Source organism: Neorhizobium sp. SHOUNA12A (genome assembly GCF_023006505.1).
In the GTDB taxonomy this organism is placed as follows: domain Bacteria; phylum Pseudomonadota; class Alphaproteobacteria; order Rhizobiales; family Rhizobiaceae; genus Neorhizobium.
Map to the genome: position 1 here is coordinate 1 of NZ_JALBGV010000049.1, position 44,413 is coordinate 44,413.

Consider the following 44,413-nt stretch of genomic DNA (forward strand, 5'->3'; position numbering starts at 1 on the left):
AGTCGCCTGCACGGCCTCGACCGAGGCCTCGGCATCCACGACCTGAGACTGCGCCGCACCGATCGCCGCATCGGTCGCCGCAAGGTTGGCTTTGGCCGCCGCGACTGTCGCCACGCCCCCCTCGACCCTGGCGCGGTCGTCGTCCAGCAACTGTTCGGACACCGATCCGCTGCGGCTCATCTGCTCGCTGCGGGCCAGCCGCTTGCGAGCCGATTGCAGCTGGACCTCGTTCTGGGAGACTGTTGCGGCCGCAGCTTCCTTTTCCGCCTGGCGCTGGACGACGAGGCTTTTTGCGGTTTCGATGGCGATCTTCGCCCTTGCAAGCTGGGCCTCCGCTTCCCGCTTCTGGGCGACGAGCTGTTCGATATCCATGCGGGCGACGATCGCGCCGGCTTTGACGAAGTTGCCTTCCTTCACCAGAATATCGGAAAGGCGTCCCGCGGTTCTCGCCGCGACATCGATTTCGACCGCCTCGATGCGGCCGTTTCCACTGGCAATTCCCTGCATGGCTCGCTCGGCCCGAAGGTCCTGCTGATACCGCCAGCCGAAATAACCGGCGGCACCTACGACTGCGACAATGATGGCGGCTTTTGCGATACGGTTCAAAGGGAGGCTCCATGAACGCTGATGTCAGGCAGTTCTCGTATCTGTCCATCACGGGCTTTGCGGTGATCTAAGTCAAGCCGTGGAGGGGTTTCGCCGGCGCCCGGCACTTCGACATGCAAAGCCGGATTTGGGCTCCTGCTTTATGGCTGTCGTCGTGCCGCGAAATCGACGAGGATCGGCTGCTGCCCCTTCAATATCTTGCGCTCCGCCTCGTCGAGGCTGAACCAGCCGGCCCGGTCGACTTCCGGAAACTCCTTCATCAGCCCCGATTTCGGCGGCCACTCGATCCGGAACGTGTTGCTGACGATCTTCTCGACGTCGATATCGGCCTCGATCGACCAGGCGAGCACCCGCTTGCCGCCCGGCTGGCGGTATTCGCCGAGCCATTCGAAGTTGCCGTTAATTCTCGCTCCTACCTCCTCGAAAACCTCTCGTTTCGCGGCCACCAGTTCGTCTTCTCCTTCATCGACAAGGCCCTTGGGAATGGACCAGGCTCCTTCGTCCTTGCGTGCCCAGAACGGTCCGCCGGGATGAACCAGAAACACTTGCCGATCTCCGGCGGCGTGGCGGAATATCAAAAGACCTGCGCTGCGTTTCGGCATGGCGAGAGCTTTCATCGTGGAGGCAGAAGCGGGGTTTATGATCCTAGTCGATCCTCAGATAGTGCGCAGCAATCTGAAATTCCGCTTTTCGGTTGACGAAGATCATGGCTCGGGCCGGTGCCGGTTCTAGGCTTTCCTTCCATAGGCCAATCAAGGCGTTATGCAGAGGAGACAGACAATGTCATTCAAGACAGTGCTCGCGATGATCGGCAATACGGATCCAACTGCTGATCTCGCCCGTGCCATGGAGACCGCGATCGAACTCGAAGCGCATCTTTCCGTCGTGGTCATCGGCCTCGCGGTTCCGGCAACCATGGGTGATTTTCCGGCCGGCACGGTGTGGCTCGACCAGCGGGACGAGGACTTGAGATTGCTCGACGGCATCCGGAAACAGGCGGCAGCCGCCTGCACGACGAATGGTCTGTCGTTCGACATCGACGTCATCTACTCTGAAGGCGTTTTCGTAGGCGAGGAAATTCATCGCCGCGCACTTTATGCCGATGTGCTGGTGATCGGAGACGGCGTGCGCGGCGATAGCGTTCTCACCCGGAAAATCGTCGACGGCGGCGTGTTCGAAGCGGGCCGCCCCCTTCTTCTGGCGCCGAAGAACCTCAGGACGACCCTGAAGCCACGGCGGGTTCTGCTCGCCAATTCCCGCACCGAGGCGGCTCGGGCCGCACGCGAGGCCCTGGAGATGATGACCTGGGCCGAGGAGGTGCATGTCGTGCTGGTCGATCCGGACAGTTCCTACTGGGTCAGCGGCGGCGAACCCGGCGCCGACGTCGCTGCCTATCTCGCCCGACACGGGATAAATGTCGTCGTCGAACAACTGGCAAGCGGCGGCCGGCCAGTGGAAGACGTGCTCGAACGGCACGCGCTCGAGATCAACGCCGACCTCATCGTCATGGGCGCCTACGGACATTCCCGCCTGCGGGAGCGGGTATTCGGCGGCGTGACCGCTTCGATCCTGGAGAAAAGCAAGCTGCCGGTGCTGATTGCCCGGTAAAACCCGGACACGATTTGCCCTGCCTCCCACCCATCGGCGGGGGCAGGATTATTTAGGTCTGCATCTTGCGGCAAACGGGAAAGCGGACAGGCCCTGAGCGCGTCGACCGATCCCAATCGCCGCCAGCGCCGGAAAAGCTATGGGAATTTTAAAGGGAGATTGGCTGGATATCCTGGATTCTCACATAATTTCAAATGGTTAGTTGAGGAGCCGCGAAATTCCCTCTGTTTTCCTGTCGCGAGCGACCGTGGATACCACCTTTGCGCCCTGGCTATGGGCATCAGTCAACAGGACGGGAGAGCGGCAATAATTTCCGCTCGGACGGGTGTTGACGTCACCCGGTTTAGGAAAAGTTCTCCAGCACAGCCATGAACGTATGCCGGTCACCCTGGCCCTCAGTGAGCCGCACACGGCCTTCGATGTCAGCAAGATGATGGTCCATCAACTGCTGCGCCTTCATTAGGTCCTTGGCTTTCAGCGCGGTCACGATCAGACGATGGTGATCGGCGCCGCAGTCGTCCTGCTTCTCTTCCTCGTAGAGGGCCATCACGAGCGAGAGGCGGGCAACGATCTTCGACAGCATTTCGGTCATGACCGCGTTGCCGCCGAGTTCGGCAAGTACGATGTGAAACTTGCCGGAAAGGACAGTCTTCGATTTCTCGTCGCCGTGATGATGGATATGTTCTTCCTCGTCCGCCAGCTTTTCGAGAGCGTCCAGCTGCTCCGCTTCGGCGCGGTTCATGACCAGTTCGAGGATGACGTGCTCCAGCTTCCGGCGTGATTCGAAAAGAGCCCTGGCTTCTTCGATCCCAGGTTCTGCGACGAAAGTGCCGCGATTTTTCTTTCGCTCCAGAAGATGGTCGCTCTCCAGCACGCCGAGGGCTCCTCGGACGACCGTCCTGCTGACACCGAAATGTTCGGCGATTGCATCCTCCAGAATCTTGGTTCCCGGCTTCAGCGCGCCTTCACCGATTGCGGTGCCAAGCGTTGTCCGGATGCGCTCTGAAACATCGTCGTTGTTGGTCTCAGTGGTTTCCGCTGCGCTATGCGCTTTCGGTACTGCCTTGGCGCTTTGACGGCGCGTCCTTTTCATTTCCTGCTCCAAATGCCCTTACGGCAGCATTATTATTTCCATGAGAATATTCCTGCGTATATGCCGATCTCGACAAAAAGCCAGACTTTCCCATGATTTTAAAGGGCATCGGCAGCGCATGCCGCCGATGCTGACGGACCGGTCGTTCAGGCCGCCTGCCGCTTTGTCGCCGGCGAAGAAAGGGAGATGCCGTTTTCGGCGCAAATGCTTTCGACATAGCGAGCCGAGTCCTTGATGAAGATCACAGATTCCTTGTAGCCGTAGGACGGCCTCTCATAGGTGGGGTAGCCGTACTGGCTGGCTTCGTACGCTTCCCAATCCGGAATTTCACCAGATGTGACGCGCTTCTCATAGGCGTCCACCATAGCAATATAAGCATCCAGCTCTTCGGCGTTGAGATCCGGGTGGCCGGCGCGCCAGATCGGATCGTCGATCTGGATGCACTGGCGCGGATTGGCTTTTCGGGGCTTGTCTTCGACGGATGCGGCAACTTCCAGCGAAAAATTCAGATCTGGGTTCGCTCTTGCGAGGATGGGAAGGATCGAGCCGAAATCGACGATGCCGCCGCCGACCGGGCGGGTCTGGAAATCGAAGCCACCGGGTGCCCGCCCGACATAGGCGTCCTTGATGTGGGTCTGGCGGACATAAGGCGCGACGCGTTTTGCGGCAAAGACCGGATGTTCTGCGCGCTGCAGACCGTTGGCCGTGTCGAAGACCACGCCCACGCAATCCTCACCGATCTTTTCGATCAGCCGAAGAATTTCGAAGGAGGTGATCTCGTCATGGGTCTCCATGTTGAGGTGAGCGCCGTTGGCGCGGGCGACAGGTGCCAGCTTCAGCAGAACCTTTTCGATGGCGAACAACTGCTCTTCCCAGGTGACGTCGGTCCGGAACCGGTCGTTCGCCAACCTGCCACGATATTCGGATTTGAAATTGCCGGGCGATACCCAGAGTTCACGGCAGCCGATAGCGGCGCCCGCTTCGATCATCCGGGTGAAGCCAAGAATGATGTCGCCGTCGCCGATTGCCCGGAACTCCGGCGCCTCGGCGCTGCAATAGGGATTGATCTTGCCGACGCCGCTTTCGAGATAAAGGCCGAGTTCATCGGCCTTCGCCCTGATGTCGCGCAGTTCGACTTTGTCCAGCGTCGGGCTCATATCGAGAACCGTGGTGAAGAAAAGACCGCCGAGACCGAGTTCCCTGACATGGTCGAGGCTTGCAAGCGGCCCGCGCTTTACAGCTTCGGGAAGTTTCTGTGCATCAATGCCGAGTTTCATGGTTTGCTCCTTGGGATTTCCTGATCGGATACGCTGCGCTGGCGATCCTTGCTTGGTTGGGTTGAACGATGCCGGCGACCTGTCAGGCCCGTTGCCGGGTCTCCTTTTGCGAGCCGCCAGACGGGCCTTTGGGCACGAGTTGCTGTTCCAGGAAATGCTGGCCGATCGAGGCGACCGTGGTGATCGCGAGATACCAGAGCGATGCAACGCACAGCAGTTCGATGACCAGAAAGTTGCGCGCATAGATCGCCTGCGCCTGGGTCAGCAGGTCCTGCATGCCGATGACGGAGACGATGGCACTGGCCTTCAGCATGCCGATGGCCTGGTTGCCGGTCGGTGGAACGACGAGGCGGACCGCCTGCGGCAGAACGACCGTCCGCAAGGTTTGCAATGGCCGCAAGCCGAGGGACGATGCCGCTTCACGCTGTCCACGATCCACCGCCGTCAGGCCGCCGCGAATGATCTCGCTCATATTGGCGGCCTCGTGCAGACCGAGCGCCAGGAACCCGGCGACCGCGGGAGTGACCAGATCGTTGATCGATATCGTATAGGCGCCAAGACCAACCTCGGGGATAAAAAGTGCGATGTTGAACCAGAAGAAGATCTGGACGATCAGCGGCACGCCCCGAAACCACCAGACGAAGCCGACGGCCATGGTTTTCAGCACGATATTCTGGCTGGTGGCCATGATGGCCACGATGCAGCCGACGGCAATCCCGGCCACCATCGCGCCTGCCGTCAGTTGGAGCGTCAGGACGACGCCGCCCAGGATCATCGGATCGATCATGAAGCGAGGGATTTCGCTCCATTGAACGCTCTGGCTACGGCCGACGATCATCATAAGGAGAGCCAGCGCGAGGATCGCGCTGGTGCCGGTCGTGATTTGCCCCCACCGTATCGGCTTGCCGACGGGAGGTGCCATGACGATGCTGACGGGTTGAGCAAAAAGGGACATGGGCTCAATCCACCGGCATGCTGGCGGCGTCGTTGACCTTGACCGTCTTCACGGCGAGCGGACCAAGGCTCCATTTTTTCATGATGGTTTCATAGGCGCCGCTATCGACCATGTGCTGAAGGCTCGCCACGACCGTGTCGCGAAGCTGTGGGTTGTCCTTCGATACCAGCATGCCGAGATATCCGACTGCGAGGCGGACATCCGGAAGAGCCTGCAGGCCGACGCCTCTGCCGGTCTGGTTTGTCGTGGTGTAGACGCTCGTGGCATAACCGTTGACGGTCGCATCGGCGCGGCCGGTGCGCACTGCCTGCAATACGTCGGGCATTTTCGGGATGGACATGATCTCGATCGGCGTGGCGCACTTGGCAGACGCGGCCTCCACCATGCGCCCCTGGAAAGTGCCGACCGGCACGGCGACCTTCTTGCCGCAGAGATCCGCCATGCTCTTGATGCCGAGCGGGTTGTCCTTGATGGTCATGATCGTGGTCGCATCATACATGTAGTCGATCACGTCCACCTGCTTTTCCAGTTCCGGATCATCGTTGATGCCGGAGACGGTCATGTCGAAACGCTTCGACAGGATTGCAGGGACGATCGCTGCCCCAGCGCCGACGTCAGTCATCTGCACGTCGATGCCGAGAACAACGCCGAGGGCCGCGGCGATATCGGCATCGATGCCGATCAGCTTTCCATCCTCTGCGCGGAAGCTGATCGGCGGGGTGAGGTCGGTTGCGACCTTGAGGACCTTCGATGCCTTGATGGCAGGCGGCAGGCCGTCTGCCAGTTTTTGGTTGAAGGCCACGCCCGGCAACTTCACCACGTCCGCCTCCGGCACCATCTTGACTGCCGGACCTTCGGCTGCCTGTGCCGACAGGGAGAGCAAGGTTGCGAATGTGCCGGCAAGTCCGCTTCGCAGAATTCCGTTGATGCTGTTCATGGGATCCCCTTTCGTTGTTTTGCTGTGTTTGAATTCTCGGGGATTTTGAAGCAATCGCCGTGCCAAGTTGACGGAATGACTCCTAAGCTATTGGGAATGAAGCCAGATATTCATCACATAGATATTCGCATGTTATTTCGAAACTAGGTTCGATAATTAACACGAATGTAGATGCATAAAATCTCATCGGGCTCAACGTTGCTGTCATGGGAAAACGCCGCCTCAAATCCAATTTAGCTCCAATTGTAGGGATATTTTCCTAATCTTGAAGACAAAATCTCTGCAATGGGCGCGTTTCCGATAAAAAGTGGCGTGAATTCTCCCCGCCGGCTACCAGGTCTCTGCTCAAGAACTAAACTATCGAGGCCAAATTATATGCAGCAGTACTGATTTATTCAGATACAAAAATCTGTGATAATAAACTTGCGAATTTAATCTCGTAAAAAATAACATATTTAAAACATCACCTTGCTTCGATTCTTCAGGTGACAGTTTGGAACTGGCACGGTGCTTGCAATTCGATGGGCATGAACCAGACCCTGACCAGATTTTTTAGCCAACGACATATCCGCTTAGCTCCCGGTCGCTACTCGCGTCCCATCGTTGCGGCAGATCATGGGGGAATTTGCATGCCTCATATTGCGAACTCAATTGAAGGAAAGCAGCTCAGTGTCAAAGACCTCACGCACAGTTATGGCGGACAGAATGCCGTCAGCGATGTGTCCTTTGAGGTCAACGCTGGAGAAATCGTCGCACTCCTCGGGCCAAGCGGCTGCGGCAAATCTACGGTGCTCCGGGCTATCGCAGGCTTGATCCACCCAAAGTCTGGCCGAATGGTGCTCGGTGGGGCCGACCTCGCCAACATATCTGCCCGAGCTCGCGGCATCGGCATGGTCTTCCAGAATTATGCGCTGTTCCCGCATCTGACCGTGGCCGAGAACATCGCCTATCCACTCGCCTGCCAGCAGGTTCCGCGCACTGAGCGAAAGGCGCGCGTCGAGGAAATGTTGTCCCTCGTTCGTCTCAACGGTTACGGCAATCGGCTTCCACGCGAACTGTCGGGCGGCCAGCAGCAGCGTGTCGCGGTTGCCCGCGCCATAGCAGGACGCCCTTCGCTGCTTCTGCTCGACGAGCCGTTCGGCGCACTGGACCGGGCGCTTCGCTTCGACCTGCAGGTCGAACTTCTGCATCTTCAGAAAACGCTCGGGATCACAACGCTGATCGTCACCCACGACCAGGAAGAAGCCCAGAGCCTGGCAAACCGTCTTGTCCTGATGAGCAAGGGTAATGTCGAGCAGATCGATACGCCGATGGCCGTCTATGACCGGCCCAACACGCTGTTCGTCAACACCTTCATCGGGCAGGCCAATATTCTCCACGGAATTGTCGCGCGTCTGGATACTGAAGCCACGCTGATCTGCTTGCCGAGTGGCAAAACCCTCCAGTTGCCGCGCCGCCTGAATTTCACCGCCGGATCGAAGGTCACCGTCACCTTCCGGCCGGAGGAGGTTCGGCTGACAAGCCAGCCAGGCGAAAATTCGCTTGCGGCACGCGTGACCGTATCCGTGCCGCTCGGCCCGACGCTGGTCCACGACCTCGTTCTCGACGACGGCACTAATCTGCGTGCGTCCGAGGTGCGCGGCCCTTCGACCTTCGTTCCCGAAACCGGGACGCAGATTTTTGCCGAGATCGACACCGCACGAGCCCATGTCTTTCCGGGCGAACCGGAAGTCTCCCAGTGAATGAAGCCAGTGAATGAAAGCCGTCAATCAACAACCAACAGAGGTGATCGCATGACCAACTTCAATATGACTCGTCGTAATTTTGGCCTGCTCGCTGCCGGTGCGGCCGCAGCCGCAACCATGCCGTTTTCCGCCCGCGCCGCCGGCGGCAGTGTCGTCGCCGCAACCTTCCCCGGCAACTGGGAAGATGGCTACCGCACGGTCCTGACGCCGCTCGTCAGGCAAGCCGGTTTCGATCTGACGGTCGCCCCGGCACTGGCGCAGGACCAACTCGCCAAGGTGATGGCGAGCCCCGGCAACCCGCCTTACGACACGCTGCTGATGTCGCCCGGCCAGATGGCGACCGCCATCGACAACGACCTGATCCAGAAGATCGATCCGAGCAAGCTCAAGAACTGGAGCATGCTCGACCCGGCCTTCCAGGGCGAGTATGGCCCGACCGTGACAATCGAAGTCAACGGCATCGCCTACAATCCTGATCTCGTGCCTGCCCCCAAGGGCTATCGCGACCTGTTCGAAAACCCAGCCTACAAGGGTAAGGTATCCTGGACCGGCTTCGGCTCGAATACCGGCGTCATGGCCTATAGCCAGATCGCCAAGATCTTCGGGACCAGTACCACGGACATGGATGCCGTCTTCAAGCTGTTCAAGGACAATCCGGAGCAGATCAAGGGCGTCGTCGCCAGCACCAACCACCAGATGACGCTCTTCCAGCAGGGCGAGATCGCGGTCTTCATGTGCTCCACCGGCAATGTCGCCCGCCTGAAGAGCCTTGGCCTCAAGGCCGAGTTCGTCCAGCCGGAAACCGGCTCTCCCGCAGCCCCGGTCAACATCCACCTGACCAAGGGTTCGAAAAACGTCGAGGCCGCCTATGCCTACATGGATGCAGCCATCTCCAAGGCGGCACAGGACAAGCTGAAGATGCCGCCGCAGGAGATGTTCCCGACCAACAAGAACGTCTCCCTCACGCCGGGCATTGAGGCCTTCGTCAAGCGCGACCAGCTTGCCAACATGGTCTATCCGGACTGGGCTTCGATCAACAAGAACCGTGCGGAATGGATACGCAAGTTCGACGCCCTCGTTGCTGGTTGAGGTGACATGATGAAGGCGAGCGGCTTCCCATACGTTATCCCGATGCTCCTGTTGTCGGTGGCGTTCTTTGCGACGCCGCTCGCCGTTCTCATTGGGTTCAGTTTCACCGGCCCGGACGGACTGACACTCAGCAATTACGGACGGTTCCTAGGCGATGCGTTCAATTATCGCGTGCTGATGAATACTGCAAAACTCGGTCTGCAAACCGTGGCGAGCACGACTCTTCTCGGCATTCCGATCGCGCTCCTTTACTGGCACAGCGGCAAGACTGCGCGTCAAGTCATCATCTTTCTGACGCTTATTCCCATGCTGACCAGCAACGTGGTGCGAACCTTTGCTTGGATCGTCATCCTCGGGCGGCAGGGGCCGATCAGCGAGACCTTCGTGGCCCTCGGTCTTGCAGGACAACCGTTCTCTCTGATGTCCACCGAACTCGGGCTGGTGCTGGCCATGTGCCAGATCGATCTGCCCCTTATCATCCTGCCGCTGATCGCGATCCTGTCGCGGACCCCCGTCCAATTCACGGAGGCAGCGCAGGTCTCCGGGGCCGGACCCTGGCGGATCTTCGTGACGGTGCTGCTACCGATGATGCTGCCGGGCCTGCTGGCGGGGTGGATCCTGGTCTTTGCGAGTACCAGCAGTTCCTTCGTGACGCAGGCAGTCATCGGCGGCGCCCGCAATGTATATGTCCCACAATTGATCTATCGCGAGGTCGGCACGCTGTTCGACTGGTCCATGGCATCGGCGATTGCTGTCGTCTTGCTGCTCTCGACCGGAATTCTGCTGGTCGCAATGACCATGATTTCCCGTCACAGGAGGCTCGTTGGCCATGCATAACAAGCGTGAAAACCCTATCCCCGCTTTCCTCTATAAGGCATTTGTCTTCGGCTTCGGTGGCCTCAGCCTGATCTATCTGGTCGCCCCGATCATCATCGCGATCACCATGTCGTTTACGTCAGGACAGAGCCTGAAATACCCGCCGCAGGGCTTCTCGATCCGCTGGTACGAGGCCTTGTTCGACCCGATCCGTTCAGGAACCGAGCACATTGCGGCCGGAAACTCGTTGAAGATTGCCGCTCTCGCGGTTCTAGGGTCCCTGCTGTTTGCGGTTCCCGCCACCATCGGCATGGCGCGGATGAAACGCAGCACCGTGAGTTCCATCGAACCTCTTCTGCTCGCGCCGCTCGTCCTGCCGAGCCTGGTCTACGGTCTCGCGGCACTGATCGTCGCCAACTTCGTCGGCTTCCAGCCTTCGCTCTGGCTGACAGTGACCGGCCATGTGGTCGTCTTCGGACCGCTGATGTACAGAGCCGCATCCGTTGTAGCCCAGGGGATCAATCCATCGCTGGCGGAGGCTTCGACGGTGATGGGGGCGAGGTGGTTCACGACGCTGAGGCGCGTAACCTTGCCGCTGTTGCTGCCGGGCATTCTTGCCGGTGCGTTTCTCGTCTTCATCCAGTCGCTCGACAACGTGTCCGTCTCGCTCTTTCTCGCCGATGCCCGCACGACTGTGCTGCCGCTCAGAATGTTCGCTCTCATCGAAGAGTCGCTCGACGTCCGCGTTGCCGCGATGTCGGGAGTTCTGATCGCTCTCACGCTCGTGGTGCTGCTTGTCGCAAGACGGGTGCTGGCACCGCAGAAGCAGGCCTGACCTATTTTTAGAATTCTGGAAGGAATACCCAATGAACATGCGTGCAACCAAGGCGGGCTCTTATCGTGTCGGATCGCTGCTCGCCGATTTCCAGCCGGACTTCGATTTTGCAGCGCCGCTGCCTCTGCCGGTCGAGGAATTCGAGGATCGCCTGCGCCGCATTCGCCGTCAGGCGGTCGAAGCGGGGCATGACGCGCTGATCGTGCACACCGGCGGTGTCGGCTGGTTCCACACGTCGAACCACTATCTCCGCTATATCTGCGACTGGATGCGCGAAGGCGTGCTGATCATCCCGACAGACACCGACAAGCCGCTGACGCTTCTGTCCTTCTTCACCCAGTCCGTGCTGCTGCCGCCGGGCGGTGAACCGGTGCTGGTCGAGGATATCTGGCAGATTGGCCCGATCGGCCGCGAATATGCCGATCGTCCGGGCGACAGCGTGATCAAGACTGCCGAGAAATGCGCCGAACTGCTGGCCAGCCTCGGGCTCGCAAAGGCCCAGATCGGCCGGATCGGCGACCGTACCTCGCTGACATTCTGGGCGGCGCTCGACGAATTCATGCCAAAGAGCAAGTTCATCGCCGACAACGCCATTCTCGACCGGATGCAGAAGGTGCGTTCACCGCGCGAGATCGAGATGTTCCGGGCTGCCGCCCAACTGGTCAGCATCGCGACCCAGGCAGCCTATCACGTCGCCAGACCTGGCGTCACCGACCACGAGATCTATGCCGCCTTCACGCAGGCCCAGCTATCCTTCGGCGGTGAGACCGGCGACGGCTACCAGATCGGTGTCAACGAATTCGGCACCCATTGCGGCAAACCCTATGGCCATGTCGTGCGTCCGGGCGACCTGATCAATCTCTATGTCTCCAACATCACCTACCGCGGCTACACGGCCCAGACCGCCCGCATGATCGCAATCGGTGAGATTACCAAGCGGCAGGAGGAGGTGCTCGCCGTCTGCACGGAAGGCGTCAAGCGCGCCGAAAAACTGATCCGGCCGGGCGCTCTGATGCGCGATGCCAACAATGCCGCCTTCGAGCCGATGATTGAGCGTGGCATGTTGACCTCCCCGGAAGCCCGCACCATGCCCTATAACTGGGCGCCGATGGATGACGGCAGCGCGCGCCTTATCCCGCGTCAGTACGTCAAGAACATCGACTGGGAGGCCCAGGGCCGCAAGCTCATGCATGTCTATCCGGCGACGGAAGGCCCGCATAACCCCAATCTCGGCCATTCCGTCGGCATGGCTGGCAGCCAAAACAGTTTCAACATCTCCTCCCACAACTACGACCGGATGGAAGAAGGCATGGTGTTCGTGATGCACGCCCAGTGGCTGGAACCGCTCTCCGCCGGCTGCAATGTCGGCGACATGTATGTCGTCACCAAAGACGGGTTCGAGAAGCTCTCCCGCCACACCCCGCTTGAAACCCATCGTATCGCTGCCGAGGCCTGACACATGACCGACCATACTCATTTCGACTTCGCCGAGCTCAATGAGCGGGAACGCTACAAGCTTCTGATCGGCACCGTGATCCCGCGCCCCATCGCTCTGGTGACGACGGTCAGCAGGCAAGGGCAGCCCAACGCCGGGCCGTTCAGCTTCTTCAATGTGCTGACCCACGATCCGGCCATCGTCGCCATCGGCGTCGAGAACTATTCGGACATGCGCTTCAAGGACACAGCGCGCAACATCCGCGAGACCGGAGAGTTCACGGTCCACATCTGCGACAACGCGCTGGTCGACCAGATGGAGGTCTGCGCCATCAAGTTCGGCCCCGAGGTCGACGAGATGGAGGAGGCGGGCCTTGCGACCGTCCCCGGCCAGATGGTGCGCAGCCCGCGCATTCTCGCGGCACCGGCAGCGCTCGAATGCCGTCGCCACACGACCCTGCAGGTCGGGCCGGCGCGGGAAATCATTTTAGGGGAGGTTCTCGGCGTCTATGTCCGAAGCGATGCCGTCAACCCGTCGAACCTGCATATCGACCAGCAGCTCATGGACGCGGTGGGTCGCATGGGCGGGCACACCTATGCCCGGACCCGCGACCAATTCGACATCAAGACACTGACCCCGCAGGAATGGGAAAGCAAGAAAGATGGCGCGAAGGCGGCGGCGGAGTAAGCGCGTTTATCCGCTTCCTCCGCGTGATCTGTGCCTTCTTATGGTCCGAACAATAAGGGCTGAGTAGAAGCCGGCGGCCGGGAGCGACGCCGCCGCGCGATTTCGCGCGTGGACATCACCTGTGGGCACCAGTTCTGGGCATCAGGTCGCCAATGATGCCAAAACGATATCCGGAAAGGGAATTTTAGAAAGAATTGGCTGGGGAACCTGGATTCGAACCAAGATTAACGGAGTCAGAGTCCGTCGTTCTACCGTTGAACTATTCCCCAGCAGGGCGCGCCGGTGAATGCCCGGGCCGGTGTGCGGCGCTTATAAACAAAAGCGGGCAGATTGCAAATACCGATTTCGAAAAAAATCGATGCCGTCGAAGCTTTCTCACCGCCGCTGCGGAAAAGCTGGAAAGCTGCCCGCTGACACGTCCCTGACGTGGGCGGCAAAAAGCCGTTGGCGAAATCGCCCCCGCCTGTTATCTTCGCACCAACGAAACAATCAGACGCCAGCGGCATACCTTCAAGAGGCTTTGCGCGGCGAGATGGACATAAAAGTGATGGACCCCGATAGCGGCGCAAAGCCGCCGGAAGGCGGGGCGTCGGCGGTACCGCGCGGAGAGGGTAAATCCTCAAGGCGTCGGAAGGCGAAGCGGAACGGCAAACGTCGTGACGCGGCGCCTGCAAGCCATTCGGATGCGGTCGATACGACTGCACCTGCCGGACGTCCCCATAACCAGGAACCCAACCCACAGGCGCGCAAGCGCAAGCGGCGGCGCGCGAAATCCGGCGGCGCTCAGCAGCCGGCACAGGGCGCGGGTGCGGCGCCCGTGGCAGAGCAGGGTCAGGTCCGTGCCGAGGGCGGGCAACAGCCGCATTCGGCAAAATCGCCGCCGCGCAATCGGCGCAAGAAGAACAGAGGCGGCCGTGGTCTTCAGGGCCGGCCGCTGACGCCCGCCAAGGCGGTGCCGGGTGTGGCCAAGACCTCCGTGCCCGCCAGTTCGGGTCAGGGGTCCTCCAAGGATGTCCGCGGCAGGGCCGGAAATGAAAGCCAAGGCACGGATTCCCGCGGCGAAAAATTTTCCTATGTCAACGATCTCTATGCGGCGCTCGACCTCGGCACCAACAATTGCCGCCTGCTGATCGCCCAGCCGACAAGGCCGGGCCAGTTCCGCGTCGTCGATGCGTTTTCGCGGATCGTTCGCCTGGGCGAGGGGCTCGGCACCAGCCGCCGGCTGTCGCAGGATGCCATGGACCGCGCCGTCGAAGCGTTGCGCATCTGCGCCACGAAGCTCGCCAACCGGCCGATCCGCCGCATGCGGCTGATCGCCACCGAAGCCTGCCGTGCCGCCGAAAACGGCGAGGAGTTTCTGGCGCGGGTGACCTCGGAAACCGGGCTGGAACTCGAAATCATCGATCGGGAGACCGAGGCGCGGCTTGCGGTCTCGGGCTGCTCGTCCCTGGTCGGCCGCGAAGCGCGCTCCGTCGTTCTCTTCGATATTGGCGGCGGTTCGTCGGAAATCGCCGTCATCCGCATCGATGACAGCCGTTCGAGCCGGCTTGCCAATCATATCACCCACTGGACCTCGCTTCCTGTCGGCGTCGTGACGCTGTCGGAACGGCATGGCGGGCGCGACGTGACGCCCGAGGTTTTTGACGCCATGGTGACGGAAGTCGAAGGCATGCTGGCCGGGTTCGATTGCCCGCCGCTTGCCGCCTTCCGCCGCCAGGGCGCCGAGGATTTCCATCTGATCGGTACGTCGGGCACGGTCACCACGCTTGCCGGCGTGCATCTCGACCTGCCGCGCTACGACCGCCGCAAGGTCGACGGCCTGTGGCTGTCGGATGCGGAAGTCTCCGCCATGCAGGCAAAGCTGCTCTCCTGGGATTTTGCCGGCCGTGCCGCCAATCCCTGCATCGGTCCTGACCGGGCCGATCTGGTGCTGGCCGGCTGCGCCATTCTGGAAGCGATCCGCCGCCGCTGGCCGAGCCAGCGCATGCGGGTGGCCGACCGAGGCCTGCGCGAGGGCCTGTTGACGGACATGATGGCCGATGACGGCGTGTGGCGCCGAGTGCGGCCGCGCCGCCCAGGGGGTAACCAGGCGGGCAATCCGGGTGCCGGCGGACAGGATGAGGCTGGAGCAAGGCGATGACAAAACCACCCTCAAAATCCCCCGGTAGCGGCAATCGCACTGGCCGCAAGCTCGGCCAGAAGGTCAAGAAGGGCAAGCTCAAGGCGTCGTCGCGGCGCTGGCTCGAGCGCCATATCAACGATCCTTATGTCCAGCGCGCCAAGCTCGAAGGATATCGCGCCCGCGCGGCCTTCAAGCTTCTGGAGATCGACGAGAAGCACCAGATCCTCAAAGGCGCCCGCCGGATTATCGATCTGGGTGCTGCACCGGGAAGCTGGTCGCAGATCGCCGCCAATGTCACCGGTTCGACCGATGATGATATCCGCGTCGCAGCGATCGATTTTCTGGAAATGGCGCCGCTCGCCGGCGTCACGATCCTGCAGCTCGACTTTCTCGATCCGGAAGCGCCGCGCCTGTTGATGGAAGCGATCGGCGGCACACCGGACCTGGTCATCTCGGACATGGCGGCGCCGACCACCGGCCACCAGAAGACCGATCACCTGCGCACCATGCATCTGTGCGAAGTGGCTGCGCATTTTGCCGTCGAAGTGCTGGGCGAGGGCGGCCATTTCCTCGCCAAGACCTTCCAGGGCGGCACCGAACGCGACCTGCTCAACATGCTGAAGCAGAATTTCAAGCAGGTCATCCACGTGAAGCCGGGTGCGTCGCGCCAGGAATCGGTCGAGATGTTCCTGCTCGCCAAGCATTTCAAGGGCCGCAGGGCCGGCGAGACTGCCCCGGGAACCGAGGTGGAGGAGACCGGGATGGAGGATGCGGACGTGGAATACGCCGAAGCGGAAGACTCCGACCTGGACGATCGGGCCTGATTATTCGCCGGCTTCCGGCTGGATCCTGCCGGCCCGGTGGCCGGAGACGGCGGAGCCCGTCGCCGGGTCCAGCCTCAGCAGGGGCAGGACGGCGAGCAGCGAAAGAGCCGCCACCAGGAAGAATGCCAGGTGGAAATCCGAGAGCTGCAGATGCGTGCCGGTGACTGCCGCCGACGTTTCGAGGATGAAGGCCGCAAAGGCGACGCCGAGCGCCATGCTGATCTGCTGCAGGACGGAGGCGATCGAGGTCGCCTGGCTCGCCTGCTCGTCTCTGATCTCGGAATAGCTGAGCGCGTTCGAGCCGGTGAAGAAGAAGGAACGGCAGACGCCCGACATCAGCAGGAAGGCGATGATCAGCGCGTGCGACGTTTCCGGCGTGAAAAAGCCGTTTGCCGCCGTGGTCGCCGCCCCGAGTAGGCCCGAAACGATCAGCGTCATCTTGAAACCGGTCATTGCAAAGACGCGGCGGGCTGCGAACTTCACGATCAGCGCGCCGAGCGCGCCCGCAAACGTGATGAGGCCTGACTGGAACGGGTTGAGGCCGAAACCGAGCTGCAGCATCAGCGGCATCAGGAATGGAATGGCGCCTGTCGAGATGCGGAACAGCGTACCGCTGCTGCTCGCGGCCCGGAATGCGTCGTCCTTGAAGAGCCTGAGGTTGAGAATCGGGGCGGGGTGGCTGCGCGCATGGACGACATAGGCGACGCCGGCCGCAAGCCCGAGCGCCGTCGCGGTGATGCCGATGGCCGGCGGCAATGCCGGAAGGCCGATGACCGAAAGCCCGAAGACCGTGCCGGCGGCGGTAACCGAGGTGAGGAAAAATCCTCGCCAGTCGATCGAAGGCGGATTGGTGGCCTCTATGTCCGGCAGGAAGATCGTCGAGAGATAGATGCCGAGCACACCGACCGGCACGTTGATCAGGAAGATCCAGTGCCAGGTGAAATAGGTGGTGATGAAACCGCCGATCGGCGGCCCGGTGAGGGGCCCGACCAGCGCCGGAATGGTGAGCAGCGCCATGGCCGAGACGAGCTCGCTGCGCTTCGTGGTGCGCAGGAGAACCAGGCGCGCAACCGGCGTCATCATCGCCCCGCCCATGCCCTGCAGGAAGCGCGACAGCACGAACTGGAAGAGATCGGACGAGAACGCGCAGCAGATCGAGCCGACGACAAAAACCATGATCGCGACACGGAATATCCGCTTGGCGCCGAAGCGGTCCGCCATCCAGCCGCTGATCGGGATGAACATGGCGAGCGCCACCATATAGGAAGTCAGAGCAAGTTTGAGCGTGATCGGGCCGACATTCAGGTCCGCGGCAATCGCCGGAAGTGCCGTTGCAATGACGGTGGAGTCCATCTGCTCCATGAAAAGGGCGACGGCGAGAATGAGGGGAACGATGCGGTTCATGAGGGGGCCTGCGACGGGCGGGGATTAAGGGCAGTCCATAGACCTGTTGATCCGGTCTGCCAATTGGAGAATCTCACCATTTCACGTTTTGGGTCACGTCTGCGTGAGATCGGATTTTCTCATCCCGAGCCGCGGTTATGTTCCCTGCGTATCGGACCCAGGGGTCTGGCGGCAATTCCAGGAGGCAGTTAAATCATGGCGAATTCAGGTATCGGACGGCGCACCCTCATCGGCACGGCCGGTCTGGGCATCCTCGCCGCTCCGGCAATCATCAATGCTGAGGTTTTTGCCCAGGAGAAGCAGCAGTTGGCAATCGATCGCGTCATCCCGCCGGACATTCATAAATTCAAGCTCGGCGGATTTCAGGTTCTGGTGGTGAAGGACGGCGCTCGTCCTTCCGGCGCTCCCGGTGAAACCTTCGGCCTCAATCAGCCAGCCGAAGCGCTTGCAACGCTGCTGAGCCAGAATTTCCTGCCCACGGACCAGTTCGTCAACAGCTTCTCCCCGACGCTCATTGATACCGGCAGCGACGTCATCCTGTTCGATACGGGTCTCGGCAAGGCGGCTCATGCCCAGGGGGCTGGACGCCTGGTCGAGGGGCTTGCCGCCGCCGGCTACATGCCGGAGGATATCTCGATCATCGTCATCACCCACATGCATGGCGACCACATCGGCGGCATCATGGAAGACGGCAGGCCTGCCTTCCCGAAGGCGCGTTATGTCGCAGGCCAGGTGGAATACGACTTCTGGACCGATAGCGCCCGCGCCGGCACGCCGGCAGAGGGCAATCAGAAGAGCGTGCTCGCCAACGTAAAGCCACTTGCCGAAAGGATGGCCTTCCTGAAAGACGGCGGAGAGGTGACGTCCGGCATTACCGCGATGCTCGCGCCGGGCCATACGCCGGGTATGCTGATCTTCAATATCGAGTCGCAGGGCAAGCGTCTGGTTTTGACCGCCGATACGGCCAACCACTACGTCCTGTCGCTGCAGCGGCCCGAATGGCAAGTGCGTTTCGACATGGACAAGGCGCAGGGGGCGGCCACCCGCAAGAAGGTCCTCGACATGATCGCCACGGACAAGGTCGCCTTCCTCGGCTATCATATGCCCTTCCCGGCGGTCGGTTTCGTCGAAAAGCAGGATACCGGCTACCGGTTCGTGCCGAAGAGCTATCAGTTCGACATCTGATTATTGTTGAAAAGCAATCGAAACCCGGGAGAAGCCTCTCTCGGGTTTTTGCTATTCCCTTCTTGTCATGAACGTGTTACCAGCCCTCGCCAACTTCCAAGCAATTGTTGCCGGAGCGTCGGGACGTATAGAGTCGTTCCTGAGCGCATCCCGCATTTTCTAGATCGAAGGAATTTGGCAATGGCACGCATCATTGAAACCGCAACCGGCGCAGATGCGCTTACCTTCGACGACGTGCTCCTGCAGCCCGGCCATTCCGAAGTCATGCCGGGCCAGACGAATATCGCCACGAGCATCGCCCAGGATATCGAACTCAACCTGCCGATCATTTCCTCGGCCATGGATACGGTGACGGAAAGCCGGCTTGCCATCGCCATGGCGCAGGCAGGCGGCATCGGCGTCATCCACCGCAACCTGACCCCGATCGAACAGGCCGAACAAGTCCGCCAGGTCAAGAAGTTCGAAAGCGGCATGGTCGTCAACCCGGTGACGATCGGCCCGGACGCTACGCTCGCCGACGCGCTGTCGCTGATGAAGTCCTACAGCATTTCCGGCATTCCGGTGGTCGAAAACGGCGGCGGCCACGTTCCGGGCCGGCTGGTCGGCATTCTCACCAACCGCGACGTGCGGTTCGCCTCCGATCCGGCTCAGAAAATCTACGAGCTGATGACCCGCGAGAACCTGATCACCGTCAAGGAAAGCAGCGTCGACCAGACCGAGGCCAAGCGCCTGCTGCACAAGCACCGCATCGAAAAGCTGCTTGTGGTGGATGGCGAAGGCCGTTGCGTCGGCCTGATCACCGTCAAGGACATCGAGAAGTCGCAGCTCAACCCGAACGCCTCGAAGGATGCGCAAGGGCGCCTTCGCGCCGCCGCCGCGATCAGCGTCGGCGACGATGGTTTCGAGCGTGCCGAACGTCTCATCGAGGCCGGCGTCGATCTTCTGGTAGTCGATACGGCCCACGGCCATTCGCAGCGCGTGCTTGACGCCGTCACCCGCGTCAAGCGCATCTCCAACCACGTGCGTGTCATGGCTGGCAATGTTGCCACCTCCGACGGCACCAAGGCGCTGATCGATGCCGGCGCGGATGCGGTCAAGGTCGGCATCGGCCCGGGCTCGATCTGCACCACCCGCATCGTCGCCGGCGTCGGCGTGCCACAGCTCGCGGCGATCATGTCTGCCGTCGAAGCGGCACGGGCGCAGGACATTCCCGTCATCGCCGACGGCGGCATCAAGTTCTCGGGCGACCTTGCCAAGGCGATCGCCGCCGGCGCATCCGCCGTGATGATCGGCTCGCTGCTGGCCGGCACCGACGAAAGCCCGGGCGAAGTTTATCTCTACCAGGGCCGCTCGTTCAAAGCCTATCGCGGCATGGGCTCGGTGGGCGCCATGGCCCGCGGTTCCGCCGACCGTTACTTCCAGGCGGAAGTGCGCGACACGCTGAAACTCGTTCCCGAAGGCATCGAAGGCCAGGTCCCCTACAAGGGCCCGGTCTCGGGCGTGCTGCACCAGCTCGGCGGCGGCCTGAAGGCGGCCATGGGTTATGTCGGCGGCGCCAATCTCAAGGAATTCCAGGAGCGCGCCACCTTCGTTCGCATCTCCGGCGCGGGCCTGCGCGAAAGCCATGCGCATGACGTGACGATCACCCGCGAGAGCCCCAACTATCCGGGCTCCGGGGCCTGACATCCGTCGGGGGAAAGGGGTTATTGCCCTTCCCCCCGGTGTTTCAAGAAAGTCAGTTGGATGCCGGTCGCGATGCCCGGTCGCGATGGCCCGGGCGCTTATTTCTTTCGTGATTCCCTGCTAGATAACGAACGTTGGTGATTGTGCCGACGGGAGAATTTTTCGGGGGTAAACATGAAGAAGTTTCTGGCTTGCGCGCTCCTCTTGGGCGCAGCATTCGTGACGCCTGCGCAGGCGCAAACCGTTCGCGCAGGTACGTATAAGGTCGAGGGCACGAACCTCGATGGCTCCGCCTACAAGGGAACCGCAAAAATCGCGCTGACCAGCGAAACGACCTGCTCGATCGAGTGGAAGACCGGTTCCTCCACGTCCAGCGGGATCTGCATGCTTTATGGCGATTCCTTCGCTGCCGGTTATGTGCTCGGCAAGGCGGTCGGCCTCGTCGTCTATAAGGTCAATGACGACGGATCGCTGGAAGGCGCCTGGACCATTTCCGGCAAGGATGGCTCCGGCACCGAGAACCTGACCCCGCAATGACCCGCAGCTATGGATGAGATTACATGGCGCCGGTCAACCGGCGCCATTTGCGTACAGGAGAGCCCGCGTTATCTGGTTCCCCCGATGAAAATGAGGAGAACCGATGCTTTCCACTGATGCGACGCTTTGGCCAATGATCGCGCATGCCGCGCTGGTCTTCTTTCTCTACTGGCTGCTGTCGAGGAAGCGGTATCTGGCCGTCCGGGCAGGCAGTGCCGAGGCAGGCCATTTCCGCGAAAGCCGGGAAGAGCCGCCCGAAAGCCTGGCTGTCCACAACAACCTCAAGAATCAGTTCGAACTGCCGGTCCTGTTCTACGCCGCCTGCCTCGTGCTGTACGTCTCGACCGCAGACAATGGCGGTACGGTCGCGCTCGCCTGGATCTTCGTCCTGTCCCGATATGCGCATTCCTACGTCCACCTCACCAGCAACCGGCTGCGTTATCGCCGCCCGATCTTCATGGCCGGCTTTTTTGCGGTGATGGCGATGTGGGTCTGGCTCGCGGTCTGGCTGGCTCTGAACTAGGACGCTTTAGCCTGGCTAGCGTTCGCCATGTTTATCGAGACAGGCGGGCGAGGCGAGAATGAACGGCCGCACCGCCGCGATCCGTCGAGCCAGTGGACGAGCCCGTCACAATCCCGGCGGGCTCGTCCGCTCAAAACGAGCTCACGAACAAGTGTAATATCCAACACTTGGATCACTCAGTGTTTCATCTGCAAGTGAAAGCTCCTCGTTGTAGATTTCTTCGTCATACAGTCCGCTACGGAGGAATAGTCATGGACAACGAGACCCCGAAGATCACCCAGGCGATGATCGACGCCTATGACGAATACACGCACCTGACTTTGGACCGCCGTCGCTTCATGGAGAAGCTGACTCAGCTTGCGGGCTCCGGTGCAGCTGCCGCGGCGATTGCGCCCCTGATCGGCGCCAGTTCGGCCAAGGCCGATATCATTGCCGCCAATGACGACCGGCTGACCACGGAGGACGTTAAATATCCGGGCGCCGGCGGCGCGACGATGAAGGGTTATCTCGTAAAACCCAAGAATGCCTCCGGCACGCGCGGCGGCGTCCTCGTCATCCACGAGAACCGCGGGCTCAACGCCCATATCAAGGACGTCGCCCGCCGCATGGCGTTGGAGGGTTTCAATGCGCTCGCAGTCGATTTCCTGGCGCCCCAGGGCGGCACGCCGGCGGACGAAGAGCAGGCCCGGCAGATGTTCTCCTCGCTGAAGCCCGACGACGTTTCGGCCAACGGCGAGGCAAGCCGCGCCTATCTCGCCGGCATCAGCGGCGCAAACGGCAAGGTCGGTGCGATCGGCTTCTGCTGGGGCGGCGGTGCGGTCAACAATCTGGCCGTGAAGTCCCCCAGTCTCAACGCCGGCGTCGCCTATTACGGTGCGCAGCCGAAGGCTGAGGACGTGCCTGCCATCAAGGCGCCGCTGATGCTGCATTACGGCGGGCTCGACGAGCGCATCAATGCCGGCATCCCGGCCTTCAGGGCAGCGCTCGAAAAGAACGGCAAGACCTTCGAGATCTTCGTCTATGACGGCGCCAACCACGCCTTCAACAACGATACGTCGTCGGCCCGCTACGACAAGGCGGCCGCCGATCTTGCCTGGAGCCGCTCGTTGGCGTTCTTCAAGAAGAACCTGGCGTAATCCGGCCGCAGGTCCGCAAGCCGGCGGTGCTCGCGCCTGGGCGTTGCAATAAACGTTGCAATAAATAGGGAAGCCGGGGTCCAGCCCCGGCTTTTGTTTTTGGCGCCTATGCGTCAGGCGGCGATGCGTTGCCGCGTATCGACGATCATCTGGGCCGCCTGGGCGGCCTCGCGTCCCTTCTCGACGAAATGCGCGCTGAATATCGATTTGTGGTGCGCGGTTTCCTGGAAATGATGTGGCGTCAGCGACACCGACAGGACCGGTACTCCCGTGTCGAGGCCGGCGCGCATCAATCCATCGACCACCGCCGAAGCCACGAAATCGTGCCGATAGATGCCGCCGTCGACGACCAGCGCTGCGGCCACGACCGCGGCATATCTTCCGGTCGCTGCCAGATCGCGCGACATGAGCGGTAGCTCGAAGGCGCCGGGCACGTCGAAGATATCGACGTTTTCGCTCGGCATGAGCTCGAGGAAGCCTTCGAGAGCCTTGTCGACAATCTCGGAATGCCAGTTTGCTTTGACGAAAGCGAAGCGGGTGTGTGTCATGGAATCTCCTTCAGGTTACGACACGGCACCCAAGGCGATTACGCACGTCCATAGAACCCGCGGGATGCGGGTGCTGCACGTCCGTTCTCTTTCATCCGGACTGTGACCGTCGGCTCAGGCATCGCACCTGATCTGCTGACCCTTCCATCGGAAGGCGCTCGCGGGCTCACGGCTCGCGCCGCCTACCGCCGGTGGGGAGTTTCGCCCCGCCCTGAGAACAGGGCGATTTAGCGCGACCGGTGAGGGGAAGGCAAGGCCGAACTCGTGACCCTTACCACCCCGGCATCACCTGTACGGCCCGGGCCCGCGGCATGCGCTGGAACGTTTTGGCCTCTCCGTCGAGATCGTCCGGAATGACCGCCGGCGAGATGTTGTCGAGACAGGCGGTGATGTGGTCGGTGATGGCGTTCATCAGCGATGGCGAAAGCCCCGGCCGTTTCATGATGCCGATCTGCACCGGCGGAAGCGGCGGGAAGCCGTCGGCTGCGGCCAGCACCTTCATGCCGGTCCTGAGCGCCGATTCCGGCAGCACCGAGACAGCCATGCCGGCAAGCACCGCGGCTGCGACGACGGTCGAAGACCAGCTCGTGAACAGGACCTGGTATTCGCGTCCGTCCGCATCGAGCGCCGAACAGGCGAGTTGGCGCCACAGGCAATCGCGGCGGCCGACCGCGAGCGGCACCGGGGCGTCGTCCTTCAGCGGATGGTTGGCTGATCCGACCCAGCAGAGCGGCTCGGTGCGGACCACGTCGGAAATGCGCTGGCGCGGATTGTGGGTGACGAGCGCAATGTCGAGTTCACCACGCGCCATCTTTTCTGCAAGGCTGACCGAGGGCTCACAGACGATATAGAGTTCGACATTCGGATGCGTCTTGGCAAAACGGCCGATGATCTCGGGCATGTAGCGGTCGGCATAGTCGTCCGGCGTACCGATCCTGAGCGTACCCTCAAGACGGTTGTCGTCGAAGGCGGCGATCGCCTCGTTATTGAGGCGAATGATGCGCCGCGCATAGTTCAGGAGCTTCTCACCTTCGGCCGTCAGCCGGTTGCCGCGGCCGTCCTTGGCAAACAGCTGCTTGCCGATCCGTTCCTCGAGCCGACGCATCTGCATCGAAACTGCAGACTGGGTCTTGAACACTCGATCGGCAGCCTTGGTGAAACTGCCGGTGTCGACGATGGAAATAAAGGTATGCAGCTGGTCGATATCAAGCGGAGCGGACATGAGAGTGACCCATCAGAGAGGTTGATGCTAATCATTAGAAACATTCGTTGGACTGATCAATAGGTTTTCCGCGATAAGGGGATCGCAAATCAAAATCGAAGGGTGCTTCTTCCCTGAGCGCCCAACCTGGACAGCCCTTCCGTCGGACCTCCACGGAAGGGATGGCCTTTCTCGTGCCTGCGAAAGGATAGACCAATGAGCACGACCGACTGCGGAACTGAACTCGATCTGGTTCACGAGGAGCGCGGCACGCAAGGCCGTCTGGCTGTCGTGATGCTGCGAACGAAATCCGTGTGGCGTGCCTTTCGCAATCGTTTGGCGAGCAATCGCCTCCATGATCTCGACGACCGCCAGCTCAACGATATCGGCATCACACGGCATGATGTGGTGATGGCGCTCAATCAGTCCGGCGTGCTGGACGATCCGTCTCTGCTCCTGTCGCGCTCCGCTCGTGAGCGTGCGCGGCATCGCTTTGCAAGACCGGCCAATCGCTGATCTTGCCTGACCTTTTCCCCGCAGGGTGATAGCCAATAGCCCTGCTGCTTGCCCGGCCGGTCGATCCGTGCCGGGCTTTTTTTTATTTGGAAGGCTTTGGAGCGGCAGGCGTCGCCGCCGGCTCGGCATTGGTGCCTGTGCCATTGCGCAGATAGGTGTCGAAGATCGCTTCCATGTTCTTCTGGTAGCTCTTCTGCACTTCAAGCCCGCTGTCGAACATGTTGTTCAGCACGTCGCGATAGGGATTGGCCTCGGCCGCGGGTGCGTCCTTGGGCTTTTCCGGTGCAGGGGCCGCCGTGCTGCTCGGGCTCGCGAAGGCCCCGCCCATCATGTCCTGGAAAGCCTTGGCAAACGGATTGTCCGCGAACGGGTTGCCGCTCGAAGGCTGCGGCTGCTCCGGCTTGTCGAGCCCCCACATGGAACGCATCGCCTGGGCAAAGGGATTGTCGAAGGGATTGGCGGCAGGCTGCGGTTTCGCCTTCGGCTGCAGGCCCATGCTTTCCAGCCATTGCTGCTGCATCTGTCCCATCGGCGAGGCGGCGAACGCTTCGTTGGCGCCGGTCAGCTGCCCGCTCATCTGCTTGAACAGCCCTCCCATCAGTGTGTCGGCCATGGCCGGCATCATCTTCTTGAAGACTTCCTGGCCGATCCCTGTGAGCTGCTCGGCCTGGGCCGCGATCGCGCGGGAGACTTCCTTGGAGCCGAACAGCTTTTCGAGTACGGCATTGCCGTCCATCGTGCCCTGCGGCGTGAAGGCCTTGGTCAGGTCCTCGAAATATTTCGCATAGGCGCCGGACACCATGCTGCTCATCAGCGAGGTGAGGTCGTAAGGATTGGCGCTGGTGCGCTTGAACCCCGAGGAAAAGGCGGGCATCAGCGCCGCCATTGCCTGGGTAGCCTGTTCCTGAGCCAGGTTGAACTGCTTGGCGATCGCCTCCATGCCTGCGCCGTCCTGAGCTCTGAGCATCATGTCGAACAGTGGCAGCATGGAGAGAATCCTTTCCGGTTCGGGTGATGCACCACTATATCCGGAAAGTGCTGAACGGAAACCGGTTTTTAGAACCGATCTCAATCTGGTCAGTATTGGTATTCCTCGAACACCGGCTCGACCGACCCGTTCCAGCGGCCGTGATAGAGAGACAGCATGTCGTCTGCCATGGTCGTCTTCTTGGCAAGCACTTCGTCAAGCGGTTGCAGGAAGATGCTTTCGTCCTGGCCTTCGCCGTTCAGCCGCGCCCGCGCCTTCAAACCCGCCTTGGAGATCGCCACCGCCTCGCGGGCGACGTCGAGCACCGACTTGCCCTTGATTTCAGCCTTCAGGCCCTTCGCCGGCACGGCATCGCGCATGGCGACGACGTCCTCGACCGTCCAGTCGGCCGTCAGCGTCTCGGCATCGGCAAGGGCGGTGTCGTCATAAAGCAGACCGACCCAGAAGGCCGGCAGAGCACAGATCCGCCGCCACGGGCCGCCGTCGGCGCCGCGCATTTCGAGGAAACGCTTCAGGCGAACGTCGGGGAAGAGGGTGGAAAGGTGGTTGGTCCAGTCGCCCATCGTCGGCTCCCAGTCCTTGATCTCGCCTTTCAGCGCGCCATTCATGAACTGGCGGAAGGTGACATGCGTGCAGTCGTGATACTTGCCGTCGCGGACGACGAAATACATCGGCGCGTCGAGCGCCCATTCCACATAGTCGGCAAAACCGAAATCCTGCCTGAACACGAAGGGCAGCACGCCGGAGCGCTGGTTGTCGGTATCGCGCCAGATGTCGCCGCGCCAGGAGACCAGCCCGTTCGGCTTGCCTTCGGTGAACGGGGAGGACGCAAACAGCGCGGTGGCGATCGACTGCAGCTTCATAGACACGCGCATCTTGGCGGCCATGTCCTCCTCCGAGGAGAAGTCGAGGTTCACCTGGATCGTGCAGGTGCGGTACATCATGTCGAGGCCTTTTGAGCCGACCTTCGGCATGTAGCGCGTCATGATGTCGTAGCGGGATTTCGGCATGCGCGGGGTTTCCGCGAGCGTCCATTTCGGGCTGCCGCCGATGCCGAGAAAACGGATGCCCATCGGTTCGGCGATCTCGCGCAGAACCGCGAGATGCTGGTTGGATTCCCGACAGGTCTGGTGGATGCTCTCGACCGGTGCGCCGGAAAGCTCGAACTGGCCGCCGGGCTCGATGGAAATCGCGCCCATGCCGGATTGCTCGCCGAGCCCGATGATGTTCTCGCCGTCCATGATCGGCTCCCAGCCGAGCTTCTTTTCCATGCCTTTCAGCAGCGCGGAAATGCTGGCGTCGCCGAAATAGGGAACCGGACTGTTGTCCGCCCGGAAAAAGGCGAATTTTTCATGCTCCGTGCCGATGCGGAAATCTTGCTTCGGCCGAGCTCCCTTCGCCAGGTAGGCGGAAAGCTCGGACACCGAGGTCAGCGGTGTCTGGTCGGTCGTATCGCGGGCCATGAAAATTACCTTGCTCGGAATGCCTGATCTAGACGGATAGCCGGCTGATTGGACCGGATTGATGTGCGCTGCAAGTGAATTTCTTTCAAGATAGATTCAGAATTTCAAGGCCGTCATGTCAAGCGGGTCACCGCCAGTCGCCGACCGCTGCCTGGATGACCGCAAGCGCCGCGACCGCGGCCGTATCCGCCCTTAATATCCGGGGCCCGAGAGGTATCGCGGTGACGAAGGAAAGCGAACGCAGCCTTTCCCTTTCCTCGTCCGAAAATCCGCCTTCCGGACCGACCAGCAGCGCCAGCTTTGTCTCTTTGATTGCCGTAAGGATCGGCAGCGGGTTCTGGCCCTCGTCGCCTTCGTCGCAGAAGATGATGCGCCGATCGTGGCGCCAGCTGTCGAGCAGGTCGCCGAGCTTCTTTGGCGGCGCGACCTCCGGCACCGACAAAATGCCGCACTGCTCGGCGGCCTCCACCACATTCGCCTGAAGCCGGTCCATGCTGGTGATCTTGCCCTGCACATGCTGGGTCATCACCGGCTGGATGAACCCCGCGCCCATCTCGACCGCCTTCTGCACCAGATAATCGAGGCGACCGACCTTCAGCGGCGCGAAGAGATAATGCAGGTCGGAGGCTGGCGGCTGCGGCCGGGTTTCCTCGATCGCTTCCAGCACGATCTTCTTGCGGGTCGGATAGGTGATCCTCGCCTTCCATTCGCCGTCGCGGCCGTTGAAGAGCAGGATTGCCGAACCTTCCTCCATCCTCAGCACGTTGGCGAGATAGTTGAACTGCTCCGAGGACACCTCATGACGGGCACCGCCGCCGAGCGGCGCCTCGATGAACAGCCTCTGCATCCGGAAATTGGCGCGCATGGAAACCTCGAAGCTTAGACGAACAGCGCGAACATAGCGGTGGCGATCAGCGCCGCAAGGGCGGCCGCCGCTGGAAGCGTGATCGTCCAGGCGGCTATGATGCTGAGAAAATGCGAGCGCCGCACCAGGTAACGCCGTTTCAGCTCGTCGTCATTGCGCTCGAAAGGTTCGGTGGTATCGAGGTCCTTGCCGGCCCGCACCCGCATGTATTCGAAGCGGCGGCGGGAATGGCGGGTATACCATTCGCGGAAGAAGCCGACGCCGAACACCGCACCGACGGCAATATGGGTCGAGGAGACCGGCAGCCCGATCCAGGATGCGACGATCACGGTCAGTGCCGTCGACAGCGAGACGCAATAGGCGCGCATCGGATTGAGCTTGGTGATTTCGGCGCCGACCAGCCGCACCAGCTTCGGGCCGTAAAGCAACAGGCCGAGCGAGATGCCGAGGCCGCCGATGATCAGTTCCCACAGCGGAATGTGCACCCCGGCCGAAATACCCCTTTGCGCCGCTGAAACGATTGCGGCAAGCGGACCGATGGCGTTCGAAACGTCGTTGGCACCGTGCGCGAACGAGAGCAGCGCCGCGGAAAGGATGAGCGGAATGCGAAAGAGCGTGCGAAGCGACTGGTTGCGGTTTTCGAGCCCTTCGGCCTGCCGGGCGATCACCGGGATCAGCAGGCGCCAGGCGCCGAGGCCCGTCAACAGGGCGATCAGCGTCGCGACCGGCGTTGAGACGTCCACCAGTTCTCCCAGCCCGAGCAGCGCCAGATAGCCTGCAAAGGCGCCGGTCATCACGCCGATCAGCACCGGCACCCATTTCTTCGCCGCAGCGATCTTGTCCTCGCGGTAGATGATGGTTTCCTTGACAAAGAACAGGAAGGCGGCGGCGATGACGGCGCCGAGAAGCGGGGAAAAGACCCAGCTTGCGGTGATGCCTGCGATCGTTCCCCAGTTCACTGCGGAAACTCCAGCGGCCGCGATCCCGGCCCCCATGACGCCGCCGACGATCGAATGGGTGGTGGAAATCGGCGCGCCGAGCCAGGTCGCGACGTTGATCAACACCGCGGCCGAGAGGAGTGCCGCCATCATCGCCCATATCAGCACGTCGGGGCTGGTGATCATGCCGCCCTGCATGATGCCGTTGGCGATCGTGTTGGCGACGCCCCGGCCGGCGATCACGGCACCTGCCACTTCGAAGACGGCCGCAAGCCCGAGACCGAAGGTCATGGTCATGGCACGGGCGCCGACGGCCGCGCCGATATTGTTGGTGACGTCGTTGGCACCGATGTTCATCGCCATGTATGCAGCAAGCCCGGAAGCGGCGATGACGACGACGGCTCCGGGTTTGCCCGTCACGTAGGCGGCCGCAAAGATGGCGACGAGGATGATGAACAGCAGTGCCGTTCCCGGTGCGGCAAGCCCGCGCGACATCTGCCGGGCGGCTTCCTCCACGGAGGAGAATTTCTCCAAATCCTTGTCGAGCGTCGGCTTCGCCAGGCGCGGCCTTCTCTGGCCCATATCTCCATCCTTGGGTGAAAAGTGAGGCGCGAGAACGGAACTGCCTGCCGTCTCCGCCTCCCGGAAGAAATCAAGGCCTATCGCTTAATAGCGTGCGCAGGCGAAGGCAATATTGCGGAATCGTGAAGGGGCTTCGAAGCGCTCTAACTTGCAGCCTTGATTGCAAGCTGCGGAACGCGCGGCTGCATTCGTTCGGCAAACTGCAGGAAGAGAATCTTCAGTTCCGGCTCATTGACGCGCATCGCGGCCTCTTCACAGGAAACCCATTCCAGTGTTCGAGAGCCCTTTTCCGGATAGCTTTTCAGGCATTCGTCCACTTCGAGCGCGTGGACCTGCACCCGCACAGGGATCTTCAGGCCGTTATCGAGGGTCTTGCGGTAGTGATAGAAACCGAGCGGTTCCTTTTCCACCTTGCCCTTGACGCCAACCTCTTCGAACGCTTCGCGTTCGGCGACCTGGTGAGCCTTCTTGTCGGTCATCGGCCAGCCCTTGGGGACGACCCAGCGGCCGGTATCGCGGCTGGTCGCAACAAGAACCTCGAGTTGTCCCGGCTTCTTTTTTATCCGGTAGCAAAGCGCAGCATACTGCTGCCGCGGCGGCCGCTGCAGCATCAACCTGAGATTGCTCGTAACCCGATCCATCAAGCCCAATTTCTGTTTCGTCCTCCAGAGGATGATATTTTACTAATATAATGCTTGCGCGAGGATTAACGACCCCTGGCAGCTTTTTTGAGAAGAATCACGGTGGATAACAACCACGGACGCGATAACCATTGTGAGGCCACTTGGTTTCACGTCAATAGAAATTTGCACAGGTGTTCAATTGTAACTGTGCATGACGTCCGGCAATCCGCAGCAGCGGCCTCAAATTTTGGTCTGCATCATCCTGAGTTGTGCGATCCGGCTCCATTCGCCGGTACGTTCGGCCTCGTTGGTGACCTTGGAGATGAAGTCGATATGGTCTTCCGCAGCCTTTCGGGCATTGGCAGGATCGCCGTCCAATATCGCCTGTCCGATCGCCTCATGCTGCGTCATCACCGCATTATGGGCGCTGCCGACATTGAAGATGATGCGGCGGTTATAAAAGATCCCGTCGCTGAGCAACCGGTAGCAGGCGCGCAGGGTATGCATGAGAATGATGTTATGCGCCGCATCGCCGATGGCATTGTGGAATTCGACGTCGGATGTCAGCTCGTCTTCGAAACGCCCGTCCCGATGCGCACTGCGCATCGTCTCCAGGATGCGCTCGATGAGTTGCCTGTCGGTGTCCGTCGCACGTTCGGCGGCAAGTTCCGCCGTCATGCCTTCGAGCTGGCGACGATATTCCAGATAGTCGTGAACCGCCCGCTGATGCCGGCGGATCAGGGCGACCAGCGGCGGCGAGAAGATCTGGCCGACGATATCGGCCACGTAAGTGCCGCCGCCATGCTGGCTGGTGAGCAGCCCGCGTGCCTCAAGCTCCTTCAGCGCCTCCCGCAGGATCGGCCGGGAAACGTCGAACCTCTGCGCCAGCTCGCGCTCGCCCGGCAGGCGGTCGCCGTCGCGCAGCACGCCGTTCAGGATCAGGCTCTCGATCTGCAGGATGACCTCGTCCGCAGTTCGACCATGCGGCACCGGCGCGAAAAGCTCATGCGTCAACTTTGCCGTCTCCAATCGGGTGATGCCAGCCGGGCGTTCGGGCTTCTTGTATCACTGGTAAAAAAAGTATACCAGTTGAATGTCTTTAGGAGGAGCCGGTGGCCGATACGATCAGTTTTCTGAAGCCTCGCGAGGCGGTGCTGTCGCGCCGAGCGGCGATCATTGCCGACCTGACCGAGCTTTTGCCCCCCGAGTGCCTGGTCCATGAGGCACGCGAACTGGTGCCGTTCGAGACCGACGCCTTCGTCTCCTACCGCCGCCTGCCGCTTGCCGTCGCTCTACCGAAGACCACGGCGCAGGTGGCCGCGGTGATGAAATACTGTCATCGTTATGGCATTCCGGTCGTGCCGCGCGGGGCCGGCACCTCGCTTTCCGGCGGCGCCATCCCGCAGGAGGATGCGGTCGTGCTCGGCTTGTCCAAGATGTCGCGCATCCTGGAAGTCGACTACGCCAACCGCACCGCCACCGTGCAGGCCGGCGTCACCAACCTCAACATTTCCGAAGCGGTCGGCATCGACGGGTTTTTCTATGCGCCGGACCCGAGCTCGCAGCTCGCCTGCACCATTGGCGGCAATATCGGCATGAATTCCGGCGGCGCCCACTGTCTGAAATACGGCGTCACCACCAACAACCTGCTCGGCGTGAAGATGGTGCTGGTTGACGGCACGGTGATCGAGCTTGGTGGCAAACATCTGGATGCGGCGGGTTACGACCTGCTCGGCCTCGTCTGCGGTTCGGAAGGCCAGCTCGGCATCGTCACCGAGGCGGTAGTGCGGCTGATCGCCAAGCCGGAAGGCGCCCGCCCGGTCCTGTTCGGCTTCGATACGTCCGAGCATGCAGGTGCCTGCGTTGCCGATATCATCGGCTCCGGCATCATTCCGGTCGCCATCGAATTCATGGACAAACCGGCGATCGAGATCTGCGAGGCGTTCGCCCATGCTGGTTATCCGCTCGACGTGGAAGCGCTGCTGATCGTCGAAGTCGAGGGTTCCGAGGCTGAAATGGAGGCGATGCTGAAGGCGATCGTCGAGATCGCCGGACGCCACGGCGTCAAGACGGTGCGCGAAAGCCAGTCGGCAACCGAGGCGGCGCTGATCTGGAAAGGCCGCAAATCCGCCTTCGGCGCCACCGGCCGCATCGCCGATTACATATGCATGGATGGCACGGTGCCGCTCGGCAAGCTCTCCTATGTGCTTAACAAGACCTCCGAAATCGTCGATCGTTTCGGGCTCAGGGTCGCCAACGTTTTCCATGCCGGCGACGGCAACATGCATCCGCTGATCCTGTTCAATGCCAACGACCCCGAGGATGCGGCCAGGGCCGAAGAGGCCGGCAACGAGATCCTGAAGCTCTGCGTCGATGCCGGCGGTTGCCTGACCGGCGAACACGGCGTCGGCATCGAAAAACGCGACCTGATGCGCCACCAGTATTCGGAGGCTGACCTCAACCAGCAGATGGCGGTGCGCTACGCCTTCGACGAAGGCTGGATACTCAACCCGTCCAAGGTCTTTCCGCTGGATGGACGGCCGGCCGCATGACGCTGATCCCGAATTCCGAGGCGGACGCCGCCTATATCATCCGCAATGCCGCCGGCGACGGCAAGAAGCTTGCGCTGTGCGGCGGCAATACCCGCGCCGGTTTCGGCAACTCCGTCGAGCCTGCCGAAATGATGAACTCGACCGGCCTTTCCGGCATCGTCGACTACGAGCCGGCGGAAATGGTGATGACGGTCAAGACAGGTACGCCGGTCGCCGAGATAGAGACGGCGCTTGCCGCCAACCGGCAGATGATGGCCTTCGAGCCGATGGATCATCGCGGCGTGATGGGCACGCTCGGCGAACCGACGATCGGCGGCGTGTTTGCGGCCAATGTCTCTGGCCCGCGCCGTTTCGTCTCCGGTGCTGCCCGCGACAGCCTGCTCGGCATCCGCTTCATCAATGGCCGGGGCGAGGCGATCCGCGCCGGCGGCCGGGTGATGAAGAACGTCACCGGCCTCGATCTCGTCAAACTGCTCGCCGGCTCGCACGGCACGCTCGGTTTTCTGACCGAGGTGACTTTTCGGGTGTTGCCGGTGCCGCAGACGTTGGAGACCATCGTCATCTCCGGCCTCGACGACGCGGCCGCCGCAAAGGCGATGGCGGCGGCGATGGCGCTGCCGGTCGAAGTATCGGGCGCCGCCCACCTGCCTCAGACCGTCCGGTTCCGTTTCCTCGGCGGTGGATTGCCGGAAGGCGAAGCGACTGTCCTGCGGCTTGAAGGCCTTGGCGCGTCGGTTTCCGTGCGTGCCGAAAAACTCGCTGCCGTCATGGAGGCCTTCGGTCCGGTCTCGCGGCTCGGCCTGGAGCAGAGCCAAACGCTCTGGCGCCAGATCCGCGATGTCTATCCCTATTCGGATGGAACCCTGAAACCCGTCTGGCACGTCTCGATCGCCCCATCTGCGGGCCACCAGCTCGTCGCCGCCCTCCGGCTAGAAACCGGCGTCGATGCCTTTTACGACTGGCAGGGCGGGTTGGTCTGGATGCGCATGGAAGCCGATCCGGAAGCCGAACTGGTGCGCCGCTATATCCGTGCTCTCGGCGGCGGGCATGCGACGCTGCTGCGGGCGTCGGATGCGGCGCGCGCGGGGACGCAGGCTTTTGAGCCACAGCCGGACGCAGTGGCGGCACTTTCTGCCCGCGTCAAACAGAAACTCGACCCGGCGGGCATTTTTTGCCCGGGGAAGATGGGGTGATGAATATGTCTTCGGTCGTGCCCAGGCGCCCCCCTCTGGCCTGCCGGCCATCTCCCCCACAGGTGGGGAGATCGGCTGGGCGCGCCGATACCGCCTCCATCACCGCTGTCGAAATTGGCGAGACATTGCCGCGATTCGATCTCCCCCCTTGTGGGGGAGATGTCCGGCAGGACAGAGGGGGGTGTGCTTCAGGACGCAGTGCCACCGATCGACACGCAGCTTCCGCGAGGGATATCCATTAAATGCAAACCAACTTCACCCTCGCTCAGCTTGCCGATCCGCATGTGGCCGAATCCGAGCAGATCCTTCGCCGTTGTGTGCATTGCGGTTTCTGCACTGCCACCTGTCCCACCTATGTGACACTCGGCAACGAACTCGACAGCCCGCGCGGCCGTATCTACCTGATCAAGGACATGCTGGAAAACGGCAGGCCGGCGGATGAGGAAGTGGTCACCCATATCGACCGTTGTCTCTCCTGCCTTGCTTGCGTCACCACCTGTCCCTCCGGCGTCGATTATATGCATCTGGTCGATCATGCGCGCATCCATATCGAGAACACCTACCGGCGCCCGCTGGTCGACCGGTTGATCCGCAACCTGCTTGCTGCCGTGCTGCCCTATCCCGCCCGCTTCCGCACCGCGCTCGGCCTTGCAAGGCTCGGCCGACCCTTCGCCCCGCTCCTGAAGCGGGTTCCGGCACTAAGGCCGTTGGGAGCAATGCTGGACCTCGCGCCGAAATCTGCCCCCAAGGTTTCCGACTCCGCGAGCCCCGGCATTCGCGCGCCTGGTGCCGAGAAGCGCGGCCGTGTCGCGATCCTGTCGGGCTGCGCCCAGCCGGTACTGGATCCGGGTATCAACGACGCGACGTTGCGGCTTCTCGCCCGGTTCGGTGTCGAAGTCGTGGTACCGGAGGGCGAGGGCTGCTGTGGCGCGCTCGTTCACCACATGGGCCGTGAAGAGCAGGCACTCGATTTTGCCCGCCGCAATATCGATGTCTGGACGCGCGAGATCGACAATGGCGGCCTCGATGCGATCATCATCACCGCGTCGGGCTGCGGCACGACGATCAAGGATTACGGCCACATGCTTCGCCTCGATCCGGCCTATGCGGACAAGGCGGCAAGGATTTCGAGCCTTGCCAGGGACATTACCGAATATCTGTCGACGCTCGACCTGCCGAGGCTGGAGCCGAAGCGGCTCAACGTCGCCTATCACTCCGCCTGTTCGATGCAGCACGGTCAGAAGATCACCATGGCGCCCAAGAACCTCCTGAAGGCGGCGGGCTTTACCGTCCGCGACCCGGGGGAGGGGCATCTCTGCTGCGGTTCGGCCGGCACCTACAATATCCTGCAGCCGGAAATCTCGGAGCAGTTGAAGGCCCGCAAGGTCAGGAATATCGAGGCCACCAAGGCGGACGTGATCGCCACCGGCAATATCGGCTGCATCACCCAGATCGCCTCCGGCACCACAATCCCGATCCTGCACACGGTGGAGCTTCTGGACTGGGCCTATGGCGGACCGAAGCCGGAAAAGATCCCGGCCAGATAAAAAGACCCAATAAAAAAGCCGGCGAAATCGCCGGCTTTTTTCGTCAAAGGCCCGAAGCCTTAGAACTTGTAGGAGACGCCAAGGTTGATGGCGTGCGTCAGGATGTTGGTCTTCAGCGAAGCACCGCTGTCGATATCCACATCCACGAACGAGTAGTTGCCCTTGTATTCGGCAAACATCGACCACTTTTCGGTCAGCTGGTACTTCACGCCGGCCTGGGCCTGGATCGTCGCACCGCCGAACTGATATTCGAAGGTGCGGCCGGAAGCGCGGGTCACTTCGACATGCGGCACGTTGATACCGACACCGGCGCCGACATAAGGCGTCCACCGGCTGCCCTCGATCGGGAACTTGTAGAGCGCGTTGACCGTCAGGAGGTTGAGGCCGTCGGTAAATTCGAAGACGCTCCAGCCGCCAGCCTTGGCCATCGTCTCGTCGTCGGCATAAACCTTGGCGTGGGTGTAATCGAGCGAGACGCCCCAGTTCGAGAGGGCGCCGCCGTCGAACCAGTAGGTGCCGCGGACACCCCAGTAGGGGGGCATCTGGAAAGGATTGGTATCCCAGCCGGCTGCGAAATCCGGTCCGTCGGACACGTCCACATGGGAATGCGGCGCGAATTCGTAGCCGCCGTAAACGGAGACTTCAAATCCTCCGGTGCTGACGGGGGCGACATAGGCGGGATTGGCCGGGGTCAGGTCGGCCGCTTGAGCCGGAGCAATATAAGCAAGACCAGCGGTGAGAAGCGTGGATGCGAAGGCGAGAGAAAGAATTTTGCGCATGAATCAGCCTGCAGGGAGGGACGTTGGCTCTTTGATGACTCAATGTTTAGCGGCGGATGCATCGCCGGTCTGTGCTTTTTTTGCACCAGTCGCTGACGAAGCTAAGCCAGTTATGGTTAACGAAACCTAAACCCGTGAAAAAGAGCGGCTTTCGCCGCTCTCCGGATCTTTGCTTGGTGGTTCAACCGCCGAAAATAGTGGCGAAAATGTCGATCCCGCGATCTTCGAAATCGACTTTCCCCTGCCGGTTGCCGGGGCCGATGACGATCACCTTGGTGCCGATGTCGGCGCGCGAATAAAGATGCTCGACATCCTTGTTCATCATGCGGATGCAGCCGGACGACATGTTGAGGCCGATCGTCCAGGGCTGGTTGGTGCCGTGGATGCGGAAGATCGTGTCGCGGCCGCCCTTGTAGAGATACATGGCGCGGGCGCCGAGCGGGTTGTCGATCCCGCCTTCCTGCACGGCCGGCAGAATACGGCCGGCGCGACGTTCACGAACGCGCATCTCGGCCGGCGGCGTCCAGGAGGGCCATTCCGCCTTGCGGCCGACATTGACGACGCCCGACCAGCCGAACCCTTCGCGCCCGACGCCGATGCCGTAGCGGGTCGCCCGGTTGGGGCCTTCGATATAATAGAGGAACTTGTTGTTGGTATCGATGATGATCGTGCCGGGCTTTTCGGTCGAAGAGAAGCGCACCATGCGGCGCTTGAATTCTTCCGGCACTTCCCGCGGTATTGCGACCAGCGTCACGTCGCTTGCCGGGCGTTCGATAAACGGCGCTGCCGGGCTGATTGCGCTCGCATGCCCGGCGGTAAAGAAGATCACGCCAGCCATCCCCATGGCCATAGCAAGGGTCTTGCCTGTCCTCATTCCCAAATCCTCTCCGATGTGTTGAGCGGCAAAAACTAGCCGACTCGGGCATCAAAGCAAGCAGGGACAGGTCTAATAAAGAACATGTGATGGCAAAAAGGCGGCGGGACTGTGTCTCCGCCGCCTCACCTTCGGCAATTGCCGGCATTACATGACGATGACCTTGGTGCCGATATTCACCCGTTCGTAAAGATCCGTCACATCTTCGTTGCGCATGCGGATGCAGCCGGAAGAGACCGCGCTGCCGATCGTCCAGGGGGCGTTGGTGCCGTGGATGCGGTAGAGCGTCGAGCCGAGATACATGGCGCGGGCGCCGAGCGGGTTTTCCGGGCCGCCGTCCATGCGGGCCGGCAGATAGTGACCCTTGACGGCTTCGCGCTGGATCATTTCGGATGGCGGCGTCCAGTCCGGCCATTCGGACTTGCGGGTCACCCGGTGCTCGCCGGCCCATTCGAAGCCCGGTTTGCCGACGCCGACGCCGTAACGGCGTGCCTGGCCATCGCCCGTGACCAGATAGAGGAAGCGGTTATTGGTATCGATGACGATCGTGCCGGCCTTTTCCTTGCTGTCGTAGGCGACTGTCTGCGGCAGGAACTGCGGTTCGATCTGGCCGCGGATCGGCTGTGGCCGCATCGCGACCTGTTGGGCCGGCGAGCGGTCGAAGATGCCGCGGCGAACCATCGGCTGCTGCTCGCGCTGCTGGTAGGCTTCACGTTGTTGGTAGACCGGGCGCGGCTGGGCGGCCTGGCGCGGATAGACAACTGGGCGGCCGTTCGGGCCGGCAAGCTGCATCACCCATGGGGCGGCGAGATCGGGGCTGACGACCACGGGCGGGCGCTCGCGATAGCGGTCCTGGGCAAGCGTGGCGGAACTGGAAAAGGCGGCGGCAAGGCCGAAGGCCAGGAAAAGGGTTTTCTTCATGATCGGATCCACACGTTACAAATCACCGACCGGACGCCCTCAAACACTTGGATAATTTGGCGTCGGTGTTGACGAACATGGTGACCGCGAGGTGAAAGCGAATGGTAAACGGGTGGAACATTCAAAGCCGGCCGGCCTATAAACCTTTTGGCAGGGTTACCGCCCGGTTTTGAAACATGGTTGACCAATGTTAAAGCCGCGCAAAACCGGTTAACCACAGCGGTCGGACCAAGGAAAATGGCCAGGGGAGCAGGAATGGAAAAGGCGGGAATCATCGTCGGCGAAGACGGCAAGGGGCGTTGCGCCTGGCATGGCGGTCTCGAAGACTATCGGCACTATCACGACGAGGAATGGGGCCGGCCGGTGACGGACGATATCCGCCTGTTCGAGAAGATCTGCCTCGAAGGGTTCCAGTCCGGCCTGTCCTGGCTGACGATCTTGAGGAAACGTGAGAACTTCCGCGCCGCCTTTGCCGGTTTCGATTTCGAAAAAATCGCGCAGTTCGGCGAGGAGGATATCGCCCGTTGCCTCGCCGATGCCGGCATCATCCGCCATCGCGGCAAGATCGTCTCGACCATCAACAATGCCGCCCGCGCCATCGACCTGAAGCGCGAGTTCGGCTCGCTTGCCAAGTTCTTCTGGAGCTTCGAGCCTGGCCCGCATCTGCGTCCGGCGGTGATGGACCTCGCCACGCTCCGGGCCAATCCCACCACGCCGGTTTCCGTGCAACTGTCGAAGGCCCTGAAGAAGCGCGGCTGGACCTTCGTCGGTCCGACCACCGTCTACGCCTTCATGCAGGCCATGGGCATGGTCAACGACCATCTCGAAGGCTGTTTCTGCCAGCGCGAGGTCGATGAACTGAGATTGAAATTCAGGCGGCCGTGATTTTCTGGAGGATCGAGGGCAGCTCGCCGAGATGTTCGATCTGGTGGAAGCGCGGCGCCGTGGTCGGCGCGTCCACGTGCTCCAGGATCCAGGTCAGCGCATGCGGCACGAACACGCCGTAGCTTCCCGCCGCAATCGCCGGCACGATATCGGATTTGAGCGAATTGCCGACCATCATCGCCCGTTCCGGCCCGTCCGCCACTTTGGAAAAGATGCGACGATAGGTGGTGGCGTTTTTCTCGCTGACGATCTCGACCGCATCGAAGAAATCGCCGAGGCCGGATTGCGCAAGCTTGCGCTCCTGGTCGAACAGGTCCCCCTTGGTGATCAGCACCAGCAGATATTCGCCGTTCAAGGTCTCCAGCGTCTCTTCCACATGCGGCAGGGTTTCGACCGGATGGCGCAACAGGTCGCGGCCGATATCGAGGATCTCGCTGATCGTCCTGGTCGGCACCTTGCCGTTGGTGATTTCGATCGCCGTCTCGATCATCGACAGGGTGAACCCTTTGATGCCGAAGCCGTAATGGGAAAGATTGCGCTTTTCCGCTTCGAGCAACCGCTCGGCAATCTGCGCACCTTCGGCGAATTCGCCGAGCAGTCGGGCGAAGTGCTCCTCCGTCAGCCGGTAATACTGTTCGTTCTGCCAGAGCGTGTCGTCGGCATCGAAGCCGATGGCGGTAATCGGGCGCATGGATCTGCCTCCACCCGCTGATATGGCGAAAAAGAAAGCGCCGGGCAAGACGAAAGCCTGCCCGGCGCCGATCTGCATGAGGGCTTGTTACTTGCCGTGCGCCTTCAACCAGGCCTGCATGTCGGCGATTTCAGCCTCCTGCGCCTTGATGACGGCTTGCGCCAGCTTGCGGATTTCCGGATCCTTGCCGTGTGCAAGTTCGACCTTGGCCATGTCGATTGCGCCCCGGTGATGCGGGATCATGCTGCGCACGAAATCCGCATCCGTATCACCGGAATACTGGATCGCCATATCCTTGTGCATCTTGGCATTCGCATCTTGGAATGCCTTGGTGGAGGGGCTGCCGCCGGTCGACGTGCCCATCTTGGAGTGGTCCATTCCTTTCATCTCCTGCGCGGCGAGCGAGCCGGTCATGAGAGCGGAGAGGACGGCGGTCATGAGAACGATTTTTGCAGACATAGGGTTTCCTTTTCCGTGTCCGACAGAATTTTGATGATGACGTAGATTTTAATTACGTCAGGCTCGGGGAGGCGGCGTCAGCGGCGCGGCTGCCGGAGAGGCGAGCGCCTGCTCGATGGCCGGCGAGGGGTAGGCATGGGCGAACCGGCCATCGTCGCCGATCGCCATTTCCGGCAGCAGCGTCAGACAGGCGGCGCATAACGGCGTCACGCAGGTCTTGCCGCCATGCGGGCATGGCTGCTGCGATGACCCATGGGAATGCCCGGCCTTCGCCGTTTCGGTCGCCTTGCCATGGTCGTGATGCTGCGAATGATCCTGCACGGCCGCTGGGCTCGCCGCCTGCATGTAAGGCATGCCGACCGCCGGCATGGCCCCGTAAAGGAGCCAGGCAAAGAACATCAAAATGGCGGCGGAACGTGACATGGTTCTGAATCTACGGTCGTCTTCGCGGAAATCAACCGCGCGGACATCACAAGGCGATGACATCGTGCACCGCCTGATACACCTTGCTGAGTTCGCCATAAGGCGCGACCGGCCAGGTCCAGGCCCGTTTCGCAGCCGGCGCCGGCACGCCGCAGAACAGGTCGGCCTCTTCCAGCACCTGGCCTGCCCGATCGGCGACGCGATAGGCGGTGTCGGTGATCAGAGCCGTTTTGCAGGGCAGTGCGGCAAGGCCATCGAGATGCGCCCGGACCAGTCGCTGCAAGATTTCCTCACGCGCGGGAGTGTTTTCGGCCTCCAGCCGGCGTTTCGATCCCACCCCGATCTGCGACAGGATATTGGCCGAGACGACGAGATCGAGATACGGCACCTGCCGCAGGAACGACAGCGGCTCCGGAACCTTGGCTGTGACCGCATCGTCGAAGCCGGAGAGGTCGCGCGAAATCAGCCGGACATTTCGGAACCGCTTCCCCTTCAGCCGCATTCGCACGCTCGCCAGATGCACGAGGTCGACCAGCACCACCGTATCGAATTTTTCCGAAAGATCATCGATCGGCACGTCGCGCAGCAGGCCCGAACCCAGCACGACGCAGGTCCGCCGCTGCTTTATGCCAGCGACCGTCTCGCGAATGAAGGTCTTGCAGTTCTCCTCATGCGCTGCCCAATCCTTCGCGCACCGCCCGGCCCGCGACCACAGGCTGACCGATGAATGGATGAAGGGACGGAATTTTTTGGGCGTGACCAGCGAGGTCGAGGCGTATTGGATGGCTTCAGTGAGCATGAGTTAGCGATAGACCTTGCTGCGGTGGCCGGCTTTCAATTCTCTAATCCAACCTCGCGTTCAAGCTGTTCCATCGTGTAGGTACTAGAATTACCATTTCGAATTTCTTCCATCGCACGATCTGCTGCAGCAATGTCATGCAGATCTTCCAGATGACGATGCAGGACTTGCGCGACATAGGCATCGGTATCGAAGCCATGGATATCCGCATAGCGGCTGAGCAAACCATACATTGCCTCCGGGATTTCAATGGCGACGCGTTTGCTCATGACCTTTGCCCCTTCAGGGGTATAATATATAGCATCGCGCCCGCGTCTTCACCAGCCGCCGCCCTTGCCGCTCAGGCCTCTATCCTCTAAGAAACCGCACACAAATCCGGCCTCTCCGGGGCCTTTGGCAATGGAATTCCGATCATGAACGACAAGAGCAAGAAACCGCAGAAACTCAAAGCCCGCCTGCCGCGCGGCTTCGTCGATCGTTCCGCCGCCGATATCCACGCCACCAACGAGATGACCGCGAAGATCCGCGAAGTCTACGAGCGTTACGGTTTCGACCCGGTCGAGACGCCGCTGTTTGAATATACCGATGCGCTTGGAAAATTCCTGCCCGACAGCGACCGCCCGAACGAGGGCGTGTTCTCGCTGCAGGACGACGACGACCAGTGGATGAGCCTGCGCTACGACCTGACCGCGCCGCTCGCCCGCCATGTCGCGGAAAACTTCAACGAGATCCAGCTGCCGTTCCGCACCTATCGCGCCGGTTACGTCTTCCGCAATGAAAAGCCGGGTCCTGGCCGTTTCCGCCAGTTCATGCAGTTTGACGCCGATACGGTCGGCGCGCCGGGCGTCCAGGCGGATGCCGAAATGTGCATGATGATGGCCGATACGATGGAAGCGCTCGGCATCAGGCGTGGCGACTACGTGATCCGGGTGAACAACCGCAAGGTTCTGGACGGCGTCATGGAGGCGATCGGGCTTGGCGGCGACGACAAGGCTGGCCAGCGGACCATTGTACTTCGCTCGTTGGATAAATTGGATAAGTTTAGCTGGGAAGAAGTTGCAAAGCTTCTTGGCGAAGGTCGTAAGGATGAAAGTGGGGACTTCACCTCTGGTGCGAAATTAACATCGAGGCAAATCTACGACCTTCAGCGATTTAAGGATTTTGCTGCGCGAATTACAGAAGCATATTTTCCCGACGCTGCTCGCTTCATCCGCAGCTCGCCGAAAATGGCGGAGCAGCAATATAATGAGGTCCGTAAAGGCTTGAAGTTTTTGGGCGAGAACAATGTTCTGTCCGAGGGGATCGAAGAATTGATCACCATCCATAAGCTGGCCGCAGCAGCAGGTTACGCGAAGATGGGTACTGATGGAGAAGAGCGCGTGAAGCTCGACCCGTCGGTCATCCGTGGTCTCGAATATTACACCGGCCCCGTTTACGAAGCTGAACTTCTCTTCGACGTCACTAACGAGAAGGGCGAAAAAGTCGTGTTCGGCTCGGTCGGTGGCGGCGGGCGTTATGATGGCCTTGTGTCGCGCTTCATGGGCCAGCCGGTTCCGGCGACCGGCTTCTCGATCGGCGTCTCGCGCCTGATGACGGCGCTGAAGAACCTCGGCAAGCTCGGCCAGGGCGAAGTGATCGCACCGGTTCTGGTCACCGTCATGGATGGCGATGTCGAGAGCATGGGCCGTTACCAGCGCTTCACCCAGGCGCTGCGCAACGAAGGCATCCGCGCCGAGATGTACCAGGGCAACTGGAAGAAATTCGGCAACCAGTTGAAATATGCCGACCGCCGCGGCTGCCCGATCGCCATCATCCAGGGCGGCGACGAGCGGGCAGAGGGCGTCGTGCAGTTGAAGGACCTGATCGAAGGCAAGCGCCTTTCCGGCGAGATCGAGGACAATGCCAGCTGGCGCGAGGCGCGTGTGGCGCAGGAAACCGTTCCCGAGGCGGATCTGGTCGCCAAGGTGAAGGAGATTCTCGCCGCTCAGGCGGAGGATCGGAAAAGGGCGGGCAATGCGTGAGCTCTACCCCCCTCTGTCCTGCCGGACATCTCCCCCACAAGGGGGGAGATCGGCTGGGCTACTGCTCACCACTTCCTATCTAACGTCGCGTCCTTCGCAGCGCTCCTTCGGGGGCGTCGGTCATGCCGCTTGTGATCTCCCCCCTTGTGGGGGAGATGCCCGGCAGGGCAGAGGGGGGTATTCCTGGGGAGCGACCCCATGCCCCTGATCGACATGCCCGATTTCTCCGCCGACCTCCTCGCCGAATTCGCCGCACGCCGCACCGAGCGGGTCAACACGCCGGTCATTCAGCCGGCCGAACCCTTCCTCGACATGGCCGGCGAGGATCTGCGCCGTCGGATTTTCCTCACCGAAAGCGAGACCGGCGCCAATCTCTGCCTGCGGCCGGAATTCACCATTCCGGTCTGCCTGCGCCACATCGAAACCGCAACCGGCACCCCGAAACGCTATTCCTATCTTGGCGAGGTTTTCCGCCAGCGCCGCGAGGGTTCCCACGAATTTTATCAGGCCGGCATCGAGGATCTCGGGAATAAGGATATCGCCAGTTCCGACGCCCGCGCGATTGGCGATGCGACCGGCATCCTGAAAGCGCTGCTGCCCGGCAGCAAGCTCGCGCTCACACTCGGCGACCAGGCGGTGTTCGAGGCGGTGGTCAAGGCGCTTGGCCTGCCGTTCGGCTGGCAGCGGCGGCTGATCCACGCGTTCGGCGACATGGCCCATCTCGAAGCGCTGCTGGAACGGCTCGCCAGGCCCCAGCCGGTCACCGGCCTTGATCCGGAGATCGCCGAACTGATCGCTTCGGACAACGAGGCGGATCTCGTCGCCCGCATCGACCGCACCATGCAGGAAACCGGGTATTCCACCAATGCCAGCCGTTCGCCGACCGAGATCGCGAGAAGGCTGAAGGAAAAGCTGGAACTGGCCGAAACCCGGCTGGACGGCACGGCGCTGCTGCTGCTGCGCGAGTTCCTGACGCTGCAGCTTCCGCTCGCCGAAGCGCCCGCCGCGCTCGCTGGTTTTGCCGATGCCGCCGGCCTGAAGCTCGGCG

44 protein-coding genes, 1 tRNA gene and 1 riboswitch are annotated in these 44,413 nt (G+C 61.5%); of the genes, 21 read left to right on the top strand and 24 right to left on the bottom strand.

Annotated features, from left to right (window positions below):
• Together MOV63_RS20390 and MOV63_RS20395 are read right to left on the bottom strand one after the other, a co-directional pair.
• The coding region (locus MOV63_RS20390) for an HlyD family secretion protein (RefSeq protein WP_247036298.1) at positions 1 to 606 on the bottom strand (606 nt) is incomplete at its 3' end.
• Positions 607 to 746: 140 nt separating this feature from the next.
• The gene (locus tag MOV63_RS20395) at positions 747 to 1,208 is read right to left on the bottom strand and encodes an NUDIX domain-containing protein (protein WP_247036299.1); all 462 of its coding nucleotides are present in this window, start codon (positions 1,206 to 1,208) and stop codon (positions 747 to 749) included.
• Between the two features lie 178 nt (positions 1,209 to 1,386).
• Between MOV63_RS20395 and MOV63_RS20400 the strand changes: the two genes are divergently transcribed.
• On the top strand, positions 1,387 to 2,214 hold the full coding sequence (locus tag MOV63_RS20400; RefSeq protein WP_247036300.1) for a universal stress protein: 828 nt from the start codon (positions 1,387 to 1,389) through the stop codon (positions 2,212 to 2,214).
• A gap of 343 nt (positions 2,215 to 2,557) precedes the next feature.
• Here the strand turns inward: MOV63_RS20400 and MOV63_RS20405 are convergent, their stop codons facing one another.
• The 4 genes from MOV63_RS20405 to MOV63_RS20420 all read right to left on the bottom strand — a co-directional run bounded on the left by MOV63_RS20405 (position 2,558) and on the right by MOV63_RS20420 (position 6,476).
• Positions 2,558 to 3,307, bottom strand: coding sequence for a GntR family transcriptional regulator (locus tag MOV63_RS20405; RefSeq protein ID WP_247036301.1), 750 nt, complete (start codon positions 3,305 to 3,307; stop codon positions 2,558 to 2,560).
• A gap of 146 nt (positions 3,308 to 3,453) precedes the next feature.
• Complete coding sequence (locus tag MOV63_RS20410; protein WP_247036303.1) at positions 3,454 to 4,584, bottom strand: sugar phosphate isomerase/epimerase family protein; 1,131 nt, start codon at positions 4,582 to 4,584, stop codon at positions 3,454 to 3,456.
• A gap of 82 nt (positions 4,585 to 4,666) precedes the next feature.
• The gene (locus MOV63_RS20415) at positions 4,667 to 5,539 is read right to left on the bottom strand and encodes an amino acid ABC transporter permease (RefSeq protein ID WP_247036304.1); all 873 of its coding nucleotides are present in this window, start codon (positions 5,537 to 5,539) and stop codon (positions 4,667 to 4,669) included.
• A 4-nt stretch (positions 5,540 to 5,543) separates the two neighbouring features.
• Entirely contained in the window at positions 5,544 to 6,476 is a 933-nt protein-coding gene (locus MOV63_RS20420) for an ABC transporter substrate-binding protein (RefSeq protein WP_247036312.1), read from the bottom strand.
• 629 nt (positions 6,477 to 7,105) lie between these two features.
• Here MOV63_RS20420 and MOV63_RS20425 point away from each other — a divergent pair.
• The 6 genes from MOV63_RS20425 to MOV63_RS20450 are packed head-to-tail and all read left to right on the top strand — an operon-like array spanning position 7,106 to position 13,083.
• The gene (locus MOV63_RS20425; protein ID WP_405029359.1) at positions 7,106 to 8,218 is read left to right on the top strand and encodes an ABC transporter ATP-binding protein; all 1,113 of its coding nucleotides are present in this window, start codon (positions 7,106 to 7,108) and stop codon (positions 8,216 to 8,218) included.
• 51 nt (positions 8,219 to 8,269) lie between these two features.
• On the top strand, positions 8,270 to 9,310 hold the full coding sequence (locus MOV63_RS20430; RefSeq protein WP_247036316.1) for an extracellular solute-binding protein: 1,041 nt from the start codon (positions 8,270 to 8,272) through the stop codon (positions 9,308 to 9,310).
• Between the two features lie 9 nt (positions 9,311 to 9,319).
• The gene (locus MOV63_RS20435; protein WP_247036375.1) at positions 9,320 to 10,147 is read left to right on the top strand and encodes an ABC transporter permease; all 828 of its coding nucleotides are present in this window, start codon (positions 9,320 to 9,322) and stop codon (positions 10,145 to 10,147) included.
• A complete protein-coding gene (locus MOV63_RS20440; RefSeq protein ID WP_247036318.1) occupies positions 10,140 to 10,961 on the top strand; it encodes an ABC transporter permease in 822 nt (273 codons plus the stop codon). The genes MOV63_RS20435 and MOV63_RS20440 overlap by 8 nt, the downstream gene beginning before the upstream one ends.
• Before the next feature lie 31 nt (positions 10,962 to 10,992).
• Complete coding sequence (locus tag MOV63_RS20445; RefSeq protein ID WP_247036320.1) at positions 10,993 to 12,417, top strand: Xaa-Pro peptidase family protein; 1,425 nt, start codon at positions 10,993 to 10,995, stop codon at positions 12,415 to 12,417.
• 3 nt (positions 12,418 to 12,420) lie between these two features.
• The gene (locus MOV63_RS20450) at positions 12,421 to 13,083 is read left to right on the top strand and encodes a flavin reductase family protein (protein WP_247036322.1); all 663 of its coding nucleotides are present in this window, start codon (positions 12,421 to 12,423) and stop codon (positions 13,081 to 13,083) included.
• 195 nt (positions 13,084 to 13,278) lie between these two features.
• Here the strand turns inward: MOV63_RS20450 and MOV63_RS20455 are convergent.
• Positions 13,279 to 13,352: transfer RNA gene (locus MOV63_RS20455), tRNA-Gln, on the bottom strand.
• A 275-nt stretch (positions 13,353 to 13,627) separates the two neighbouring features.
• Here MOV63_RS20455 and MOV63_RS20460 point away from each other — a divergent pair.
• Both MOV63_RS20460 and MOV63_RS20465 read left to right on the top strand, forming a co-directional pair.
• Positions 13,628 to 15,223 (top strand): Ppx/GppA family phosphatase, encoded by a 1,596-nt coding sequence (locus MOV63_RS20460; RefSeq protein WP_247036324.1) that lies wholly within the window; start codon positions 13,628 to 13,630, stop codon positions 15,221 to 15,223.
• Positions 15,220 to 16,029 (top strand): RlmE family RNA methyltransferase, encoded by an 810-nt coding sequence (locus MOV63_RS20465; RefSeq protein WP_247036326.1) that lies wholly within the window; start codon positions 15,220 to 15,222, stop codon positions 16,027 to 16,029. The genes MOV63_RS20460 and MOV63_RS20465 overlap by 4 nt, the downstream gene beginning before the upstream one ends.
• Here MOV63_RS20465 and MOV63_RS20470 read toward each other — a convergent pair whose 3' ends face one another.
• Complete coding sequence (locus MOV63_RS20470; RefSeq protein WP_247036328.1) at positions 16,030 to 17,433, bottom strand: MFS transporter; 1,404 nt, start codon at positions 17,431 to 17,433, stop codon at positions 16,030 to 16,032.
• Positions 17,434 to 17,628: 195 nt separating this feature from the next.
• Between MOV63_RS20470 and MOV63_RS20475 the strand changes: the two genes are divergently transcribed.
• The 5 genes from MOV63_RS20475 (at position 17,629) to MOV63_RS20495 (ending at position 22,497) form a co-directional block, all read left to right on the top strand.
• Positions 17,629 to 18,618, top strand: a complete 990-nt coding sequence (locus tag MOV63_RS20475; protein ID WP_247036330.1) for an MBL fold metallo-hydrolase — start codon at positions 17,629 to 17,631, stop codon at positions 18,616 to 18,618.
• A 180-nt stretch (positions 18,619 to 18,798) separates the two neighbouring features.
• Positions 18,799 to 20,301, top strand: coding sequence for an IMP dehydrogenase (gene guaB, locus MOV63_RS20480; RefSeq protein ID WP_247036335.1), 1,503 nt, complete (start codon positions 18,799 to 18,801; stop codon positions 20,299 to 20,301).
• Between the two features lie 174 nt (positions 20,302 to 20,475).
• A complete protein-coding gene (locus tag MOV63_RS20485; protein ID WP_038540094.1) occupies positions 20,476 to 20,838 on the top strand; it encodes a hypothetical protein in 363 nt (120 codons plus the stop codon).
• 103 nt (positions 20,839 to 20,941) lie between these two features.
• Positions 20,942 to 21,361, top strand: a complete 420-nt coding sequence (locus MOV63_RS20490) for an MAPEG family protein (RefSeq protein WP_247036336.1) — start codon at positions 20,942 to 20,944, stop codon at positions 21,359 to 21,361.
• 251 nt (positions 21,362 to 21,612) lie between these two features.
• Entirely contained in the window at positions 21,613 to 22,497 is an 885-nt protein-coding gene (locus MOV63_RS20495) for a dienelactone hydrolase family protein (protein ID WP_247036337.1), read from the top strand.
• 113 nt (positions 22,498 to 22,610) lie between these two features.
• Here MOV63_RS20495 and MOV63_RS20500 read toward each other — a convergent pair whose 3' ends face one another.
• Both MOV63_RS20500 and MOV63_RS20505 read right to left on the bottom strand, forming a co-directional pair.
• The gene (locus MOV63_RS20500; RefSeq protein WP_038540104.1) at positions 22,611 to 23,045 is read right to left on the bottom strand and encodes a 6,7-dimethyl-8-ribityllumazine synthase; all 435 of its coding nucleotides are present in this window, start codon (positions 23,043 to 23,045) and stop codon (positions 22,611 to 22,613) included.
• A 79-nt stretch (positions 23,046 to 23,124) separates the two neighbouring features.
• A riboswitch (FMN riboswitch) is annotated at positions 23,125 to 23,268 on the bottom strand.
• Positions 23,269 to 23,316: 48 nt separating this feature from the next.
• Positions 23,317 to 24,267: a LysR substrate-binding domain-containing protein gene (locus tag MOV63_RS20505; RefSeq protein WP_038540107.1), complete on the bottom strand. Its 951-nt coding sequence runs from the start codon at positions 24,265 to 24,267 to the stop codon at positions 23,317 to 23,319.
• Positions 24,268 to 24,462: 195 nt separating this feature from the next.
• On the opposite strand from MOV63_RS20505, the gene MOV63_RS20510 reads away from it, so the two are divergent.
• The gene (locus MOV63_RS20510) at positions 24,463 to 24,762 is read left to right on the top strand and encodes a DUF1127 domain-containing protein (protein WP_038540110.1); all 300 of its coding nucleotides are present in this window, start codon (positions 24,463 to 24,465) and stop codon (positions 24,760 to 24,762) included.
• A gap of 82 nt (positions 24,763 to 24,844) precedes the next feature.
• Here the strand turns inward: MOV63_RS20510 and MOV63_RS20515 are convergent, their stop codons facing one another.
• The 6 genes from MOV63_RS20515 to MOV63_RS20540 form a co-directional block, all read right to left on the bottom strand.
• Entirely contained in the window at positions 24,845 to 25,750 is a 906-nt protein-coding gene (locus MOV63_RS20515; protein WP_247036340.1) for a DUF937 domain-containing protein, read from the bottom strand.
• 89 nt (positions 25,751 to 25,839) lie between these two features.
• Positions 25,840 to 27,213, bottom strand: a complete 1,374-nt coding sequence (locus MOV63_RS20520) for a glutamate--cysteine ligase (RefSeq protein WP_247036342.1) — start codon at positions 27,211 to 27,213, stop codon at positions 25,840 to 25,842.
• Between the two features lie 127 nt (positions 27,214 to 27,340).
• Complete coding sequence (locus MOV63_RS20525) at positions 27,341 to 28,078, bottom strand: 16S rRNA (uracil(1498)-N(3))-methyltransferase (protein WP_247036344.1); 738 nt, start codon at positions 28,076 to 28,078, stop codon at positions 27,341 to 27,343.
• Positions 28,079 to 28,092: 14 nt separating this feature from the next.
• The gene (locus MOV63_RS20530) at positions 28,093 to 29,598 is read right to left on the bottom strand and encodes an inorganic phosphate transporter (protein ID WP_247036345.1); all 1,506 of its coding nucleotides are present in this window, start codon (positions 29,596 to 29,598) and stop codon (positions 28,093 to 28,095) included.
• 143 nt (positions 29,599 to 29,741) lie between these two features.
• The gene (locus MOV63_RS20535; RefSeq protein WP_105418566.1) at positions 29,742 to 30,248 is read right to left on the bottom strand and encodes an NUDIX hydrolase; all 507 of its coding nucleotides are present in this window, start codon (positions 30,246 to 30,248) and stop codon (positions 29,742 to 29,744) included.
• Between the two features lie 213 nt (positions 30,249 to 30,461).
• Entirely contained in the window at positions 30,462 to 31,235 is a 774-nt protein-coding gene (locus MOV63_RS20540; RefSeq protein WP_247036346.1) for a FadR/GntR family transcriptional regulator, read from the bottom strand.
• A 98-nt stretch (positions 31,236 to 31,333) separates the two neighbouring features.
• Here MOV63_RS20540 and MOV63_RS20545 point away from each other — a divergent pair, with 98 nt between their 5' ends.
• From MOV63_RS20545 to glcF, 3 genes are all read left to right on the top strand, one after another.
• Complete coding sequence (locus MOV63_RS20545) at positions 31,334 to 32,773, top strand: FAD-linked oxidase C-terminal domain-containing protein (RefSeq protein ID WP_247036355.1); 1,440 nt, start codon at positions 31,334 to 31,336, stop codon at positions 32,771 to 32,773.
• Entirely contained in the window at positions 32,770 to 33,966 is a 1,197-nt protein-coding gene (locus MOV63_RS20550) for an FAD-binding protein (RefSeq protein ID WP_247036358.1), read from the top strand. The genes MOV63_RS20545 and MOV63_RS20550 overlap by 4 nt, the downstream gene beginning before the upstream one ends.
• A gap of 242 nt (positions 33,967 to 34,208) precedes the next feature.
• Entirely contained in the window at positions 34,209 to 35,513 is a 1,305-nt protein-coding gene (gene glcF / locus MOV63_RS20555) for a glycolate oxidase subunit GlcF (protein WP_247036360.1), read from the top strand.
• Between the two features lie 59 nt (positions 35,514 to 35,572).
• Here the strand turns inward: glcF and MOV63_RS20560 are convergent, their stop codons facing one another.
• The 3 genes from MOV63_RS20560 to MOV63_RS20570 form a co-directional block, all read right to left on the bottom strand.
• Complete coding sequence (locus MOV63_RS20560; RefSeq protein ID WP_038540142.1) at positions 35,573 to 36,292, bottom strand: outer membrane protein; 720 nt, start codon at positions 36,290 to 36,292, stop codon at positions 35,573 to 35,575.
• A gap of 181 nt (positions 36,293 to 36,473) precedes the next feature.
• Entirely contained in the window at positions 36,474 to 37,166 is a 693-nt protein-coding gene (locus MOV63_RS20565) for a L,D-transpeptidase (protein WP_247036361.1), read from the bottom strand.
• A 147-nt stretch (positions 37,167 to 37,313) separates the two neighbouring features.
• Complete coding sequence (locus tag MOV63_RS20570; RefSeq protein WP_247036377.1) at positions 37,314 to 38,090, bottom strand: L,D-transpeptidase; 777 nt, start codon at positions 38,088 to 38,090, stop codon at positions 37,314 to 37,316.
• Positions 38,091 to 38,342: 252 nt separating this feature from the next.
• Here MOV63_RS20570 and MOV63_RS20575 point away from each other — a divergent pair, with 252 nt between their 5' ends.
• Positions 38,343 to 38,972 carry a DNA-3-methyladenine glycosylase I gene (locus tag MOV63_RS20575; RefSeq protein ID WP_247036363.1) on the top strand — a complete coding sequence of 210 codons (630 nt, stop codon included), beginning with the start codon at positions 38,343 to 38,345 and terminating at the stop codon, positions 38,970 to 38,972.
• Here MOV63_RS20575 and MOV63_RS20580 read toward each other — a convergent pair.
• The 5 genes from MOV63_RS20580 to MOV63_RS20600 form a co-directional block, all read right to left on the bottom strand.
• Entirely contained in the window at positions 38,959 to 39,663 is a 705-nt protein-coding gene (locus MOV63_RS20580; RefSeq protein ID WP_038548757.1) for an HAD family hydrolase, read from the bottom strand. The genes MOV63_RS20575 and MOV63_RS20580 overlap by 14 nt on opposite strands.
• An 87-nt stretch (positions 39,664 to 39,750) precedes the next feature.
• Positions 39,751 to 40,122, bottom strand: a complete 372-nt coding sequence (locus MOV63_RS20585) for a DUF305 domain-containing protein (RefSeq protein WP_247036364.1) — start codon at positions 40,120 to 40,122, stop codon at positions 39,751 to 39,753.
• Positions 40,123 to 40,179: 57 nt separating this feature from the next.
• Positions 40,180 to 40,545 (bottom strand): hypothetical protein, encoded by a 366-nt coding sequence (locus MOV63_RS20590; RefSeq protein ID WP_247036366.1) that lies wholly within the window; start codon positions 40,543 to 40,545, stop codon positions 40,180 to 40,182.
• 46 nt (positions 40,546 to 40,591) lie between these two features.
• Entirely contained in the window at positions 40,592 to 41,344 is a 753-nt protein-coding gene (locus MOV63_RS20595) for a hypothetical protein (RefSeq protein WP_247036368.1), read from the bottom strand.
• A gap of 35 nt (positions 41,345 to 41,379) precedes the next feature.
• Positions 41,380 to 41,613, bottom strand: coding sequence for a DUF6290 family protein (locus MOV63_RS20600; protein ID WP_247036370.1), 234 nt, complete (start codon positions 41,611 to 41,613; stop codon positions 41,380 to 41,382).
• A gap of 144 nt (positions 41,614 to 41,757) precedes the next feature.
• Here MOV63_RS20600 and hisS point away from each other — a divergent pair, with 144 nt between their 5' ends.
• Positions 41,758 to 43,365, top strand: coding sequence for a histidine--tRNA ligase (hisS, locus tag MOV63_RS20605; RefSeq protein WP_247036372.1), 1,608 nt, complete (start codon positions 41,758 to 41,760; stop codon positions 43,363 to 43,365).
• Between the two features lie 198 nt (positions 43,366 to 43,563).
• The coding region (locus tag MOV63_RS20610; RefSeq protein ID WP_247036374.1) for an ATP phosphoribosyltransferase regulatory subunit at positions 43,564 to 44,413 on the top strand (850 nt) is incomplete at its 3' end.

Bases quoted from the DNA above. Each gene is read 5' to 3' on its own strand.
- MOV63_RS20395 (WP_247036299.1), bottom strand. From the start codon at position 1,208: ATGCCGAAACGCAGCGCAGGTCTTTTGATATTCCGCCACGCCGCCGGA.
- MOV63_RS20400 (WP_247036300.1), top strand. From the start codon at position 1,387: ATGTCATTCAAGACAGTGCTCGCGATGATCGGCAATACGGATCCAACT.
- MOV63_RS20405 (WP_247036301.1), bottom strand. From the start codon at position 3,307: ATGAAAAGGACGCGCCGTCAAAGCGCCAAGGCAGTACCGAAAGCGCAT.
- MOV63_RS20410 (WP_247036303.1), bottom strand. From the start codon at position 4,584: ATGAAACTCGGCATTGATGCACAGAAACTTCCCGAAGCTGTAAAGCGC.
- MOV63_RS20415 (WP_247036304.1), bottom strand. From the start codon at position 5,539: ATGTCCCTTTTTGCTCAACCCGTCAGCATCGTCATGGCACCTCCCGTC.
- MOV63_RS20420 (WP_247036312.1), bottom strand. From the start codon at position 6,476: ATGAACAGCATCAACGGAATTCTGCGAAGCGGACTTGCCGGCACATTC.
- MOV63_RS20425 (WP_405029359.1), top strand. From the start codon at position 7,106: ATGCCTCATATTGCGAACTCAATTGAAGGAAAGCAGCTCAGTGTCAAA.
- MOV63_RS20430 (WP_247036316.1), top strand. From the start codon at position 8,270: ATGACCAACTTCAATATGACTCGTCGTAATTTTGGCCTGCTCGCTGCC.
- MOV63_RS20435 (WP_247036375.1), top strand. From the start codon at position 9,320: ATGAAGGCGAGCGGCTTCCCATACGTTATCCCGATGCTCCTGTTGTCG.
- MOV63_RS20440 (WP_247036318.1), top strand. From the start codon at position 10,140: ATGCATAACAAGCGTGAAAACCCTATCCCCGCTTTCCTCTATAAGGCA.
- MOV63_RS20445 (WP_247036320.1), top strand. From the start codon at position 10,993: ATGAACATGCGTGCAACCAAGGCGGGCTCTTATCGTGTCGGATCGCTG.
- MOV63_RS20450 (WP_247036322.1), top strand. From the start codon at position 12,421: ATGACCGACCATACTCATTTCGACTTCGCCGAGCTCAATGAGCGGGAA.
- MOV63_RS20465 (WP_247036326.1), top strand. From the start codon at position 15,220: ATGACAAAACCACCCTCAAAATCCCCCGGTAGCGGCAATCGCACTGGC.
- MOV63_RS20470 (WP_247036328.1), bottom strand. From the start codon at position 17,433: ATGAACCGCATCGTTCCCCTCATTCTCGCCGTCGCCCTTTTCATGGAG.
- MOV63_RS20475 (WP_247036330.1), top strand. From the start codon at position 17,629: ATGGCGAATTCAGGTATCGGACGGCGCACCCTCATCGGCACGGCCGGT.
- guaB (WP_247036335.1), top strand. From the start codon at position 18,799: ATGGCACGCATCATTGAAACCGCAACCGGCGCAGATGCGCTTACCTTC.
- MOV63_RS20485 (WP_038540094.1), top strand. From the start codon at position 20,476: ATGAAGAAGTTTCTGGCTTGCGCGCTCCTCTTGGGCGCAGCATTCGTG.
- MOV63_RS20490 (WP_247036336.1), top strand. From the start codon at position 20,942: ATGCTTTCCACTGATGCGACGCTTTGGCCAATGATCGCGCATGCCGCG.
- MOV63_RS20495 (WP_247036337.1), top strand. From the start codon at position 21,613: ATGGACAACGAGACCCCGAAGATCACCCAGGCGATGATCGACGCCTAT.
- MOV63_RS20500 (WP_038540104.1), bottom strand. From the start codon at position 23,045: ATGACACACACCCGCTTCGCTTTCGTCAAAGCAAACTGGCATTCCGAG.
- MOV63_RS20505 (WP_038540107.1), bottom strand. From the start codon at position 24,267: ATGTCCGCTCCGCTTGATATCGACCAGCTGCATACCTTTATTTCCATC.
- MOV63_RS20510 (WP_038540110.1), top strand. From the start codon at position 24,463: ATGAGCACGACCGACTGCGGAACTGAACTCGATCTGGTTCACGAGGAG.
- MOV63_RS20515 (WP_247036340.1), bottom strand. From the start codon at position 25,750: ATGCTGCCACTGTTCGACATGATGCTCAGAGCTCAGGACGGCGCAGGC.
- MOV63_RS20520 (WP_247036342.1), bottom strand. From the start codon at position 27,213: ATGGCCCGCGATACGACCGACCAGACACCGCTGACCTCGGTGTCCGAG.
- MOV63_RS20525 (WP_247036344.1), bottom strand. From the start codon at position 28,078: ATGCGCGCCAATTTCCGGATGCAGAGGCTGTTCATCGAGGCGCCGCTC.
- MOV63_RS20530 (WP_247036345.1), bottom strand. From the start codon at position 29,598: ATGGGCCAGAGAAGGCCGCGCCTGGCGAAGCCGACGCTCGACAAGGAT.
- MOV63_RS20550 (WP_247036358.1), top strand. From the start codon at position 32,770: ATGACGCTGATCCCGAATTCCGAGGCGGACGCCGCCTATATCATCCGC.
- glcF (WP_247036360.1), top strand. From the start codon at position 34,209: ATGCAAACCAACTTCACCCTCGCTCAGCTTGCCGATCCGCATGTGGCC.
- MOV63_RS20560 (WP_038540142.1), bottom strand. From the start codon at position 36,292: ATGCGCAAAATTCTTTCTCTCGCCTTCGCATCCACGCTTCTCACCGCT.
- MOV63_RS20565 (WP_247036361.1), bottom strand. From the start codon at position 37,166: ATGAGGACAGGCAAGACCCTTGCTATGGCCATGGGGATGGCTGGCGTG.
- MOV63_RS20575 (WP_247036363.1), top strand. From the start codon at position 38,343: ATGGAAAAGGCGGGAATCATCGTCGGCGAAGACGGCAAGGGGCGTTGC.
- MOV63_RS20580 (WP_038548757.1), bottom strand. From the start codon at position 39,663: ATGCGCCCGATTACCGCCATCGGCTTCGATGCCGACGACACGCTCTGG.
- MOV63_RS20585 (WP_247036364.1), bottom strand. From the start codon at position 40,122: ATGTCTGCAAAAATCGTTCTCATGACCGCCGTCCTCTCCGCTCTCATG.
- MOV63_RS20590 (WP_247036366.1), bottom strand. From the start codon at position 40,545: ATGTCACGTTCCGCCGCCATTTTGATGTTCTTTGCCTGGCTCCTTTAC.
- MOV63_RS20595 (WP_247036368.1), bottom strand. From the start codon at position 41,344: ATGCTCACTGAAGCCATCCAATACGCCTCGACCTCGCTGGTCACGCCC.
- MOV63_RS20600 (WP_247036370.1), bottom strand. From the start codon at position 41,613: ATGAGCAAACGCGTCGCCATTGAAATCCCGGAGGCAATGTATGGTTTG.
- hisS (WP_247036372.1), top strand. From the start codon at position 41,758: ATGAACGACAAGAGCAAGAAACCGCAGAAACTCAAAGCCCGCCTGCCG.